The 56,355-nt window shown below is 66.4% G+C and carries 51 protein-coding genes and 3 tRNA genes (2 of these 54 running past the window's edge); 16 read left to right on the forward strand and 38 right to left on the reverse strand.

The features are described 5' to 3' along the window. Positions 1–119, reverse strand: partial view of an oligopeptide:H+ symporter gene (locus FG323_RS03970; protein ID WP_141453139.1) — the start only. 1,504 nt of this gene lie to the left of the window's left edge; the window shows 119 of its 1,623 coding nt (coding positions 1–119); its start codon is at positions 117–119; its stop codon lies off the left edge, out of view. A gap of 131 nt (positions 120–250) precedes the next feature. Here FG323_RS03970 and FG323_RS03975 point away from each other — a divergent pair, with 131 nt between their 5' ends. Further along, positions 251–2,026, forward strand: a complete 1,776-nt coding sequence (locus FG323_RS03975) for a M14 family metallopeptidase (protein ID WP_141453140.1) — start codon at positions 251–253, stop codon at positions 2,024–2,026. Between the two features lie 174 nt (positions 2,027–2,200). Here FG323_RS03975 and FG323_RS03980 read toward each other — a convergent pair whose 3' ends face one another. From FG323_RS03980 to FG323_RS03990, 3 genes are all read right to left on the reverse strand, one after another. Continuing rightward, the gene (locus FG323_RS03980) at positions 2,201–2,953 is read right to left on the reverse strand and encodes a glutathione S-transferase family protein (RefSeq protein ID WP_141453141.1); all 753 of its coding nucleotides are present in this window, start codon (positions 2,951–2,953) and stop codon (positions 2,201–2,203) included. 58 nt (positions 2,954–3,011) lie between these two features. Next, complete coding sequence (locus FG323_RS03985; RefSeq protein WP_141453142.1) at positions 3,012–3,893, reverse strand: ZIP family metal transporter; 882 nt, start codon at positions 3,891–3,893, stop codon at positions 3,012–3,014. A 134-nt stretch (positions 3,894–4,027) separates the two neighbouring features. Then, on the reverse strand, positions 4,028–4,627 hold the full coding sequence (locus tag FG323_RS03990; RefSeq protein ID WP_141453143.1) for a YdeI/OmpD-associated family protein: 600 nt from the start codon (positions 4,625–4,627) through the stop codon (positions 4,028–4,030). Positions 4,628–4,750: 123 nt separating this feature from the next. Between FG323_RS03990 and FG323_RS03995 the strand changes: the two genes are divergently transcribed. From FG323_RS03995 to dbpA, 4 genes are read left to right on the forward strand one after another with little or no spacing between them, the layout of a single operon-like run. Next, positions 4,751–5,770 (forward strand): YbaY family lipoprotein, encoded by a 1,020-nt coding sequence (locus FG323_RS03995; protein WP_141453144.1) that lies wholly within the window; start codon positions 4,751–4,753, stop codon positions 5,768–5,770. A 5-nt stretch (positions 5,771–5,775) separates the two neighbouring features. Further along, positions 5,776–6,360 carry a ribonuclease domain-containing protein gene (locus tag FG323_RS04000; protein WP_255470012.1) on the forward strand — a complete coding sequence of 195 codons (585 nt, stop codon included), beginning with the start codon at positions 5,776–5,778 and terminating at the stop codon, positions 6,358–6,360. Next, complete coding sequence (locus FG323_RS04005) at positions 6,357–6,803, forward strand: barstar family protein (protein WP_141453145.1); 447 nt, start codon at positions 6,357–6,359, stop codon at positions 6,801–6,803. Before FG323_RS04000 ends, FG323_RS04005 begins: the two co-directional genes overlap by 4 nt. Before the next feature lie 29 nt (positions 6,804–6,832). Further along, positions 6,833–8,212, forward strand: coding sequence for an ATP-dependent RNA helicase DbpA (gene dbpA / locus FG323_RS04010; protein ID WP_141453146.1), 1,380 nt, complete (start codon positions 6,833–6,835; stop codon positions 8,210–8,212). A gap of 80 nt (positions 8,213–8,292) precedes the next feature. On the opposite strand, the gene FG323_RS04015 is transcribed toward dbpA, so the two are convergent. Further along, the gene (locus FG323_RS04015) at positions 8,293–8,502 is read right to left on the reverse strand and encodes a cold-shock protein (RefSeq protein WP_079722614.1); all 210 of its coding nucleotides are present in this window, start codon (positions 8,500–8,502) and stop codon (positions 8,293–8,295) included. Positions 8,503–8,816: 314 nt separating this feature from the next. On the opposite strand from FG323_RS04015, the gene FG323_RS04020 reads away from it, so the two are divergent. Continuing rightward, the gene (locus FG323_RS04020) at positions 8,817–9,374 is read left to right on the forward strand and encodes a YaeQ family protein (RefSeq protein WP_141453270.1); all 558 of its coding nucleotides are present in this window, start codon (positions 8,817–8,819) and stop codon (positions 9,372–9,374) included. Between the two features lies 1 nt (position 9,375). Next, a complete protein-coding gene (locus FG323_RS04025) occupies positions 9,376–10,557 on the forward strand; it encodes an NAD(P)/FAD-dependent oxidoreductase (protein ID WP_141453147.1) in 1,182 nt (393 codons plus the stop codon). Between the two features lie 136 nt (positions 10,558–10,693). Here the strand turns inward: FG323_RS04025 and FG323_RS04030 are convergent, their stop codons facing one another. From FG323_RS04030 to FG323_RS04045, 4 genes are all read right to left on the reverse strand, one after another. Then, positions 10,694–11,677: an LLM class flavin-dependent oxidoreductase gene (locus FG323_RS04030; protein WP_141453148.1), complete on the reverse strand. Its 984-nt coding sequence runs from the start codon at positions 11,675–11,677 to the stop codon at positions 10,694–10,696. Between the two features lie 195 nt (positions 11,678–11,872). Continuing rightward, entirely contained in the window at positions 11,873–12,544 is a 672-nt protein-coding gene (locus FG323_RS04035; RefSeq protein WP_141453149.1) for a glutathione S-transferase, read from the reverse strand. A 58-nt stretch (positions 12,545–12,602) separates the two neighbouring features. After that, on the reverse strand, positions 12,603–14,162 hold the full coding sequence (locus tag FG323_RS04040) for a YdiU family protein (RefSeq protein WP_141453150.1): 1,560 nt from the start codon (positions 14,160–14,162) through the stop codon (positions 12,603–12,605). A gap of 5 nt (positions 14,163–14,167) precedes the next feature. After that, positions 14,168–14,914, reverse strand: coding sequence for a sulfurtransferase (locus FG323_RS04045; protein ID WP_141453151.1), 747 nt, complete (start codon positions 14,912–14,914; stop codon positions 14,168–14,170). A gap of 101 nt (positions 14,915–15,015) precedes the next feature. Here FG323_RS04045 and FG323_RS04050 point away from each other — a divergent pair, with 101 nt between their 5' ends. From FG323_RS04050 to FG323_RS04060, 3 genes are all read left to right on the forward strand, one after another. Beyond that, a complete protein-coding gene (locus FG323_RS04050; RefSeq protein ID WP_141453152.1) occupies positions 15,016–15,399 on the forward strand; it encodes a metalloregulator ArsR/SmtB family transcription factor in 384 nt (127 codons plus the stop codon). Continuing rightward, complete coding sequence (locus tag FG323_RS04055; RefSeq protein WP_141453153.1) at positions 15,396–15,833, forward strand: SRPBCC family protein; 438 nt, start codon at positions 15,396–15,398, stop codon at positions 15,831–15,833. The genes FG323_RS04050 and FG323_RS04055 overlap by 4 nt, the downstream gene beginning before the upstream one ends. Positions 15,834–15,898: 65 nt before the next feature. Further along, on the forward strand, positions 15,899–16,450 hold the full coding sequence (locus FG323_RS04060) for an SRPBCC family protein (RefSeq protein ID WP_141453154.1): 552 nt from the start codon (positions 15,899–15,901) through the stop codon (positions 16,448–16,450). A gap of 19 nt (positions 16,451–16,469) precedes the next feature. Here the strand turns inward: FG323_RS04060 and FG323_RS04065 are convergent, their stop codons facing one another. Then, complete coding sequence (locus tag FG323_RS04065; protein ID WP_141453155.1) at positions 16,470–16,835, reverse strand: DUF6164 family protein; 366 nt, start codon at positions 16,833–16,835, stop codon at positions 16,470–16,472. A 162-nt stretch (positions 16,836–16,997) separates the two neighbouring features. On the opposite strand from FG323_RS04065, the gene FG323_RS04070 reads away from it, so the two are divergent. Continuing rightward, complete coding sequence (locus FG323_RS04070) at positions 16,998–17,429, forward strand: FKBP-type peptidyl-prolyl cis-trans isomerase (RefSeq protein WP_141453156.1); 432 nt, start codon at positions 16,998–17,000, stop codon at positions 17,427–17,429. Positions 17,430–17,572: 143 nt separating this feature from the next. Here FG323_RS04070 and FG323_RS04075 read toward each other — a convergent pair whose 3' ends face one another. Beyond that, a complete protein-coding gene (locus FG323_RS04075; RefSeq protein ID WP_255470014.1) occupies positions 17,573–19,177 on the reverse strand; it encodes a serine hydrolase in 1,605 nt (534 codons plus the stop codon). A 120-nt stretch (positions 19,178–19,297) separates the two neighbouring features. On the opposite strand from FG323_RS04075, the gene FG323_RS04080 reads away from it, so the two are divergent. After that, positions 19,298–20,572: a TIGR03862 family flavoprotein gene (locus tag FG323_RS04080; RefSeq protein WP_141453158.1), complete on the forward strand. Its 1,275-nt coding sequence runs from the start codon at positions 19,298–19,300 to the stop codon at positions 20,570–20,572. 473 nt (positions 20,573–21,045) lie between these two features. On the opposite strand, the gene FG323_RS04085 is transcribed toward FG323_RS04080, so the two are convergent. Continuing rightward, the gene (locus FG323_RS04085) at positions 21,046–22,665 is read right to left on the reverse strand and encodes an FMN-binding glutamate synthase family protein (RefSeq protein WP_141453159.1); all 1,620 of its coding nucleotides are present in this window, start codon (positions 22,663–22,665) and stop codon (positions 21,046–21,048) included. Between the two features lie 272 nt (positions 22,666–22,937). Here FG323_RS04085 and FG323_RS04090 point away from each other — a divergent pair, with 272 nt between their 5' ends. Beyond that, positions 22,938–25,556 (forward strand): TonB-dependent receptor, encoded by a 2,619-nt coding sequence (locus FG323_RS04090; RefSeq protein ID WP_141453160.1) that lies wholly within the window; start codon positions 22,938–22,940, stop codon positions 25,554–25,556. Between the two features lie 126 nt (positions 25,557–25,682). Here the strand turns inward: FG323_RS04090 and FG323_RS04095 are convergent, their stop codons facing one another. The 17 genes from FG323_RS04095 to FG323_RS04180 form a co-directional block, all read right to left on the reverse strand. Further along, positions 25,683–26,003, reverse strand: a complete 321-nt coding sequence (locus FG323_RS04095) for a hypothetical protein (RefSeq protein ID WP_141453161.1) — start codon at positions 26,001–26,003, stop codon at positions 25,683–25,685. 500 nt (positions 26,004–26,503) lie between these two features. Next, the gene (locus tag FG323_RS04100; protein ID WP_141453162.1) at positions 26,504–26,929 is read right to left on the reverse strand and encodes a hypothetical protein; all 426 of its coding nucleotides are present in this window, start codon (positions 26,927–26,929) and stop codon (positions 26,504–26,506) included. Further along, positions 26,926–30,108 (reverse strand): RHS repeat-associated core domain-containing protein, encoded by a 3,183-nt coding sequence (locus tag FG323_RS04105; RefSeq protein WP_181444079.1) that lies wholly within the window; start codon positions 30,106–30,108, stop codon positions 26,926–26,928. Before FG323_RS04105 ends, FG323_RS04100 begins: the two co-directional genes overlap by 4 nt. 113 nt (positions 30,109–30,221) lie before the next feature. Next, entirely contained in the window at positions 30,222–32,042 is a 1,821-nt protein-coding gene (locus tag FG323_RS04110) for an RHS repeat domain-containing protein (RefSeq protein WP_141453164.1), read from the reverse strand. 1,828 nt (positions 32,043–33,870) lie between these two features. Continuing rightward, a tRNA-Leu gene (locus FG323_RS04120) sits at positions 33,871–33,954 on the reverse strand. A 98-nt stretch (positions 33,955–34,052) separates the two neighbouring features. Then, positions 34,053–34,126 (reverse strand) — tRNA-Cys (locus tag FG323_RS04125). 90 nt (positions 34,127–34,216) lie between these two features. Then, positions 34,217–34,292: transfer RNA gene (locus tag FG323_RS04130), tRNA-Gly, on the reverse strand. Next, positions 34,283–34,930 (reverse strand): CDP-diacylglycerol--glycerol-3-phosphate 3-phosphatidyltransferase, encoded by a 648-nt coding sequence (gene pgsA / locus FG323_RS04135; protein WP_141453166.1) that lies wholly within the window; start codon positions 34,928–34,930, stop codon positions 34,283–34,285. Before pgsA ends, FG323_RS04130 begins: the two co-directional genes overlap by 10 nt. Before the next feature lie 7 nt (positions 34,931–34,937). After that, on the reverse strand, positions 34,938–36,785 hold the full coding sequence (gene uvrC, locus FG323_RS04140; RefSeq protein ID WP_141453167.1) for an excinuclease ABC subunit UvrC: 1,848 nt from the start codon (positions 36,783–36,785) through the stop codon (positions 34,938–34,940). Continuing rightward, on the reverse strand, positions 36,782–38,203 hold the full coding sequence (locus FG323_RS04145; RefSeq protein WP_141453168.1) for a redoxin domain-containing protein: 1,422 nt from the start codon (positions 38,201–38,203) through the stop codon (positions 36,782–36,784). The genes uvrC and FG323_RS04145 overlap by 4 nt, the downstream gene beginning before the upstream one ends. A gap of 25 nt (positions 38,204–38,228) precedes the next feature. Next, the gene (locus FG323_RS04150; RefSeq protein WP_141453169.1) at positions 38,229–38,693 is read right to left on the reverse strand and encodes a low molecular weight protein-tyrosine-phosphatase; all 465 of its coding nucleotides are present in this window, start codon (positions 38,691–38,693) and stop codon (positions 38,229–38,231) included. Then, entirely contained in the window at positions 38,690–39,457 is a 768-nt protein-coding gene (kdsB, locus tag FG323_RS04155) for a 3-deoxy-manno-octulosonate cytidylyltransferase (RefSeq protein WP_141453170.1), read from the reverse strand. The genes FG323_RS04150 and kdsB overlap by 4 nt, the downstream gene beginning before the upstream one ends. Next, on the reverse strand, positions 39,454–40,452 hold the full coding sequence (lpxK, locus tag FG323_RS04160; RefSeq protein WP_141453271.1) for a tetraacyldisaccharide 4'-kinase: 999 nt from the start codon (positions 40,450–40,452) through the stop codon (positions 39,454–39,456). The genes kdsB and lpxK overlap by 4 nt, the downstream gene beginning before the upstream one ends. Positions 40,453–40,457: 5 nt before the next feature. Further along, entirely contained in the window at positions 40,458–42,209 is a 1,752-nt protein-coding gene (gene msbA, locus FG323_RS04165; protein WP_255470015.1) for a lipid A export permease/ATP-binding protein MsbA, read from the reverse strand. Then, positions 42,206–42,628: a biopolymer transporter ExbD gene (locus tag FG323_RS04170; protein ID WP_141453171.1), complete on the reverse strand. Its 423-nt coding sequence runs from the start codon at positions 42,626–42,628 to the stop codon at positions 42,206–42,208. The genes msbA and FG323_RS04170 overlap by 4 nt, the downstream gene beginning before the upstream one ends. Positions 42,629–42,635: 7 nt before the next feature. Beyond that, complete coding sequence (locus tag FG323_RS04175) at positions 42,636–43,295, reverse strand: MotA/TolQ/ExbB proton channel family protein (RefSeq protein WP_141453172.1); 660 nt, start codon at positions 43,293–43,295, stop codon at positions 42,636–42,638. A 64-nt stretch (positions 43,296–43,359) separates the two neighbouring features. After that, entirely contained in the window at positions 43,360–45,717 is a 2,358-nt protein-coding gene (locus FG323_RS04180; protein ID WP_343192857.1) for a DNA internalization-related competence protein ComEC/Rec2, read from the reverse strand. Positions 45,718–46,176: 459 nt separating this feature from the next. On the opposite strand from FG323_RS04180, the gene FG323_RS04185 reads away from it, so the two are divergent. Next, on the forward strand, positions 46,177–48,297 hold the full coding sequence (locus FG323_RS04185; protein WP_141453174.1) for a phospholipase C, phosphocholine-specific: 2,121 nt from the start codon (positions 46,177–46,179) through the stop codon (positions 48,295–48,297). A 41-nt stretch (positions 48,298–48,338) separates the two neighbouring features. Beyond that, a complete protein-coding gene (locus FG323_RS04190) occupies positions 48,339–48,917 on the forward strand; it encodes an HD domain-containing protein (RefSeq protein ID WP_141453175.1) in 579 nt (192 codons plus the stop codon). A gap of 40 nt (positions 48,918–48,957) precedes the next feature. Here FG323_RS04190 and lolD read toward each other — a convergent pair whose 3' ends face one another. The 9 genes from lolD to sdhC are packed head-to-tail and all read right to left on the reverse strand — an operon-like array spanning position 48,958 to position 55,371. Then, positions 48,958–49,674 carry a lipoprotein-releasing ABC transporter ATP-binding protein LolD gene (lolD, locus tag FG323_RS04195; protein WP_141453176.1) on the reverse strand — a complete coding sequence of 239 codons (717 nt, stop codon included), beginning with the start codon at positions 49,672–49,674 and terminating at the stop codon, positions 48,958–48,960. Continuing rightward, on the reverse strand, positions 49,667–50,914 hold the full coding sequence (locus FG323_RS04200; protein ID WP_141453177.1) for a lipoprotein-releasing ABC transporter permease subunit: 1,248 nt from the start codon (positions 50,912–50,914) through the stop codon (positions 49,667–49,669). Before FG323_RS04200 ends, lolD begins: the two co-directional genes overlap by 8 nt. A gap of 4 nt (positions 50,915–50,918) precedes the next feature. Further along, positions 50,919–51,368: a hypothetical protein gene (locus FG323_RS04205; protein WP_141453178.1), complete on the reverse strand. Its 450-nt coding sequence runs from the start codon at positions 51,366–51,368 to the stop codon at positions 50,919–50,921. Continuing rightward, the gene (locus FG323_RS04210; protein ID WP_141453179.1) at positions 51,319–51,570 is read right to left on the reverse strand and encodes a succinate dehydrogenase assembly factor 2; all 252 of its coding nucleotides are present in this window, start codon (positions 51,568–51,570) and stop codon (positions 51,319–51,321) included. Before FG323_RS04210 ends, FG323_RS04205 begins: the two co-directional genes overlap by 50 nt. Then, positions 51,567–51,998: an MAPEG family protein gene (locus FG323_RS04215; protein ID WP_141453180.1), complete on the reverse strand. Its 432-nt coding sequence runs from the start codon at positions 51,996–51,998 to the stop codon at positions 51,567–51,569. Before FG323_RS04215 ends, FG323_RS04210 begins: the two co-directional genes overlap by 4 nt. A 4-nt stretch (positions 51,999–52,002) precedes the next feature. Beyond that, positions 52,003–52,785, reverse strand: coding sequence for a succinate dehydrogenase iron-sulfur subunit (locus tag FG323_RS04220; RefSeq protein WP_141453181.1), 783 nt, complete (start codon positions 52,783–52,785; stop codon positions 52,003–52,005). An 18-nt stretch (positions 52,786–52,803) separates the two neighbouring features. Then, a complete protein-coding gene (sdhA, locus tag FG323_RS04225; RefSeq protein ID WP_141453182.1) occupies positions 52,804–54,594 on the reverse strand; it encodes a succinate dehydrogenase flavoprotein subunit in 1,791 nt (596 codons plus the stop codon). A 4-nt stretch (positions 54,595–54,598) separates the two neighbouring features. Continuing rightward, on the reverse strand, positions 54,599–54,982 hold the full coding sequence (gene sdhD, locus FG323_RS04230) for a succinate dehydrogenase, hydrophobic membrane anchor protein (protein WP_141453183.1): 384 nt from the start codon (positions 54,980–54,982) through the stop codon (positions 54,599–54,601). Then, positions 54,979–55,371: a succinate dehydrogenase, cytochrome b556 subunit gene (sdhC, locus tag FG323_RS04235; RefSeq protein WP_141453184.1), complete on the reverse strand. Its 393-nt coding sequence runs from the start codon at positions 55,369–55,371 to the stop codon at positions 54,979–54,981. Before sdhC ends, sdhD begins: the two co-directional genes overlap by 4 nt. Positions 55,372–55,402: 31 nt before the next feature. Between sdhC and FG323_RS04245 the strand changes: the two genes are divergently transcribed. Then, on the forward strand, positions 55,403–56,355 hold the 5' portion of the coding sequence (locus FG323_RS04245) for a folate-binding protein (RefSeq protein ID WP_343192858.1). The gene runs 151 nt beyond the window's last position; the window shows 953 of its 1,104 coding nt (coding positions 1–953); the start codon lies at positions 55,403–55,405; its stop codon lies beyond the right edge, outside the window.

Below are 56,355 nucleotides of genomic sequence, written 5' to 3' on the forward strand. Positions count from 1 at the left end.
AACTGCACCAGGATGTTGCGCATCCCGTAGAAGCTGAACCGCTCGCAGGCCTCGTTGCCGATGATGTAGGGAATCTGCCGAGGCAGTCGGCCGGCGGTGGCTTCGCTGGGAGTGGTCATCCGGTGTTCCGTTGGCAAATTGCGGGAAGGTTACCGTATCCGGTCCGGGGGGTCGAACCTCCTTGGTCATGCTGGGCGCGGCCGTTTCAGCCCGGCATCATGCGGGGCTTTCGCCCCTCCGGATACCGCCCATGATCCGTCCGCTCCACGCCGCCGTCCTGCTCGCCCTCGCCCTGCCCGCCCTGCCGATGGCTTCCGCATCCGCCGCCACGGCGGATCTGGCCACCGTGTCCGAGCAGTCCGGCTTCGTCCGCACCGGCCGCTACGAGGAAGTCATCGCGCTGTGCGATCGCTTCGCCAAGGCGTATCCGAAAGCGGTGCGCTGCATCGAATTCGGCACCACCCCCGAAGGCCGGCCGATGAAGGCGCTGGTCGCCTCCACCCGCGGCGCGTTCACCCCGGATCAGGCGCGCCGCCAGAACCTGCCGGTGGTGTTGATCCAGGGCGGCATCCACGCCGGCGAAATCGACGGCAAGGACGCCGGTTTCCTGGCCCTGCGCGAGGTGCTGGAAGGCAAGGCCGCCGCCGGATCGCTGGACAAGCTGGTGTGGGTGTTCGTACCGGTGTTCAACGTCGACGGCCATGAGCGCTTCGGCGCCTGGAACCGCCCCAACCAGCGCGGCCCGGTGGAAATGGGCTGGCGCGTGACCGCGCAGAACTACAACCTCAACCGCGATTACGTGAAGGCCGACGCGCCGGAGATGCAGGCGATGCTGCGGCTGGTGCAGCAGTGGGATCCGCTGGCCTACGTGGATCTGCATGCCACCGACGGCGCCCAGTTCGAGCACGACATCTCGGTGCAGGTGGAACCGGTGCACGCCGGCGACGAGGGACTGCGCGTGGCCGGTCGCGCGCTGCGCGACGGCGTGCTGGCGGATCTGGCCAAGCAGGGCTCGCTGCCGCTGCCCTACTACCCGTCCTTCGTGGTCGGCGACGATCCGAGCTCCGGCTTCGAGGACAGCGTCGCCCCGCCGCGCTTCTCGCACGGCTATTTCCAGTTGCGCAACCGCATCGGCATGCTGGTGGAAACGCATTCCTGGAAGGAGTACCCGGTGCGGGTGAAGATCACCCGCAACACCATCGTCGCGACCCTGGACCAGATCGCCGCGCACGGCGCCGACTGGCTGCAGGCCGCGCAGCAGGCCGACGCGGCGGCGGCGAAGCTGGCCGGCCAGCCAGTGCCGCTGGAATGGGCGGCCAGCAAGCAAAGCCACACCGTCGAGTTCCGCGGCTACGAATACACCCGCACGCCGTCGGACGTGTCCGGCGCGCTGATGACCCGCTACGACGAAACCAGGCCGCAGATCTGGAAAGTGCCGATGCGCGACGATCTGCATCCATCGCTCAGCATCCCCGCGCCGGGTGCCGGTTATCTGGTGCCGGCCGCCTACGCCGGCTGGGTCGGCGAAAAGCTGAAGCAGCACGGTATCGAGTTCCGTCGCGTACCGGCGCTGGCGAAGGAAAATGTGGAAGCGTTCCGCGCCACCCGCACCCGTTTCGGCGCGCAGCCGGTGGAAACCCACCAGCGCCTGACCGTGGAAGGCGCGTGGGCGCCGGAAGCGCGCGACGTGCCGGCCGGTTCGCTGTTCGTGCCGATTGCCCAGCCCAAGGCGCGCCTGCTGATGGCGCTGCTGGAACCGCAGGGGCCCGACTCGCTGGCCGCCTGGGGCGAATTCAACAGCGCGTTCGAACGCAAGGAATACATGGAGGACTACGTCGCCGAGGACGTGGCCCGCAAGATGCTGCAGGATCCGGCGGTGAAGGCGGCGTTCGAGCAGAAGCTGAAGGACGATCCGGAGTTCGCCAAGAATCCGGGCGCGCGGCTGGAGTTCTTCTACCGTCGCCATCCGGCCTGGGACGAGCGCTTCAACCTGTATCCGGTCTACCGGACCAGCCGGGTGCCGTAATGATCGGGCCGGCCTTGGCTCTCATGGTCTCTGCAGGAAATCCCACATCGTCATCCCAGCGAAAGCTGGGATCCATTTCCCTGGGAACAACCAAGCAGCGGAGCAAGCTCCGCTCTAACCGATGCGTAGAGCCGAGTTTGCTCGACTACCCTTGCCAGGAACCCGCGGCCCGCCCTACTCGACTTTCATGATCCCGCGGCGCGGGGCGACGTTGCCCAACGTGTTCGCGGTGACCGGCGCGCCCAGTTCGATCAGGACTTCGCGCTGGTGCGCGACCGGCGTGCGCAGTGTCTTTTCCTCGAACCCGGCCAGCGCGCGGAAGGCCGGCAATGCCAGCGTGCGTTCGACGAAGGCGGCCGTGCGCGGCCAGCGCGCGGCGTCGATCTGGTAGCGCACGAACGCGGCATTGCGGAAGAATGCGGCGATGGCGATGTCGGCCATGCCGACCTCGCCGAACAGGAAGCCCTGCGCCGGCAACTGCGCTTCCAGGTAATCCAGTGCCTCCGGCAGTTCCTCCTCGCGCGCCTTGCGCACGACCTCCTCGTCCGGGGTCTCGTTGAACAGGTAACGCTTGACGCCCAACTGGTAGAACATCCGCCAGATGATCACCTCGCCCAGCCGCGAGTCGGCGAATTCCTCCAGCCAGCGCGCGCGGGCGCGGTCGCGCGGCGCAGCCGGATACAGCGACGGGGTCGGTTGCAGATCTTCCAGGTATTCGCAAATGACCGTCGAATCGTTGAGGACGAAATTCCCATCGATCAACACCGGAATGCGCCGCAGCGGACTCAATCGCGAGAAGGTCTCGTCGCCGATGAAGGGCGCGAATGGATCGATCCGGTAGTCGATGCCCTTCAGTTGCAGGCAGACCAGCACCTTGCGCACGTAGGGCGACAGGTAGTTGCCCAGGATCGTCACGGGTTCGCGCATGCGCCGGCTCCATTGGAAGTGCCGCGAGCCTGCGGGCTGCGGCGGGCCGGGGCAAGCCTCAGCCCAGCGCGGTATCCAGCGCCATCATCAGGCAGAAGCCGATGGCCAGACCCAGGGTGGCGAAGCCGCCGTGTCCGTGGCGGTTGGATTCGGGAATGACGCTGTGCGCGACCGCGGTCAGCATCGCGCCGGCGGCGAAGGCCAGGCCCCACGGCAGCAGCGCGGCGGAAATGCCCACCGCCCACGCGCTCAGCACCGCCGCCGCCGGTTCGACCACGCCCGAGAACGCGCCGATGAACACCGCCTTGGCCCGCGCCATGCCGGCACCGGCCAGGATCAGCGCCACCACCAGTCCTTCCGGAACGTCCTGCAGGGCGATGCCCATCGCCAGCCCCGCCGCGCCCGGCAGGTGGCCACCCGCCGCGACGCCCACCGCCATGCCCTCGGGCACGTTGTGCAGCAGGATCGCGAACACGAACACCAGCACGCGCGCCGGCACCAGCGGCGTGTCGGGATGCGCTTCGACCGGTTCGTCCACCAGCACCCGGTCCAGTCCCAGCAACGCCAGCGCGCCCAGCAGCAGGCCGCCGCTGATGAGTGCCGCCGCGCCCCAGCGTCCGTAGCCGATGCGTTCGGCCGCTTCCAGTCCGGGCAGCACCAGCGAAAAGGCCGTTGCCGCCAGCATCACCCCGGCACCGAAACCGAGCAGGCCGTCGGCCAGCCGCTGCGGCAGGCCGCGCACCACCAGCACCGGCACCGCGCCCAGCGCGGTGGCCAGTGCGCACAAGGCGCCGCCTCGCCAGCCGGCCGCCGCGCCCGTCGCATCGGCGGGCGCCGCCGCCAACGTCCACAGGCTCGCCGCCACGATCGCCGCAGTGGCGACCAGGTACGGCCAGGCGTTGGCCTGGCGGAAAGCCAGCGGTTGCAGCACGCGATTCATGGTCGGCGGGCTCCGGAACGGGCGCGCACGCGCGCCCCGCATGCGTCCGATACTAGCGCCGCTGCGGTCACGCGGCCATTCGGAAGCGCCGATGGCGGTGTTCGAGGCGCCCTATCGCCCCGGCGATGGCGTGTTCACATGTACTTCCAGTTGCGCGGCTTGCCTTCGGCCAGCCATTCCACCGACTGGGCGATGCGGCGCTGGCGGGTGTCCTCGCGCTTGGCCTCGGTCACCCATTCCACGTATTCGCGCTGCTGGCTGGGGCTGAAGCCTTCGAACGCGGACAGCGCCTTGCGTTGCTTCTTCAGCGCGGCGAGGAAATCCGCCGGCGGTTGCGGCGCCGGACGCGGCGTCGCCTGCTTGCGCGGCCCCGCCGCCTTGACGCCTTGCTCGTTCAACTTCATCGCCGTGCGGATCTGCGGCAGCAGTTGCTTCTTCGGCGGGATGTCGGCCAGCCGGGTCATCTTGCCGAAGCTGCCCATGCCGTCACGCGGCACGCCTTCTCCGACCACCAGCGCATGTTTCCAGAAACCGAACGAGGCGTGCTGCTTGAACGCCGCCATCCCGCACAGGATGCCGCCGGCATACACGAAAGTGGGCATGCCCCACTTGATCGTCTCCTCCACCTGCGGGCACGCCTCGTGGACGATTCCGCGCAGCTTCTCCAGGATCGGCTGCGCGAATTCGGCCGATCTGGCGATGTAGGCGTCGATGCGGGGATCGTGCCGGGCCATGGGATCGCTCCGTGGGACGTGCCGCCACTCTAGCGCGCCGGGTGCCGCCTCGCGCGCGTCCGTCACGGAGGGTGAAGCTTCGCGCGACTATCCTGTCGGTTTCATCAAAGGAAGGAACAGGACATGGTCTCCCGTCTCGCGCTCCCCGCGGCCCTGCTGCTCGCCCTGGTCGCCTGCCAGCCGAAGCCCGCCGGCGATGCTCCCGCCATGCCCGCCACGACGGCCCCTGCGGCGGCCGCCACCATCACCGGCGCGGCCAGCTATCGCGAACGGATCGCGCCGCCGCCGGGCGCGGTGCTGATCGTGCAGTTGATCGACAACCAGTTGGCCGATACGCCGACGGCGATCATCGCCAGCGCCGAGATCAAGGATGCCAAGGGCCCGCCGTTCGCCTTCGAACTGCCCTACGACACTGGCAAGCTGCGGCCCAACGGCAGCTACGGCCTGCATGCCAGCCTGCGCGATGCCGGCGGCAAGCTCTGGTTCGTCACCGACACCCGCACGAGCGTGGTGCCCGGCAGCGGCCAGCCGGCCAACCTGTCGATGATTCGGGTGGGTGCGGAATCGGCGTCCGCCGCGCGGCTGAAGACCCAGTGGCAGTGCGGCGACCAGCGCATCGCCGCGACCTTTGACAACGGCGCGGCCGACAACGTCACCCTGGATGTTGACGGCAAGCCGCTGGTGCTGCCGCATGCGGTGTCCGCCTCCGGCGCGCGCTATGCCGACAACGCCGGCAACGAGTTCTGGACCAAGGGCCGCGAAGGCATGCTGACCCTGGCCGGCAAGGACAAGCTGGATTGCAGCCAGACCGAGACGGCATCGCCGTGGGATGCGGCGCGCGGGCGCGGCGTCGCCTTCCGCGCGGTCGGCAACGAGCCGGGCTGGCTGGTGGAAGTGGGCGCCGGCAAAACGCCGTCGCTGCATGCGGAACTGGACTACGGCGAACGCAAGCTGGATGTCGCCTCCACCGATGCCATCGCGAACGGATTCCGTGGCCGCACCGCCGATGGCGTCGACGTCGCCCTGGTCGCCACGCGCAAGGCCTGCCAGGACGACATGAGTGGACAGGACTTCCCCGCCACCGCCGAACTGACGGTGGGCGACAAGACCTATCGCGGCTGCGGCCGCTTCCTGGCGGAGTGATCGTCATGCCGCGCCGTTCCCGCCATCGTTCCGGGTTCCGCAAGCCCGCCATCATCATCACCGTCCTGCTGCTCCTGGTCGCCGGCTGGTTCTGGCAGCAGCAGCGCGCGCGCCACGATGCGGTCGGCGAGGCACCGCCATCGATCGCCACCGATACCGGCGGACCGGGCGCGCGCGCCGAACTGCCGCTGCCACCGATCGAATCGACCCGGGTGGGCGCGGCCGCCACCGCGCCGGCGGCACCACCACCACCGGCGCCTTCGGCGTCCCCGGCGCCGGCCTCCGGCGACGCCCAGGCCGGACTGCCGGCGTTTCTGCCGCCGGAGGCGCACCGGACCCTGGCGCTGATCGCGCGGGGCGGGCCGTTCCCGAACCGCCAGGACGGCAGCGTGTTCGGCAATCGCGAGGGGAGGCTGCCCTCGCGCCAGCGCGGCTACTATCGCGAATACACCGTGGACACCCCGGGGCTGGATCACCGTGGCGCGCGGCGCATCGTCACCGGCGGCCAGCCGCCGGTGGAGTACTACTACACGGATGACCACTATGAGACTTTCCGCCGTTTCGACGTGCCCGCACAGGTGAAGCGATGACCGACTCCGGTTTCGACCTCGGCCTGGGCGACGCGCGCCAGGCCGGCGTGTTCTTCGTTACCAGCGAGGATCTGGATTCCCTGGGCGCCGCCGGCCGCGACGCCGGGCTGGGCGTGCGCCGGGTGGACCTGTCCGGCTGCGAGAACAAGGCCTCGCTGATGCTGCGGCTGGCGACCCAGCTGGATTTCCCGGACAGCACCGGCCGCAACTGGGACGCGCTGTCCGACAACCTGCGCGATCTGTCCTGGCTGCCGGCGCCGGGCTACGTGCTGCTGCTGGACCAGGGCGCGGAGCTGCGCGAGCGCGACGAGGGCGTGTTCGACACGTTGCTGGACGTGCTGGACGAGGCCGCGCAGTTCTGGGCCGCGCAGGAGGTGCCGTTCTGGGCCTTCCTGGCGCTGGACGAGGAAGATTTCGAGGACATGGACGCGCAGTTGTCCTGATCCGGCCGCGCGCCGTGCGATCATGGCGCATGAGCGAATTCAGCACCCTGCCCCTGCTCGACGGCCTGCGCCCCGGCGTCGAGGCCCTCGGCTATACCCACCTGACCCCCGTGCAGGCCGAGAGCCTGCCCGCCATCCTGGCTGGCCGCGACGTGATCGCGCAGGCCCCGACCGGCAGCGGCAAGACCGCCGCGTTCGGCCTGGGCCTGCTGCAGCGCCTCGATCCCGCCCTGGTCCGCGCGCAGGCGCTGGTGCTGTGCCCGACCCGCGAACTGGCCGACCAGGTCGCCCAGCAGATCCGCAAGCTGGCGATCGGCATTCCGAACCTCAAGGTCACCCTGCTGTGCGGCGGCCTGCCGCTCGGCCCGCAGATCGCCTCACTGGAGGCGCACGACCCGCACGTGGTGGTCGGCACCCCCGGGCGGGTGCAGGAACTGATGCGCAAGAAGATCCTGCACCTGGGCGGCATCCGCACGCTGGTGCTGGACGAGGCGGATCGGATGCTGGACATGGGCTTCGAGGAGCCGATCCGCGAAATCATCGGCCGGACCCCGCCCGATCGGCAGAGCCTGCTGTTCTCGGCGACCTTCCCCGAGGCCATCCGGACGATGGCGCGCACCAGCCTGCGCGACCCGCTGGAAGTCACCGTGGCCGCGCCGGAGGACGCCCGTACCGGCATCGAGCAGCGTTTCATCGAGGTCGAGCCGGCGCGGAAGCAGATCGCCCTGGCCGGCCTGCTGGCGGCCGAGCGGCCGGAATCGGCGGTGGTGTTCTGCAATACCCGCAAGGACACCGACGAGGTTGCGGTCTCGCTGCAGCATTTCGGTTTCTCCGCGCTGGCCCTGCACGGCGAGATGGAGCAGCGTGACCGCGAGGAAGTGCTGGTGCGCTTCGCCAACCGCAGCTGCAACGTGCTGGTCGCCAGCGACGTCGCCGCCCGCGGGCTGGACATCGACGACCTGGCGGCGGTGATCAACTACGACCTGCCCAGCGACGTGGATACCTACATCCACCGCATCGGCCGGACCGGCCGCGCCGGCCGCGACGGCCTGGCCATCAGCCTGACCACCCCGCGCGAGCGGCCGCGCACGGCGGCCATCGAGGAGCGGCTGGGCCAACCGCTGCGCTGGGACCGCGCGCTGCCGCCCGCGCCGCGTGCCGGCAGCGCCCCGGCCGCCGCGATGGGCACGCTGCGCATCGATGCCGGCAAGACCGACAAGCTGCGCCCGGGCGACATCCTCGGCGCGCTGACCGGCGACGCCGGCCTGCCGGCCGCGTCCATCGGCAAAATCGCCATCTTCGCCACCCGTTCCTACGTGGCGGTCGAACGGGGCAAGGCCGCGCAGGCGCTGGCCCGGCTCAACGCCGGCCGGATCAAGGGCCGCAGCTTCCGGGTGCGCCGGATCTGAACCCGGGCCCAGGCCCGGAAAAGAAAAACGCCGGGGCAAGCCCCGGCGTTTTCATTTGCGACGCGAAGGTCAGCGCTGGATTACAGCGGCTGCACCTGGTCGGCCTGCATGCCCTTCTGGCCCTGCACCGCCACGAAGGTGACCGCCTGGCCTTCCTTCAGCGACTTGAAGCCGGTGCCCTGGATCGCGCGGAAGTGCACGAACAGGTCCGGGCCGCTCTGCGGGGTGATGAAGCCGAAGCCCTTGGCATCGTTGAACCACTTGACGGTTCCGGTCTGACGCTCAGACATCTTTACTAACTCCTGAAACATGGTTTGGGTTGAAAAATCGCGGCGCCGGAACGTTCCGGACCGAGACTGAGTTTGCAGGCGTTGGTAAAGCGGGAAGATGTAGCAGATGTATCTACCGCATCAGGCTCACGATTCACGGTGACCCTGGCAAGCACAGTTCGCGCACTCTACCGGGCCTGCGGACCAAAAGCGACAGGTTTCCGACGCCTGGAGGTCCTTTTTCTTCAGTTTCGGCGGTTTCAACGGCTTCCGGGGCCGGATCCGGCCGCCGGACCCGTATCATGGCGCCCCTTTCCGCCCCCTCCCGACCCGCCATGGCGCTCAAGGCCACCGTCGTCAAAGCCGACCTCCAGATCAGTGATATGGACCGGCACCACTACGCCTCCTACCCCCTGACCCTGGCCCAGCACCCCTCCGAGACCGATACCCGGCTGATGGTGCGGGTGCTGGCGTTCGCCCTGTTCGCCGACGAGCGGCTGGAATTCGGCCGCGGCCTGAGCACCGAGGAGGACCCGGACCTGTGGCGCCGCGACTATACCGGCGACGTCGAGCTGTGGATCGACCTGGGCCAGCCGGACGAATCGCGCATCCGCCGGGCCTGCGGACGCGCGCGTGACGTGGTGGTGGTCAATTACGGCGGCCGCGCAGCGGATCTGTGGTGGGAAAGGAACGCCTCCGGGCTGGCACGCCTGCGCAACCTGACCGTGCTGGACCTGTCCGCCGCCGACGTGGACGCGCTGACTTCGCTGTTCGCCCGCGGCATGCGCCTGAGCGTGATGATCCAGGACGGCGAAGTGCAGCTGATCGACGATGCCCGCACGGTCACGGTAATCCCCACCCATCGCCAGCGTGCGGAAACCGCCCCGGCCTGACATGGCGCCGACCCATGACGTGATCATCGTCGGCGCCGGCGCCGCCGGCCTGATGTGCGCGCTGACCGCCGGCCAGCGCGGCCTGCGGGCACTGGTGATCGAACACGCCAACAAGGTCGGCAAGAAAATCCTGATGTCCGGCGGCGGCCGCTGCAATTTCACCAACACCGGCGCCGGCCCGGCCAATTACCTGTCCACCAATCCGCATTTCTGCAAATCGGCGCTGGCCCGCTACACGCCGGCCGACTTCATCGAGCTGGTCGAGCGCCACCGCATTGCCTACCACGAGAAGGAACTGGGCCAGCTGTTCTGCGACGTCTCTTCCAAGCTCGTCGTGAAGATGCTGCTGGACGAATGCCAGGCCGCGCACGTGCGCATCGAGACCCAGTGCAGCGTCGAGCGGGTGCAGGCGGTGGACGGCGGTTTCCGCATCGCCACCTCGCACGGCGTGTTCGCCGCGCCGTCGCTGGTGGTCGCCACCGGCGGGCTGTCGATCCCGAGCATGGGCGCCACCGGTTTCGGCTATGAACTGGCGCGCCAGTTCGGCCACGCGGTGCTGCCGACCCGCGCCGGGCTGGTGCCGCTGACCCTCAGCGGCAAGCACCAGGAACGCCTGCACGACCTCAGCGGCGTCGCGGTGCCGGTGGAAGCGCGCTGCGGCAAGCAGGCGTTCCGCAACTTCATGCTGGTCACCCACCGCGGCGTGAGCGGCCCGGCGATCCTGCAGATCTCCTCGTACTGGCAGCCCGGCGACGACCTGCGGCTGGATCTGCTGCCGGGACAGGACGCGCTGGCGTGGCTGAAGGAACAGCAGGCGCAGCGCCCGGCGGCGGAGCTGAAGACGGTATTGTCCGACGCCCTGCCGCGCCGGTTCGCCCAGCGCCTGTGCGAGGTGTGGCTGCCGAACCGGCCGATGCGCCAGTTCAACGAACCGCAATTGCGCGAGCTGGCCGGCGTGCTGGCGTCCTGGCCGTTGGTCGCCAGCGGCACCGAGGGCTATCGCACCGCCGAGGTCACCCTGGGCGGCGTGGATACCGACGGGCTGTCGTCCAGCACGATGATGTCGCGGCTTGTGCCGGGCCTGTTCTTCATCGGCGAGGTGGTCGATGTCACCGGCTGGCTGGGTGGCTACAACTTCCAGTGGGCCTGGGCGTCGGGGCACGCGGCGGGGATGGCGGTTTAGGGCCCTCCGGCAAGCCAGAAGCAAATCCCCCTCGGTCCCCCTTCTTCGAAGGGGGAGGTGTAGAGCCGAGCTTGCTCGGCTGCGGGATGTCTGGACGGCGCGCGAAGGCTCCAACGGCAGCGGAGCAGGCTCCGCGCTACGGGCGCATGGCCTGGGCGGCGAGTTCGAACGAGCGCAGGCGTTTGCCGTGGTCGAAGATGTTGGCGGTGAGCATGATTTCGTCCGGGCGATGGCGATCGATGAAGGCGCGGATGCCTTCGCGAACGGTATCCACGCTGCCGATCACCGAACAGGCCAGCGCCTGCGCCACGCCGAGCTTTTCGTGCGGCTGCCAGAACGCCTCGATGTCCTCGATCGGCGGCGGTACCAGCCCCGGCTTGCCGCGGCGCAGGTTGACGAAGGCCTGCTGCTGGGTGGTGAACAGGTACTTCGCCTCTTCATCGGTTTCCGCCACCACCACGTTCAACGCCAGCATCGCGTGGGGCTGGGCCAGGCGCGCGGATGGCCGGAAGTTGCGGTGGTAGACCATCAGCGCCTGATCCATCGCATCCGGCGCGAAGTGCGAGGCGAACGCGAACGGCAGGCCCAGCGCCGCCGCCAGTTGCGCACTGAACAGGCTGGAACCGAGCAGCCACACCGGTACTTCGATGCCGGCGCCCGGCACCGCGCGCACCGCTTGCTCCGGCTGCGCGGGTTCGAAGTAATGCAGCAGTTCGTTGACGTCCTGCGGGAACTGCTCGGCGTTGTCGAAGTAACGTCGCAGTGCGCGCGCGGTCGGCTGGTCGGTGCCCGGCGCGCGGCCCAGGCCGAGGTCGATGCGATCCGGATACAGCGACGCCAGGGTGCCGAATTGTTCGGCCACCTGCAGCGGCGAATGGTTGGGCAGCATCACCCCGCCCGCCCCGACCCGGATGCGCGAAGTCGCGCCCGCGACATTCCCGATCAGCACCGCGGTGGCGGCGCTGGCGATGCCGGGCATGTTGTGGTGCTCGGCCAGCCAGTAGCGCTGGTAGCCCCAGGCCTCGGCGTGTTGCGCCAGATCGCGCATGTTGGCGAAGGCGCGGGAAATGTCGCTGCCTTCGCAGACGGGCGCGAGATCGAGCAACGAATAGGGAATCATGGCAACTCCTGGCAGGCGATGCCTGCGTCGTGGGGACAGCGCGCCCGGCTTTCCAGCCCGGCATTCGGGATAGTGAATCCCGTGGACACCTTTCCCGTTCTTGTGGGAGCGACGTAAGTCGCGATGAAGCTTGACCGGTATTCCTTCGCGACTGACGTCGCTCCCACAAAGGCTGTTCCACAAGGCGGTGGAAGATCAGCTCAACAAATCGAACGGACCGCCCTGCTCCAGCGCCCGCTGGTACGCCGGCCGCGCATGGATGCGCGCCAGGAAATCGGCCAGTTTCGGATGGTTCTCCAATCCCGCGCGCGCGGCGGCGGCTTCCACCGGGAAGCTCATCTGGATGTCGGCGGCGCTGAAGTCCTCGCCGGCGAACCAGCGCGCCTTGCCCAGTTCGGCTTCCATGTAGTCCAGGTGCAGCCGGACCTGCGGGGATACGAAACCCTGCAATGCCTTGTCCGCGATCGAGCGCGCGATCGGCCGCGCGAAGAACGGCATCGGCGCCTTCTTCAGCCGCGAGAACACCAGGCTCAGCAGCATCGGCGGCATCGCCGAGCCTTCCGCGTAATGCAGCCAGTAGCGGTAGCGCAGGTGTTCGGCCGTGCCCGGCGACGGCGCGAACGCACGCGCGGCGTCATAGCGCTCGACCAGGTATTCCAGCACCGCGCCCGATTCGGCCAGGGTGTGGCCGCCGTCCACCAGCACCGGCGACTTGCCCAGCGGATGCACCGCGCGCAGCGAGGACGGCGCCAGCAGGGTCTGCGGATCGCGCTGGTAGCGGACCACGGTGTAGTCCAGGCCCAGTTCCTCCAGCAGCCACAACACGCGCTGGGAACGGGAATTATTGAGATGGTGGACGGTGATCATCGGCGGCCTCCGCGGGGAAGCCGCATCCTAGTACGGCCCGCCGCATTCCGGGTGACCGTCAGGAACTGCAGGACAGCATCGAACAACCCGCGCGTTCTCGCGCCCAGTCCGGGCGGCGCAGGGCGAAGCTCTCGCGGCCGGGCTGGTCGTCGTAGGGCCGCCGCATCACGTCCAGCAATTCGGCGATGCCGGCTTCATCGCCGGCCTCGGCGCGGTCGATGGCCTGCTGGGCCAGGTAGTTGCGCAGCACATAGCGCGGATTGGCCAGGCGCATCCGCTCCCGCCGCAGCGCCGGATCCAGGCCATCGGCCGCCACCCGTTCGCCCAGTCCGCGCAACCAGTCCAGCAGATCCGCGCCGATGGCCTCGCGCTTGGCGGCGTCGTAGAACGCGGCGTCGAAATGGGCGAGATCGGGCGCGGCGAGATCGGCATCATTCAGCGCACGGAAGAACAGGGTCATGTCGACCTCGCCCGTCCACAACAGTTCGTGCAGTCGGCGCATGCGCTCGGTGTCGCCGTCGCGATGCGCGTCCAGCCCCAGTTTGCGCGCGGTGTTGCCGCGATCGGCGGCGGCATAGGCATCCGCGTAGCGTTGCAGGCCGTCCTGCAAGGGCTCGACCGAGCCGAACAACGGCGACAGCGCGTGCGCCAGCCGGGTCAGGTTCCAGTAGGCCACCTTCGGCTGCCAGCCGAAGCGGTAGCGGCCGCCGGCCGCATCGGTGGTATTCGGGGTCCAGTCCGGATCGTAGTTGTCGATCCAGCCGTACGGACCGTAGTCGATGGTCAGGCCCAGCACCGACAGGTTGTCGGTGTTCATCACCCCGTGCACGAAGCCGACCCGCATCCATTCGCCCATCAACCGCGCGGTGCGTTCGCAGATGGCGGCGAACCAGTCTCCGTACAGCGCCTCGCCCTCGCCCGTCAGTTCCGGAAAATCGCGGCGGATGCAGAAATCGGCCAGTTGCCGCAGCAGCGGCACGTCATCGCGCGAGGCCGGCAGCTCGAAATGGCCGAAGCGCAGGAACGAAGGCGCCACCCGGCAAACGATCGCGCCGGGCTCGGCTTTCGGATGGCCGTCGTAGAACATGTCGCGTACCACCGCCTCGCCGGTCGCCACCAGGCTGAGCGCGCGGGTGGTGGGAACGCCCAGGTGATGCATCGCCTCGCTGCACAGGAACTCGCGGATCGACGAACGCAGCACCGCGCGGCCGTCGGCGGTGCGCGAATACGGGGTCGGGCCGGCGCCCTTCAGCTGCAGTTCCCAGCGCCGCCCCTGCGCATCCACGGTCTCGCCCAGGGTGATGGCGCGGCCATCACCCAGCTGGCCGGCCCATGCGCCGAACTGGTGGCCACCGTAGTTGGCCGCGAACGGCTGCATGCCCGGCAGGATCGCGTTGCCGCCGAACACCTGCGCGAACATCGGAACGGCCAGATCCGCATCAGTGAAACCCAGCACCTGCGCCATTTCGCGCGACCAGGCGATCAGCCGCGGCGCGACCACCGGCGTCGGCATGACCGACGACCACGCCGCACCCAGCACTTCGCGCCGGCGCGATCCCTGCTCCGGATCGCCGGGAAGGTCGCGCACGAAAGCGTTGTCGTAGCGAATCGACCGCATGGCGTTCACGCCATTCCGGCGGCCAGCGGCTTCAGTTCCGGATCCAGCGCCACCCGCTCGTCGAACACGAAACAGCCGCCGTCGTAACCGTGTCCGCCGACTTCCTCGAAGTAGCCGAGGATGCCGCCATCCAGTTGCAGCACGTTGTCCATGCCATCGGCGCGCATCCACAGCGCGGCCTTCTCGCAGCGGATGCCGCCGGTGCAGAAACTGACCACGGTCGCGTCCTTCAGCACTTCGCGGTGCGGCGCCAGCGCTTCAGGCAATTCGGTGAACCGGGTGATCGGCAGGGTCAGCGCGCCGGCGAAGGTGCCGTGGGCGAACTCCTGCGCGTTGCGGGTATCCAGCAGGACCACCCGCCGCCCTTGGTCGTCCCTGCCGCCTTGTTGCAGCCAACGCAGCAGTGTTGCCGGCGCCACGGCTGGCGCGCGGCCGCCCTCCAGCGGCGAGGCGTCATCGCGACGGAAGCTGATGATTTCCGGCTTCACCTTCACCTTCAGGCGGGCGAACGGCGACGCCGCGCTGTGGCTGTACTTGACCCGCAGGCCGGTGAAACGCGGATCGGCGCGCAGCGGTGCCAGGAACCCCTCGATGGCCTCGCCGCCGCCGGCCAGGAACAGGTTGATGCCCTCCGCGGCCACCAGCACGGTGCCGCGCAGTGCCAGCGCCTCGCCGCGCGTGCGCAGCGTATCGGCCAGGGCATCGGGGACGTCGATGGGGGCGAAGTGGTAGGCGGCGATATTGACGATCATCCGCGCATTTTACCCAGGCGGCGTCAGCGGCCCCGACTGTCGTCGCCAATATTCAACCAAATGGTTGACAATGATGCCGGGCAAGGATAATCATCAACCTCATGGTTGAATATTCTCCCGCACAGCTCGACAGCCTGTTCCACGCCCTGTCCGACCACACCCGGCGGCGCATGCTGCGCAGCCTGGGCGGCCAGGCTCGCAGCGTGGGTGAACTCGCCGCGCCGTTCCAGATCTCGCTGGCCGCCGCCTCCAAGCACATCAAGGTGCTGGAACGCGCCGGCCTGGTCACCCGCACCGTGCAGGGACGCACCCACCTGTGCCGGCTCCAGCCCGAAGCGCTCGCCGCCGGTCAGGCATGGATCCGCTACTACGAACAGTTCTGGAGCCAGCGCCTGGATGCACTGGCGGAAGCGCTGGGCGAACCGCCCGCCACACCCTCGCCGCCCGCTGCCTCGCGGGCACCACGCCGCAGGAAGACGCCATGAACGACACCATCGAGGTACAGGTGACGCGCCCGTTCCGCGCCCGCGCCGAACAGGTCTTCGATGCCTGGCTGGATCCCGCCTGGCTCGGCCGCTGGATGTTCGGTCCCGACGTGCGCGCGGAAAAGGTGCTGCACCTGCGGACCGAACCACGCGTCGGCGGCGGTTTTTCGTTCCTGGTCGAGCGCCAGGGCCAGACCATCGATCATGTCGGCACTTATCAGCGCATCGAGCGCCCGCGCCGGCTGGTGTTCACCTGGGCGATCCGCGGCGAGTCCGACGAAGACGCCAGTACGGTCGCCATCGACATCGCCGACACGCCCGAAGGCTGCATGCTGACCCTGACCCACACCCTGCCCGCGCGCTGGGCCGACTACGCGCCGCGTACCCGGCAAGGCTGGAGCACCATGCTCGACGCCCTGCAACGCCTGTTCTGATTTCCCGAACCCGATCCGGAACGCCATCCGCGGCGACCCTCCGGATTTCCCAAGGAGATGCCACGATGAACCAAGACTACGGCCAACCCGTCGCGACGGACGCCCTGCGGATCCAGCGCTCCCTGCCCGGCCCGATCGAACGGGTCTGGGCCTACCTGACCGAATCGGACAAGCGTGGCGAATGGATGGCGCGCGGCGACATGGAGCTGCGGGTGGGCGGCAAGGTCCATCTGTTCTTCCACCACGCCAGCCTGTCACGGGAACCCGGATCCCCGCCGGCCAAGTACCAGGACATGGCCGACGGCGTCGGCATGGACGGCCGCGTCACCGTGTGCGAGCCGCCGCGCCGGCTTGGCTATACCTGGGGCGAAGGCGACGGCAGCACCTCGGAGGTGCTGTTCGAACTGTTGCCGCAGGACGGACGCGTGCTGCTCACCGTCACCCACAGCAGGCTGCGCGATCGCGACGAGATGGTCAGCGTCGCCGGTGGCTGGCACGCCCACCTGGGGATCCTGCTCGATCGCCTGGAAGGCCGCGAACCGCCCAATTTCTGGCGTGTACACGACGGCCTGGAAGCCGAATACGACCGTCGCCTGCCGGCCGCCGCGCGCGGCTGAGCAACGGACGCGACGCGCGTCAGCGCAGCAGCAGCCAGGGCAAGGCCAGGGTCAGCACGACGATGAAGAGGATCGCGCCCAGCGTGATCAGCACGAAGGCCGGGCGTTCGCGCAGCAGTTGCGCGAACGTCTGCGCATTGCCCTCGCGCTTCGCCCGCGCATGTTCGCTGCGCGCCTGCTCGCCGCGTTGCCGCTGGTAGTCGTCCAGCAACGCCTTGGCGCGCCCGTAGTCGGCCGCATCGGACAGCCATAGCGCGCCGTGCGAGATGCCCCACGGACTGGGCGGCGTTTCGTACCAGGCCAGGCCCTCGCGATCCAGCAGTTCGCGGATCTCGCCGGCTTCGTCGTCCGGCACGCCGCGCAGATAGAACAGACGTTTCGACATCGGGCGATGCCCGGATTCCTGCAGAAAGAGACGGACATGCTACTGCAAGAACGGCTGGACGCCGCGCCATGCGCCGCATCGCCAGTTTGGCGGGCGCGGACGCACTGGACCGCGGTCGCTGATCGGGTAACCTCGGCGCACCTCTTTCCATCGGATCCTTCCATGCGCCGTTTCCTGCTGCCGTTCGCCCTCCTGCTGCTTTCCGGCTGCACCGATCCGGGTCCGCCGCCGGGCGGCAGCGTGGCCGAACTGCAGCGCATCGACGAGCGCGTCGGTACCGGTGCCGTTGCGGTCAAGGGCTCGGACGTCACCGTGCATTACACCGGCTGGCTCTATGACAAGCGGGTGCCCAACCAGCGTGGCGAGAAGTTCGACAGTTCGGTGGATCGCGCCGAGCCGTTCACCTTCCTGCTCGGCGCGGGCCGCGTCATCCGCGGCTGGGACGACGGCGTGGCCGGCATGAAGGTCGGCGGCAAGCGCGTGCTGCTGATTCCTTCCGATCTGGCCTACGGCCGCGATGGCGCCGGCGGCGTGATTCCGCCCAACGCCTCGCTGGTGTTCGAAGTCGAGCTGCTGGACGTCAAGCCGCACTGATCCGGCACCCACACCCCTGTAGGAGCGACGTCAGTCGCGACCGGACTCTCGCACCCGGCAATCTCACTCAAGGGGCTCTGCCGGGTTGACTACATGGTCGCGACTGACGTCGCTCCTACAGGGTGCATATAGAGAAACCCGCCCTACTTCTGCTTCACCGGCGCCAGGCGCAGGTCGTGGAAATCGAAGCTGAAGTCGGTCAGTGGCGAAATGGCCTCCATCCGCGCCTCGCGGATTTCACCGTCGGGGGTGAGCGCGAAGTTGAGGAAGGCGTCGGCATTGAGCCAGCGCTCGCGCCAGCGCACGATGAAGGTGTCGTGCTGCCAATGGCTCAGATCGCCCACCAGCTCGGCGGTCTTGCTGAAGCGCAACACCAGCTTGCCGCCTTCCTGCGAAACCACGACGTCGCCGTACCAGGGATCGCGCAGGGTGCCGGCGTACTTCGCCAGCGGCAGCGACGGGCCAGACTTGGCATCGCGCGCGGCCACATGCTTCTGCCAGCTCTCGTCGGCGTTCTCCTGCGACTTGGCCACCGCCTCGGCATAGCCTGCCAACCAGTCGGTCTTCGGCGCGTCCAGCATCGCGTCGAGCGCGCGCATGGTCACCGCATTGAAGGCGGCGCCGACTTCCTGGCTGGTCAGCACGACCACGCCGATCTTGCGATCCGGCACCAGGGTCACCCGCGAGACCATGCCCGGCCAGCCGCCGGTGTGCCAGACCAGCTTCTGGCCGCGGTAGTCCGACAGCATCCAGCCCTCGCCATAGCCGAGGTAGTTGGGCTTGGCCAGCTTGAGGATCTCGATCTTCGGTTCGGACACCGGAATCGGGGTGATCATCGACCACATGTCGCGCTGCCGCCTGGGCGTGAACAACTGCTGCTGGCGACCGTCCTTGTCGGTATAGGTACCGCCGGCCAACTGCATGCCCATCCATCGGGTCATGTCGTGCACGCTGGAATAGATGCCGCCGGCACCGGCCACGTTCGACCAGGTCATCCGCGGCGCGGGCTTCAGGTCCTTGAAGTCGGCCTTGGCGTGGCCGGTGGCGACGTTGTCGCCGGGCTTGAGCGCATCGCTGTTGAAACGGGTCTGCTCCATGCCCAGGGGCTGGAACACGCGGGTGCGCAGGAACTGCTCGTAGCTCATGCCGCTGACCTGTTCGATCACCAGCTGGGCCACGCCGAACAGGATGTTGTCGTAGGCGTACTGGGCGCGGAAACCGCCGGTCAGCGGGACATCCTTGAGGCGCTCGGCCACTTCGCGGTTGGTGTAGCGGGTGGTCGGCCAGAACAGCAGATCGCCGGCGCCCAGGCCCAGGCCGCTGCGATGGGCCAGCAGATCGCGGATGCGCATCTCGCGGGTGACGTAGGCGTCGGACATGCGGAACCACGGCAGGTGATCGATCACCCGGTCGTCCATGTCCAGCTTGCCCTCCTCGGCCAGCATCTCCAGCGAGGCGGCGGTGAAGGCCTTGGTGTTGGAGGCGATGGCGAACAGGGTGTGTTCGTCCACCTTCTCCGGCTTGCCGATTTCGCGCACGCCGTAGCCGCGCTCCAGCACCACCTTGCCGTCCTGGATGATCGCCACGGCGATGCCGGGCACGTCGAACTGCTTGCGCACCGATTCGACATAGGCGTCGAAATCCTGCAACTGCGCCGGCGCGGCGGTCTCCTGCGCATGCGCGCCGCTCCACAGTCCGAACGACAGCACCAGCGCGCCGGCCTGCCCGGCGATCAGCGGAATCCGCATCATTGAGCCCCTTGGAGAACGAAGACGACCGCCAACGATACGTCAGGCGGGCACCGGCGTCCCCCTGCCGATGGTCATCGTGGGCGCCGGCCGGCACGGCGGGCTTGGCATAATGGCGCGATGTCCGCGGCTTCCAGCTCCCCTGCCCCCATTCCCGCCGCCCGTGTCGCCATCATCGGCGGCGGTCCGGCCGGCCTGTTCGCCGCCGAGCGCCTGCGCGCGGCCGGCCTGGAGGTCGATCTTTATGACGCCAAGGGCTCGGTCGGCCGCAAGTTCCTGATCGCCGGCAAGGGCGGACTGAACCTGACCCACTCCGATCCCTTTCCCGTGTTCGTCTCCCGCTATGGCGCCCGCCAGGAAGCGGTAGCCGACTGGCTGCGCGGTTTCGACGCCGATGCCCTGCGCGCCTGGGCCGCCGGACTGGGCGTGGACACCTTCGTCGGCAGTTCCGGGCGGGTGTTTCCGCGCGATCTCAAGGCTGCGCCATTGCTGCGCGGCTGGGTGCGGCGGCTGCGCGACCAGGGCGTGCGCTTCCACGTGCAGCACCGCTGGACCGGCTGGAACGACGACGGCGCCCTGCGCTTTCTCCATCCGGCCGGCGAGGCCATCGCCCACTTCGACGCCGTCCTGCTCGCGCTCGGCGGCGGCAGTTGGCCGGAACTGGGTTCCGACGGTGGCTGGGTGCCGCTGCTGGCCACGCGCGGCGTCGACGTCGCGCCGCTGCAGCCGGCCAACTGCGGCTTCGACATCGGTTGGAGCGAACATCTGTCCGGCCGCTTCGCCGGCTCCCCCCTCAAACCGGTCATCGCGCACTGGCAGGACGCCGACGGTCAGTGGCACGCGCAGCAGGGCGAGTGCGTGGTGACCGCCACCGGCATCGAAGGCAGCCTGATCTATGCGTTGTCGGGCACGCTGCGCGACGCCATCGCCCGCGACGGCGAAACGACCCTGTACCTGGACCTGGTTCCCGGCCGCGACGAACCCGCCTTGCGCCGCGCGCTGGCCAAGCCACGCGGCACCCGCAGCCTGAGCGAACACCTGCGGCGCGAGGCCGGCGTGTCCGGGGTCCGCGCGGCGCTGCTGTACGAGGTGATGGACCGGCGGGCCATGCAGGATCCGGAGCGCCTGGCGCGTATGCTCAAGCGGCTGCCGCTGCGCCTGCTGCGTGCGCGCCCCATCGACGAGGCGATCAGCAGCGCCGGCGGCATCCGCCTGGAAGCGCTGGATCGCGACCTGATGATCACCGCCCTGCCCGGCGTGTTCGCCGCGGGCGAAATGCTGGACTGGGAGGCACCCACCGGCGGCTATCTGCTCACCGCCTGTTTCGCCAGCGGCCTGCGTGCCGCCGAGGGTGTCCTGTCCTGGTTGAAGGAACGCGAGTCCGGATCGCGTTGAAGCACGCCGCCGGCTCCGGCGACGCGTGGCTAAAAAACGAAAGAGGAATCGGGCCGGATTTTTCGACCGCGGCGCGGCGATGATGGCTTCGTCGCGATGCGGTCCGGGTTGTTCTGCCCGGAGCGGGTCAACCTGATGATTCAATCTGGATCAGATCACCGCCATCCATGCCTGCCACAAGGACAGGACATGGATGGCGGGTCTTCCACACCACACGCTTTCAGGTTACGAACTTCGTTTCCGTGGACTGGATTTTCAGCCTGCACAAAACGCATCGTCGCCTTGTCTGGTCGCCCGCGATGGCTGCGACAGGCTGGAGAGAACCTGTGCGCAGCGATAGCGGGGCGTGCGCGTAAGATACAAACCGAAGCGTTGAATTTCGGTTAGCGTTTCGCGTCATTGCGATGACAGCGCAGCTTCCGTTCACAGTTCGTGTGATCGCTTCGGCATGAACTCATGCCCTTTGCTCATCATCAGGATTTGCTGTCCTGCAGCGCGCGCACTCGCGCCGGTGGATTGAACGCGTCGCTGCGCGCCTCGGCCCAGAATTGCTGGAACACCGCATGCGCGGGAATCCGATCCAGCAATTCGCCCGGCTCCAGGAAACGGTACAGGGTCGCCAGCGACCGCACTTCGACCGGTGATACCCGGCGCAGGATGTGTTCGGGCCCGAGTTGCTGCGGATGTTCCAGACCGGCCGCGCACAGCATGTCGCGCAATGCCTTCAGGGTGTTGTCGTGGAATTGCTGCACCCGCACGGACTTGTCGCCCACGTCCAGGTGCTTCCAACGGCCAGGATTCTGGGTCGCCACGCCGGTCGGGCAGCGATCGTTGTGGCAGCTCTGTGACTGGATGCAGCCCAGCGAGAACATGAAGCCGCGCGCGGAATTGCACCAGTCCGCGCCCATCGCCATGGTCCGGGCGATGTCGAAGGCGCTGATGATCTTGCCGGCCGCGCCGATGCGGATGCGTTCGCGCAGTTTCAGCCCGACCAGCGTGTTGTGCACCAGCAGCAGCGCCTCGTGCATCGGCACGCCGACATGGTCGATGAATTCGGCCGGCGCCGCGCCGGTCCCCCCTTCGGCGCCATCCACCACGATGAAGTCCGGCAGCAGGCCGGTTTCCTGCATCGCCTTGGCGATGCCGAACCATTCCCAGGGATGGCCGATGGCCAGCTTGAAGCCGGTCGGCTTGCCGCCGGACAGTTCGCGCAGGCGGGCGACGAACTGCAGCAGTTCCACCGGCGTGGAGAACGCCGAATGGCGGGCCGGCGATACGCAGTCGTGCCCCATCGGCACGCCCCGGGTGGCGGCGATCTCCGGGCTCACCTTGGCGGCGGGCAACACGCCGCCATGGCCAGGCTTGGCCCCCTGCGACAGCTTGATCTCGATCATTTTCACCGAAGGCAGGCGCGCGTTCCGCACGAAACGCTCCTCGCTGAAGCGACCCTGCTCGTCACGGCAGCCGAAATAGCCGGAACCGATTTCCCACACCAGATCGCCGCCATGCTCGACATGGTAGGGGGAAATGGAACCCTCGCCGGTGTCGTGATAGAAACCTCCACGCCGCGCGCCTTCGTTGAGCGCGCGTATGGCGTTGGCCGACAACGCGCCGAAACTCATCGCCGAGATATTGAACACGCTGGCCGAGTACGGATGCGCCGTACTGGCGCCGATGGTGATGCGGAAATCGTGCGAATCCACCTGCGTCGGCGCCAGCGAATGGTTGATCCATTCGTAGTCCACGCTGTAGACATCCTGCTGGCTGCCGAACGGCACCACGTCCATCACGCCCTTGGCACGCTGGTACACCAGCGAGCGCTGCTGGCGCGAGAACGGTACCTCGGCGGTATCCCCTTCGATGAAGTACTGCCGGATCTCCGGTCCCACCGACTCCAGTCCGTAGCGGAAATGCGCCAGCACCGGATAGTTGCGGCGCAGGGTGCTGCGGGTCTGCAGCAGATCCCAGGTGCCCAGCAATGCCAGCGCGCCGAACAGGCCGGCCGGCCAGCCCCACGCGGGCCAGTGGAAGGACAGCGCCAGCGACAGCAGCGCCAGCAGGATGCAGAGCCCGTAGGCCAGGTAACGATTCATCACGCTCCTTGCCGGACCGGGCGGCCGCCCACCCTGTCCGCATGACCGGAACGACCGGCACCCACGGTGCCGCGCGGCAGGAGCATCTTAATGCGCGCCGGTGATCGCCGCGCGACCGCCGCCTGTACGACCGGGCGCGGGGCTTTCGGCGCGGGCGGACCACGCGTCAATCCGGATCACATGGCAATTCGTCATGTGGCGATGAGCCACGGCCATTCGGCAGTGCAGCATCGACGTGCGGTAATCATGCGCCCACTGTTTGACGCCTTTCGATGTCGCGAACCACCCCGCTTGCCCTGGCCATCACCCTGGCCATCACCTCTCCCCTCCTCCACGCCCAGAACACCGGCGCAACCGCTCCGGACAAGACGCTCGACGCGGTTGTCGTCACCGGTTCCAACATCAAGCGCAGCGACACCGCCGGGCCGAATCCGGTGCAGGTGGTCAGCCGGGAAGAAATCGAACGCACCGGCAAGTCGACCCTGACCGACGTACTGCGCTCGCTCTCGGCCAACGCCGGCAACAGTTACGACGAGCAGTACACCGGCAGCTTCTCCGCCGGCTCGGCCTCGATCGGCCTGCGCGGCCTGAGCCCGAAGAACACCCTCGTGCTGGTCAATGGCTATCGCGTGGCCAACTTCGGTTTCGCCCTGAACACCCAGGACACCTTCGTCGATCTCAACGCGCTTCCGATCAGTGCGGTCGAGCGCATCGAAGTACTGAAGGACGGCGCGTCGGCGGTCTACGGTTCCGATGCCATCGCCGGCGTGGTCAACATCATCCTGCGCCGCAACTTCCAGGGCATCGAAGTGGGCGGCGCGGTCGGCGGCGCCACCCGTGGCGGACTGGACGAACAGAAGGCCAACCTGCTGCTCGGCTTCGGCGATCTCGAACAGCAGGGCTGGAACGTGCTGTTCGGCCTGGATCTGCTCAAGCGCGAACGCCTGGACGCGGACGAACGCGCCTTCACCCGCAGCGGCGACTTCCGCGACAAACCCGGCGGCCGCCTGGCCGGCTGGTCGACCGCGGGCGGCAACTGGCTGCTTGATCCGCGCCAGCCCACCCCGTTCTCGCCCTGCCCGGACGGCAGCGTGCTGCGTCCCTACAGCGATTTCGGCAGCACCCTGCCCGGTAACGCCTGCGCCTTCAACGCGCAGCCGTACAAGACCCTGCAACCGGGCGCCGAACGCATCCAGGCCTCGCTGAGCGCGACCTTCCGCCTGGGCGAGCGCACCGAACTGTTCGCCGATCTGCTCTACAGCCACAACCAGGCGGACCAGATCTTCAGCGCGCCGCTCACCGTCGGCCCGGGCCTGCGCGCCTACAACCCGGCCACCGGTACCCTGGTGGACATCCCGGTGGCGCTGCCGGTCGGCCATCCCGACAATCCCAACGGCGTGCCGCTGCCGTTCGAATACACCTTCTTCGATCTCGGTCCGCGCCTGAAGGACAACACCCAGGTGTTCTACCGCGCCCTGGCCGGCCTGCGCGGCCAGACCGAGCGCTGGGACTGGGAAGTCGCCGCGGAAACCTCGCAGAGCCTGCAACGCGAATACGTCGACAACTTCATCAACCGCTACGCCTTCGAGCGAATCCTCGCCGACGGCAGCTACGACTTCCTGGATCCAACCAGTACCCCGGCGCCATTGAATGACCTGCGCCTGCAGACCAAGCGCCCGGGTTACTACCGGCTGGACGGGATCAGCGCCAAGGCTTCGACCTCCTTCCTGGAGCTTCCGGCGGGTTCGATCGGCTTCGCCTGGGGCGCGGAGTTCCGCCGCGAATCACTGGATGCGCGCACCAGTCGCCAGGTGCTGTCGGGCACCGAACTTCGCCCGGCCATCAACATCGTCAAGGGCGAGCGCAAGGTGAGCGCCGCGTACGCCGAGTTCAGCGTGCCGCTGCACCGGACCCTGGAACTGCAACTGGCCGGCCGTGCCGATCACTACGACGACTTCGGCAACGCCTTCTCGCCGAAAGTAGCGCTGCGCTGGCAACCGCTGGAGTCGCTGCTGCTGCGTGGCTCGTTCTCGCGCGGCTTCCGCGCACCGTCGCTGCCGGAAATCGCTCCCGGCCAGACCATCAGCTACGGCACCGTGGTGGATCCGTTCGACCCGCTCTCCCCCGGCGGCAGCCGGGGCGTCACCAATGTTCGTACCGGCAACCCGGATCTGGATGCGGAGCGCTCGAAGAACTTCAATCTGGGCGCGGTGTGGTCGCCGGACGCGGACACGAGCATCGGCATCGACTACTACCGTATCGAACAGGACAACCTGATCAAACCGGACAACGCGCAGTTCATCGTCAACAACCCCGCACTGTTCCCGGGCCGGGTGATCCGCGATGCGCAGGGCCGCATCCAGATCATCACCAACCAGTATTCCAACCAGGGGGAACTGAAGACCTCCGGCATCGATCTGGATTTCAGCCGCACCTTCCGTACCGCCGCCGCCGGCAACTTCACCCTGGCCGGAAGCTGGACCCACCTGCTGGAGTTCAAGCAACCGCTGGTGGCCGGACAGACGCCCTACGACGGTGCAGGCAACAACCGCCTGGGCGCGCTGCCGAAGAACCGTGGCACCACCTCGCTGGGCTGGGAAGCCGGTGACTGGGAAAGCACCCTCAGCCTGCAATACATCGCCGGCTACGATCAGCGGGTCTCCACCCAGGTCAGCAATCCCGGCCTGCGCGACAAGGTCAAGCCCTATCACCAGTTGGACCTGTACGTGGCCTACCAGGGCATTCCCAAGACCACGCTGTCGTTGTCCGTGCAGAACCTCACCGACAAGGATCCGCCCTTCGATCCGGCCGGAGGATCCAACGGCTTCGACATCACCCAGTACAACCTGCGCGGCCAGTTCGTCTCGCTGGGGGTGAAGTACCGGTTCTGATGCGGATGGCGACGCGGCGGCCGCTCAACGGCCGCCGCCGTTTTCATCCGGCTTTCGCAGCGTCGATTCCTGCGCTCGCAAGCCACACCGCCGGCATTCCCTTAGACAAGACTCTCCGGTGAACGCTCAGATCTTCTCCTGCCAGGGTTCATCCCGCGCGTTGCGATGCCATTGCCGCCAGCCATGGCAATACGCGGACTGGACGTACGGACCACGCAGGATTCGCGGCGCATCCGAGGCGATCGATTCCTCGCCCAGCAGATAGACCGCATGCGCCCATGGCTGGACACGCTCGTGCGGCAGCTCCGCCAGTCGCCGATCCACGATGCTGGCCGCGTCCTCAATGGAAAGCGCGCGCACGAGAAAGCAGGTGTCCGGACCATTGGGACCACCGCTCAGGGGATCCTCGGCATCATTGCCCCAACGCACTACCTCATAGATGTGCATACGCGTTCCATCGGGCATAGAAGAAGTCGATCACGTCCACCCCCACGATCTTCCAGATACCACATCGACGGCTTCTTCCGGTACGCGTTCGACCGTAAGAAACCTATCGGCTTGCATGCCTGTGCCGGAGCCTCAACCGCAAGTAGACATCAAACCATTGACTTAACAAATAAATACATGATTTTACAGTGGCATTGACTCACAATCTGACACGCTTTTGCGAAGTCGTCCCCAGTCGTGGAGGCGCTGCAATGGGGATTGGGTGCTGGGGAGAGCTTGCCTCGGTGGCGGGCGTCCTCTCACTCAGGACTGCTGGCCCCAGCCGGCCTTGTGGCACCACGGCTTTCTGGGGCGCCACCGCTGGAGAGGACGAGTGCGGGGCATACTGATTCGCCTGGCGGTTACCTGCCGTCCCGGACCAGTTCGGCCAAGCAGTATTCGCGTACACATTCAGGCGAGCGGTTTTGCAATGACGGACTTCTGCTGCATGACTTCATTTGCTAAGGAATCACCAATTTGATTGCTGATGGTCCCGATATTTCGATAGCCACATCACGGCAAGCGCCAAGCCGGATTATGGTTCCACCTTCCGACGCATCGCTAACAATGGTTCCCGTCACTTCGACCATACGACCATCCAAGTCACGCTTACGGCCATCTAACGAGTCGTAATTGATCAGCGAGACGCAACGCAACGTCTCCCAGTTCTCGCCATCACTCATTGTCGCCCATAGGTTCTTATCCTCATGACGCAAAGTTATCCATGCTCGGAATGTCACTTCCTTTCCTTCAAACTGCTTCGGGTTTGCGGCGACATCAAGAAATCTTTGATCAGCTGAAAGTTCCGTTTTCAATTTATGCGATGAGCAGGCAGCAAGTCCAAATGAACAGATAAAAGTAACAATTAGAACCCACTTGCTAGTCATTGGGTGGTCTCCGGATTCATGAATTCTGGCTGAAGCTGCTGCCTATCCAAGCTCTTCTGAAGCTCTTTCGCCTCGCGCTGAGTCATCCTTCCATCAAGCATTCGGAACTGAAGGCGACCACCAACGATCTCCGTGACCCCGACACGTCCCTCACTGACAACGCCATTGGGGAGGCCATGCTTAAGGGGCGCAGCATCCGCAGGACTAATGACGCCATCGGTCCGTCCATTAATATGTCCGTGAATGATTGCTTCGGCTCCCTTGGGAATAGGGGCCGTCGCAGAATCCGTTCGCGTCGTCCTGGCCGTCGTCGCATCCGAAGCCAACGTTACTTTATGACCGCCGCCTTCGGCCGGCGTCACGAAACCAATTTTTTCCTTTTGGCTGCCACTTGGTACGGCTACCACACTCTTCTGATTAACCATCGCCTTAGCAACAGAATCTGAGGCTTGTGTCGTTTGACCTGTCGATCTACTTTCAACATAGGTGTCGGACTGGATACACGCAGTTTTGGTCGAACCAGGACACGCACTGCGCCCATCCGGATCTGTAAACTTGTAAGGATTGTTATTGGCATACCAATACCGATTGAAATTGGCGCCAGGCATTGAGTACGCCGTCACCGGGTCCACCGACAGGAACCGCCCGATGAGCGGGTCGTAATACCGCTGCTGCATGTAGGTCAGCCCAGTGGCCGCATCCTGCACATGCCCGGTGTAGCCCGGTCCGTCCGTCAACGCCCGGTTGGTCAGTCGCCCATAAGGCTCGTACTCGCTGGTCTCAACGATGGCCTTGGCCGCATCCGTCACCGCGATGGGTGTCCCCAGCGCGTCGGTGTGCTGGAACCGGCTCACCACGGCACCGGTGGCGGTGTTCTTCTCGCGGGTGGCCAACAGGCTTCCGTTCAGCGAAATGTAGTAGGTCTGCCTGCTCTGCCGTACGTCGCTGGCATACATCAACTGTCCGGCCTGGTTGTACAAGCTGTACTTGCTGCCGGCCGCCGTGACGTCCCGTACGCGCCGACCGTGGCCGTCATAGACATAACTGACCAGGTTGTCAGCCGTGCGCAGGCGGTTGCCGAGGTCGAAGGTATAGCCCTGCCCGTTCTTGTTGCTCAGGTTGCCCTGCGGGTCGTACTGCAGGCCCACCACCGTGGCGCCGCCCACCGTGTTGGTCACACTGGTCAGCAGATTTCTGCCGTCGTAATGGTAGGTGTGGTCGCGGGCGTGGCTGCCGGCCGTGACCTTCAACGAAGTCAGGTTGTCCAGCACGTTGTAACTGTAGTTGGCCGTACCGAAACTGACGCCGGTGGTCTGGACCAGTTGGTCCAGACCGTTGTAAATCATGGAACGGCTCTGGCGCGCCCCGGTCGTGTAGTCGGTGATGCCGGTGACATTGGCATGCTTGTCGTAGGCATAGCCCAGGTCCAGCACGCCGTTGCTGTCGGTGCTGCGCGCCGGCAGCTGCCGGGCGTTCTGGGTCATCGTGTGGACGATGCCGTTGCCGTAGCTGAACTGCTTCATGCCCCCGTTGGGATGGTATTGAATGCCGCTGGCGTAGACGTTGCCGGCATGGTCAATGACCGAAGTCGGTTGGCCTAACGCATTGGGTGCGTAGTTCACCAACGACACCGCATCGGGATAGCTTTGCCAGCTCAGGTGCCCCAGCGTGTTGTAGCCGTAGCCCAGCGGCCAGTTCACGCTCCCCCAGGTCATCCGTTCCAGCGTCAACAGGCGCCGACGGTTGTAGGTGTAGCTGGTGGTCACCACGTTGGTGCCGTCGTTGTCCACCGCCGTGCTGGCCAGTTGGCCGTCGGGGGTATAGGTGTTGGTCGTGTTGCCGCGTCCGTCCGGGAACACCAGCGTCTTGACCCGGTTGCGGGCGTCGTAGGTCCGTGACGCCTTGCGCAGCACCACGGGACCACTGGTGCCGTTGGCCTCGCAGGCTGTGGTCGCCGGCAGGCCCGCCGCGCTCCAGGCCAGGTTCCCGGCCCCGTCATAGCCCATCAAGGTGGCGCCGGTCTCCGGTTCCACCGAACGGCACAGCTCCTGGTTGGCGTTGTAGGCATAGCTACGGGTCACCGCCAGCGTCCCGGCCGCGTTGCGCTTGCGGATGGACAGCGGCTTGCCGAACACGTCCCGGGTGATGTCGATGCCCACCCGCTCGGCCAGGTTCTGGCCCTGGTCGATGAGCACCGGGGTGTCGTAACTGGGCTGGTCAAAGGCCTGGTGCCGGGTCACCGTCACCACGCCGCGGGGACTGACCGTGCGCACATACGCGCTGGTCGCATCGCCGAGGTACTGGGTGGTGGTGATCAGCAGCCCCTGCTCGCTGTCCTGGCTCACCGCCGTCACCCGGCCCAGGGCGTCGTAGTCGGTCCAGGTGCCGGTGGTGCCTCCGGTCAGGGCGTTGACCGGGTAGGCGGCAAACGTCACCCGCCCTTCGGCGTCATAGGCCCAGGCGCGCGTCTGGATGGTGGCGTTCGTGTTGGCGCCGTCGTAGTAGTGTTCCAGTACCGGCCGCCACAGGGCGTCATAGAACGTGTTGCGGCGATGGTTGCCGGTATGGTTGCGGCGCAGCCAATGGCCGGTCGGCAGGCCGTGTTCGGCGACGTTGCGGTATTCCCACGTGTACGTCGTCGCCGTCCACGTGCTGCCATCACAAGTGTTGGCCGCCGTCTCGGACGGGTACGTTGTACTGGCCAACCGCCCCATCGTGTCGTACGTGTAGCAGGTCTTGTAGCCGTTCTCGTCGGTGACCGAGTCAATCCAGCCGTTATTGTTGACCACCGCCGACTGGGTGCTGTTGTCGGCATAGGTGATGGACTGCGGGATGCCCCGCTTCCAGTTGGCAAACGTGGTCGTGTTGTTGTTGCCATCCTTGAGCCACCTCAACGTCCCCAACTGGCCGCTGGCCACCGTGGAAGTACTGTTGTAGGTCAGGGTCTGCTGCAGCTTGCCATAGGCCTTCACCGTCACCGGCATGGCGAATGCATCGTAGGTCGTCTCCGACACGACAATACCGGTCGGCGCCCAACTCGGTGTGCACTCGGCCGGCGCCACGCAGGTCACCTTGGCCGTCTGCCCCAATACCCACAACGTCGGGTTGTCGTGGTACGTGATGGTCTCCGTCCGGCTCCAGCTCTGAGCTTGCACCGCCAGCGGCAACGCCAGCAACATTCCCAATATCGTCCGCTTCATCCCCTGCTTCCCTGTTCGCTTCATGCGTATATCCCCAAATGGCGTCTGGCCATCGCTAGGCCGGCTTAACACCCCACGGGCTCCCAATCGCCCTACGGCGCAGGTGCGCTGCTTTTAGTAATGCTGATAGGCCTTACAAAACCATCAAATGCATTTACAGCGCTCAAGAACACGACGCCATCCTGCGTAATCGCTGTTCGCGTGACAGGCGCATTCCTCTTGGGTAACTGATTCTCGAGTGTCTCGTTCAAGCCCTCGGGAATGACGAAGTACTCAGGGAATGGCTGCCCGCTCAAGTTATCAAGATACTGATAATCGACCCGAGACAGCAGTGCTGACTGAGAAGATATTGTTTTCGTAATGAGCCTCCCATCGTTCACTTTGAAATCGTTGCCGAACACGTACCTCTCCACCCTCCCCGCACTATCCGAAACGGTTGTCGTGGACGTCCCAGGGCAGCCAGATGCGCATTGGTTCTCGTAACTCCAGCTCGGAGAATAGGAAATAGACCAAGTTCGCGACGGAATGCCCGGACCCGAAACGGCCTTAGAGACCAGACTACTCAATGGATACGCCTTGGGGCGTCCACTAAGAACCCAACCGGCGCTATCCCCCCAGCCGCACACCCCAGAGGTAACGTTGTTCTTTCCGTGAACAAGCGCCCTAAATTTGAATACGCCAGATGCACCAGATGGGTGCTTGATTTTTAACTCGCCTTCCTTTGCGGGATCACTAGGTGAGGCCGAGGTCATGGTGCCAGGGTTAAAGGTGCAGTCATTTCCATCAATGGCAAATTTGACTGCATCCGACGAGTACCCAATCATGTCATTCTTGTATTCGTACGCCCAACTAGAGCCGTCTGGAAGTTGTACGCCCGACAATATTCGGGCACCCGGACTGGTGTCGTAAGGATGCGGAACGTAAGAATAGGTCCACGTCCTCCCCGCCGCGCTGACAGTTGACAATTTTCCATATCCGTCATACTGAAAGCCAATGGAAGCACCATCAGAACTGGTAATGGAGGTAATCCTCGTTGGATTTTGTGCGTCGTAGTTGTACTCAACCCAGTTGCCGAACTTATCGACGGCTTTAGTGGCAAATATCATTACCTTTGTTCGGTACACAGTCTCAGACCGCTGAGGTTCAGTCATGTTGAATAGAAATAGCCTCTTTTGCTCTTGAGTTGCCATCCAATCAAAGAAGTACTTCGTTCCATCCGGCAAAGTGGCTGAAAATCCTTCTCCCACCGCATTTTTTAATGCTCCGAGACAAGAAATCATCCAATTCGATTTGGTGGTGTATTTATAGGCAGCACCGTCCGCAGGCACAACCGTGGCCGCCGCCAAACGATCAACGGCTTCCTCACCCTTGCGTGGAATGTTGATTGAAACACCATTCCAGAAATTGAAAGTCCAGATGTAGTATGGTCCGTTGTGTGGCCACATCGATATAGGAAGAGGCGAGAGCTTTCCGCTTGAGCAGCGAGGAGAGCTACCAGTCACAAAGTAGCTGCCTGTCTGATAGATTCCGGAAATTACCGGCAGATCTGGAACCCAGTACTTTCCTAACAAATCCTTGGTTTGGTCAACGCTACCACGTAGCGAGTTGCCCTCGGGAGACCTTGCTGGCCTTATTTTTCTGCCGAAGCCGACAGGAATTATTGAGTTTGTTTTCAACTCAACGTCGGAAACGCTGAATTCAACACCGCCATCGATATAGCTAACCGTGTCTCCAAACAAATCGCTAGACAAAGCAGAAATATTCGTAGCTTCGTCAACAGTCTCTTGATACTCGTACTGATACGTCCTGAGTTGGGCGAGAGCGGGATGTGCCCACAATGCAAGAGTAGTCAATAAGGCGGACGTTCTGGCGACACCCCGCCAGGATGCAGGTAGCGATTCAACCTTCCCCATTTGGCGCCTGTTTACGGCCCTGTAAACTCCATCGAGCCCACGCCTCTCCATCACACTGATCCACTCTCTTATTTTCACGCGCGCCTCCGTTAGGTCCTGTAATAACGACACCCGGCTCACTTCCTAGTGCCACGCGCATGGCTTTGAGATCTCGTGAACCTCCGAGCTTCTTCTCGTTGGTGAGGCGCGAAGTAGCGGGCGGCCTTCAAACGAAGGCCAGCCCACTCCAGAATGCACGACGATCCACCGCACCCCCATGCGAAATGCCGATTATCAATACCGCTTACCGGATAGGTCCGTCAATACCTATTGGGTCACATTTCAAATCCAAGAGATAGAAGCAGGTGATTGGCGGTCGTTACCTCGAAGCCCTTATTGGCCTGCCCCAATATCTACGCAAGCTCTATCATCCTTGGCCAAACGCACCGGCAATAGGAGGAATGTCGGGTACTGCCCTGTCGTTGCCGGGCTCCATGCACCAGTAAACGCCATATGCCACGGCAATGCGAGCGCCTAGAGCAATCCTTCGTTGGGTCCTGAGCTTCATACCCGGACCGTAGCACCCTCCCGTTACCACAGCGTCCGGAGAGGGTTGGCACTACGTATCGACGTGAACTGCGTGCCTATTCAGCGCGACTTTTAGCCATCAACGGTCCAAGTTTTGAGTCCTGGCTTCTTCGATGATTTGAGCGAACGTCTTCTCTGACCGCCGCTCTATAGCGGGCATAGGACTCACCGGCTCAGCCCGGAGCGTCGCTATCGGCTGTTTACCCGTCTTTCGGTACTCGATGTAATCGCGCGCCGTAAGGAAGCACCATTGGGCGCATTGCCAGGCTAAAGTCAGTAAGACGACAAGCACCTTGAAGGCCACTACCGCCAGCACAGCGGCAACAGTGAGAAACGCAGCCACCGCAATAAACACTAGCGCGCCTTGCCCCCCTCCCCCATCCCTGCCTGTAGCTAAGTCCTGGGATGCCAGTGCGAATACTGAAGCCGCTAGACCCTATAGACCTGTGCTTGCCCCCCCTGACGCTTGTGCCGATGCGTGACTTGCTCAGGTTCAGTCCAAGCGCATTGCCAAGGTTGATTCGTCGATAGAACCGGAAGCCCATTTGTGTCCCCTCCCCTCTCCTAGGGCGGATATTTTCACTCCCTGGACGGGGAAGTCGAATTCAAGAGGAGATTGATGTCTGGCGCCTAGGCTGACCCAGCCAATCCTTCAAAAGAAAAACCCCGGCTAGGCCGGGGCTTCATTTGCTCAAAGTTCTAAACATCAACCGATAAACATTCACCAAAATTGCCATATCGGCTTTCCTTCATCTTGCGCTTTCGCTCGCAGAGCGCCGTATATCTCCATCTGCGTCACTAGCTCATCGCGGAATGCTGGCGTTGCAGACCCTCCAATCCTGTTCGCCGTCCCCCAGCGGACCTGCATCTTTCCGCCCGCGTCGGGACTAAGGCGGTCCGCATTCAGCGTCTGGGCCTCATAGGAGCTATGCGCCGTAAACCTCCCCGCCGGAATTTCTTTGATGGGCGGTACGTTTCCTCTGGCTTCCCTGGACATCGGCGGATAGTGTTTTGCTGCTCGGAGCCGGAATCGAACTCCGACTATCGTGCAAATCAATCAAGCACATACGCAATGCTTACTGGCACACACGGCACAGCAGATACAGGTATGTGCCAGCTTGTGACTGATAGCTGTGCCGGCTTTGGCACACCGGATGCGCATTTGAATTTTCATCCGATGTTCCATGCATCAGCGGAGGCACATCCGACGCCGTTTGGCACAGTTTCAGCAGTAAATCTTATTGAGTACAAGGACATAGCGTGCCCGGAGCCGGAATCGAACCGGCATGGCCTCGCGGCCGGCGGATTTTAAGTCCGATGCGTCTACCAATTTCGCCATCCGGGCATGCGGATAGCCTGCCTGAGCGGGCGCGCGATGGAAAGTCGTTCGCATGCCGCCCGTCAGGCACAAAAAAAACCGACCGCGTGGTCGGTTTTCTTGAATGGAGGCCTGGGTCGGAATTGAACCGGCGTACGCGGATTTGCAGTCCGCTGCATAACCACTCTGCCACCAGGCCGATGGCGATTGCGCGAGACTGGCGCAATCACGGCGCCATTTCAAGCGCCTTACAAAATAAAACCCCGCGAACGGGGTTTTGTCCTGAATATGGAGCGGGAAACGAGACTCGAACTCGCGACCCCGACCTTGGCAAGGTCGTGCTCTACCAACTGAGCTATTCCCGCGTGGTGAAGTTGGAAATTTTACCGGTATCCCGAGAACTGTCAACTGCTTTTTTCTCGTCTGCCCGCAGAATCGGCCATGCCGCGTGCAGGTACTGGAAACCGGACCAGAGCGTAAGTATAGCGGCAATCGCGAGCAGCCAGTCGCCGATCCTGAAAATCCATTCACCCAGCCAGATGTCCGCCCGGTCCACCGGTCCCGGGGTGGCCGCATAGAGCAGGCAGCCCAGCGCCACCATCTGCACGATGGTCTTGATCTTGCCGATGGTGGCCACCTTGACCCGTGCGCGCTGGCCCAGTTCGGCCATCCATTCACGCAGCGCGGACACCGCGATTTCGCGGCCGACGATCACCGCCGCCCAGATCGCCATCCACATGGTCGGGTTGTCCTGCACGATCAGGAACAGCGACACCGCCACCATCAGCTTGTCCGCCACCGGATCCAGGAACGCGCCGAAGGCCGAATACAGGTGGTAGCGGCGGGCGATCCAGCCATCCAGCCAGTCGGTGACGGCGGCCAGGATGAAGATGAAGGCCGCCGCGAAATTGGTCCATTTGTGCGGCAGGTAGAACACCAGCACCAGCACCGGGATCAGCACGATCCGCAACAGGGTGAGCCAGGTGGGGATGGTCAACTTCATTGCATTCCTACTCGTTTCCCGCAATCGGCGCCGGCAACCCGTGCAGGTTAGCGTAGATCCGCTCGGCGAGTGCGGCGTTGATGCCCTCGACCCGGGCGATCTCGTCCGCGCCCGCGGCCTTGAGTCCGGCCAGGCCGCCGAAATGCTTCAGCAGGCTGGCGCGACGGCGCGGACCGATGCCGGGAATGTCCTCGAGCTTGCTGGTCATGCGCGCCTTCTGGCGCTTGCCGCGGTGGCCGGTGATGGCGAACCGGTGCGCTTCGTCGCGGACCTGCTGGATCAATTGCAGGGCCGGCGAGGCGGCGCCCGGACGCACCTCGCGGCCATCGGCAAGGACCAGGGTCTCATGACCGGCCCGGCGCTCCTCGCCCTTGGCCACGCCCACCAGCACCACGCTGTCCACGCCCAGATCGGCCAATACCCCGCGGGCCTGGGCCAACTGGCCGGCGCCGCCGTCGATCAGCAGCACGTCCGGCAGCACCCCGCCCTCCTCGACCGCGCGGCGGAACCGGCGTTCGATCGCCTGGTGCATGGCCGCGTAATCGTCGCCGGGTTCGATGCCGGTGATATTGAAGCGCCGATACTGCGCGCGGACCGGGCCGTTGGCGTCGAACACCACGCAGGAGGCGACGGTGGCCTCGCCCATGGTATGGCTGATGTCGAAACATTCGATGCGCTGGGCGGGTTCGGCCAGCCCCAGCAGTTCCTGCAACGCCTCGCTGCGCGCGGTCTGCGCGCCACGGCTGGTCAATTCGGTCACCAGCGCGATCTCGGCGTTACGCCGCGCCAGGTCGAGGTAACCGGCACGCTCGCTGCGCACGTTCCACTTCAACTGCACCCGTCGGGCGGCCGAAGTGCAGAGCGCGGTCTCGATCAGTTCGGCGTCCGGTATCTCGCGATCGAGAATGATTTCCTGCGGCGGGGTCTGTTCGCCGTAGTACTGGGAAACGAAGGCGGCCAGCACTTCGTCCGCGCTCTCCTCGCCATTGGTGCGCGGGAAGAACGTGCGGGTGCCGAGGTTGCGGCCGTCGCGGAACGCCAGCAGCAGCACGCAGGCGGAACTGCCGCGCATCGCGCAGGCCAGCACGTCCAGATCGGCGGCGTGCCCGTCCACGTACTGGCGCGCCTGCAGGCTGCGGATGGATCCGATGAGATCGCGCAGGCGCGCGGCCTCCTCGAATTCCAGCCGCTCGCTGGCCGCTTCCATCGCCGCGCTCAGTTCACCGCTCAGTTCGTCGCTGCGGCCATCCAGGAACAGCCCGGCCTGGCGCACGGATTCGGCATAGCCGGCGGATTCCACCAGCCCGACGCAGGGCGCGCTGCACCGGCCGATCTGGTACTGCAGGCAGGGCCGCGAGCGATTGCGGAACACGCTGTCCTCGCAGTTGCGGATCTTGAACAGCTTCTGCATCAGGTTCAGTGTTTCGCGCACCGCACCGGCGCTGGGATAGGGGCCGAAGTAGCGGCCCGGCACCGCGCGCGGCCCGCGATGGAATGCGATCCGCGGCCAGGTCTCCTGGGTTAGCAGGACATAGGGATAGCTCTTGTCGTCGCGCAGCAGCACGTTGTAACGCGGCGCCAGCGACTTGATCAGCTGGTTTTCCAGCAGCAGCGCCTCGGCCTCGGTGCGGGTGACGGTGACATCCATCCGCGCCACCTGCGACAGCATTGACAGGATGCGCGGGGTCTTGGGCGTGTTGCTGAAATAACTCGACACCCGCCTGCGCAGCGCCCCGGCCTTGCCGACGTAGAGCAGACTGTCGTCGGCCGCGTACATGCGGTAGACGCCCGGCGCCAGGCTCAGGCCGGCGGCGAACGCCTTGCCATCGAAATCGGAGGACTTGCGACCGCTCATTCGTCGATCGGCACGTGGCTCAGTTCGCCGCTGGCGATGTCGTAGCGCAGCACCGCGTGGGCGTCCGTCTCGGCGATCCAGACGGTGCCCGGGGACAAGGCCAGGCCGGTGGGGCCGTGCAGCGTCCGCGGCAGCGGCACACTGCTCAGTTCGCCGCCTCCCAGCCGCAGGCTGCGCAGGCTGCCGTTGCCGGTGTCGGCGATCCACATCTGCGGCGCGTCGATGCTGACGGCAATGCCCTGCGGGTGTTGCAGGCGGGCGGTTTCGCGCGGCCCGTCCTCGCCGCCGAACGTCCACGGCCCCTGCCCCACCAGGGTCTGCACGACGCCGGTGCGCAGTTGCACGGAACGGATGGCCGATCCCAGCGCGTCGCAGACATACAGGGTCTGGTGGATGGCGGCGAGCGCGGCGGGTTGCGCGAATGCCGCCATCGGCCCGCTGCCGTCGCGCACTTCCAGTTGCCCGGAACCGGCGGGCGCGCCCAGGTCGCGGGTGGCCAGGTCGTAGCTCCAGATGCGGTTGTCGCCGCCCATGGCGATATGGATCTGGTTGTTGCTGGCCGCCAGCGCGAGCGGCTGGTTGAGCGGGACCGCGCGTGCCTGGGCGACGACGCCTTCCACCGGCTCCCCCGCGCGGCCGTTGCCGCACAGGGTATCGACCGCGCCGGTCGCCAGATGGATGCGCCTCAGGGCATGGTTGCCGGTATCGGCCACGTACAGGCATTCGCGCAACGCCAGCAGGCCGTGCGGATTGCGGAACGCGGCGTGGGTATGGTCGCCGTCGATCAGGTCCGCCGCCGCCAGTCCGAACTGGCGCAGCACGCGTCCGCCGTGGGTGCATTCGAGAATGCGGTGATGCCCGCTGTCGGCCACGAACAGGCGATCCGGGGTGGCGGCCAGGCCGGTCGGGAACCGCAGCGGCAGGCGCGGCTCGGGATGGCTCTCGCGCGGTGCCCGCAGATCGTCGTCCACCGGCCGTCCCAGCACTTCGCACAGCGCGGACACGGAACGGTCCAGCTCGGCACCGTTGTCGGTGCCGACCAGGCGGTGGCGGATCATGCCCTCGCCATCAATCAGCAGCACGGTCGGCCAGGCCTCGATGCCGAACGCCTGCCATGCCGCCCAGTTGGCGTCATGCGCGATGGGAAACCCGATGCCATGGCGGCGCAGCCGCTTGAGCGCCGTCTGCGGGTCCCGTTCGCTGTCGAAGCGCGGCACGTTGACCACCAGGGTCTGCAGGCGCCCGGCATGGCGCGCCTGCAGCGCGGCCAGTTCGTTCAGGCGCTGTCCGCACCAGGCCGAGGCGGCGTTGACGAAGGCCAGCGCCACGATCCGGCCGCGCTGTTCGAGCAGCGAGCCGGAGGGCGCGTTGAGCCAAGGCAAGCCCTGGGGAAGTTCGGGAGCGGGCGCGGCATTCATGATCCGCATCGATTATGCCGCAGTCCTATCCGCAGGACAGGCGCCGGACCGCCGCCCGTGCCGCAGAATCGACCAGTCGCCAGACATGATCGAAATCGGCCGGACCGCCCGTATACGGGTCCGGGATGCTGCCGCCGGCCTCGATGCCGGTCCATTCCAGCAGCAGCGACGCCTTGCCGGCCAGCCCCGGCGGCGCCAGCCCGCGCACGTCGCGCAGATTCTGCCCGTCGGCGCACAGCAGCCAGTCGAAGCGTTCGAAGTCCTCCCGCCGCAACTGGCGCGCACGCAGGCCGGCGATGTCCACGCCATGCTGGCGGGCACAGGCGATGGCGCGGCGATCCGGCGGTTCGCCCGCGTGCCAGTCGCTGGTGCCGGCCGAATCCACTTCCACGCTTCCAGCCAGCGGCGAAGCGGCCAGATGATGGCGAAGTGCGCCTTCGGCCATCGGCGAACGGCAGATGTTGCCCAGGCAGACCACCAGCAGCCTCATGCGCCGCGCGCCCACTGCTGCTCGGCGCGGGCCAGATCCTCGGGCGTGTCCACGCCGGGCGGAAACGGTTCCGGGGTCAGCGCGACCGCGATGCGATGGCCGGCTTCCAGCACCCGCAACTGTTCCAGCGACTCAATCTGTTCCAGCCGTCCCGGCGGCAGCCGCGTGTAGCGGCGCAGGAAGCCGGCGCGGTAGGCGTAGATGCCGATATGGCGCAGCCAGTGATCGCCCGCCGGCAGGGTTTCGCGATCGCGGGCGAAGGCGTCGCGGGGCCAGGGAATCGGCGCACGGCTGAAATACAGCGCATCGCCGCCGGTGGCGCGCACCAGCTTGACAGTATTGGGATCGAACAGCGTTTCGGCCGTCTCGACGGGCGTTGCCAGCGTGGCCATCTCCGCGCCGCTGTCGACCAGCGCCTGCGCCACCGCGCGGATACCGGCGGCGGGGGCGAATGGCTCGTCGCCCTGCAGGTTGACCACCACCGCATCGTCGGGCCAGCCGGCGATGTCGGCGCATTCGGCCAGGCGATCGCTGCCCGAGGCATGCGTGTCGCGGGTCATCGCCACCCGCACGCCGGTGTCCTGCAGGGCGGCGCGGATACGCTCGTCGTCGGTGGCCACCCAGACCTCGCCGGCACCGGCGGCCAGCGCGCGACGGGCAACGTGGAGCACCAGCGGGTCGCCGCCGATCAGGCGCAGCGGCTTGCCCGGCAGGCGGGAGGCGGTGTAGCGGGCCGGAATGGCCACGATGAATCCGGTCGTCATGATGTCGGGGTTTCCGTCCTGGCCAGGCGATCCAGCAGCGCCACCCAGAAGGCTTCCGGCAGGCGCGCCGACACCGGCACACTGAAATACCAGTCCTTGGCGAAAGAGGCGCATTTCACCGCATCCTTCTCGGTCATCAGCACCGGCAGTTCGCTGCCGAAGGCGAAATCCTCGGCGCGATAGGCGTGATGATCGTCGAAGGCATGCGGAACCACGCCGATGCCCAGGCCGCGCAGGTTGTCGAAGAAGCGCTGCGGATACCCGATGCCGGCCACGGCATGGACGCGCTGGCCGGCGAATGAGGCCAACGGCCGGGGGCGGCCGCCACGCAGCGGCTGCGCCGCCTCGGTATGCAGCCGCATCGGCCATTCGCCGAACGCCGGCTCGCCGCCGTTGAGGACATGGAAGTCGCATCGCGCCGCGCGTTCGGCCGGTTCGCGCAATGGACCGGCCGGCAGCAGGCGGCCATTGCCATACCGGCGCTGCCCGTCGATGACCTCGATTTCGACGTCGCGCCGCAGGCGATAGTGCTGCAGGCCGTCGTCGCACACCACGATGTCGCAACCGGCGGCGATCAGCGCGCGCCCCGCGGCGACGCGATCCCGATCCACCCGCACCGGCACGCCGGTGCGGCGCGCGATCAGGACCGGCTCGTCGCCACCCTGCTCCGGCGCCGTCGCCGCCTCCACCCAGAGCGGCTGGCGATCGTCGGCACGGCCATAGCCCCGGCTGGCCACGCCGGGCTTGAATCCGGCCTCGCGCAAGCGCTGCACGAGGGCGATGGTGAGCGGAGTCTTGCCGGTGCCGCCGACGGTGACGTTGCCGACCACGATCACCGGCACGGACAACCGGTGCCGGCGCAACACGCCCCAGCGGAAGAGCCGCGCGCGCAGCCCGATCAGCGCGGCATAGATCGACGCCAGCCAGCCTGCGTGGAGCGGGACGGACTTGTCGTTGTACCAGTACGCGGGCGGAACGTGCCGGGACTTGTTCACTTCACTCACTCGCCGTCGCCTTCCCGGAATTGCATGCGATGCAGGTGCGCGTAGAGCCCGTCGCGGGCCAGGAGTTCAACATGCGTGCCCTGTTCGACCAGCCGGCCCTGATCCAGCACCAGCACCTGGTCGGCGTGTTCGATGGTGGACAGGCGGTGCGCGATCACCAGCGTGGTGCGATCCGGCATCAGCTTCTGCAGGGCGTTCTGCACCAGCCGCTCGGATTCGTTGTCCAGCGCGGCGGTCGCTTCGTCCAGAATGAGGATCGGCGCGTCCTTCAGCATCGCCCGCGCGATCGCCAGGCGCTGGCGCTGGCCGCCGGACAGGCGTCCACCCTTGGCGCCGACCTGGGCCTGCAGGCCTTCCGGCAACTCGCGGACGAACTCCATCGCGTTGGCGCCTTCGACGGCCTGCACCAGCGCCGGCTCCGGCACTTCCTGCATTTCGCCGAAGGCGACATTGGCGGCGACCGTGCCGTCGAACAACATCACCTGCTGGCCCACCAGCGCGATCTGGCGGCGCAGATCGGCCAGCGGGTAGTCCTGCACCGGATGCCCGTCGACGAGGATCTGGCCTGCCTCGGGTTCGTAGAAACGCGGGATCAGTTTGATCAGGCTGGACTTGCCGCTACCGGATCGGCCGACGATGGCGGTGACGGTACCGGGGCGGGCAATGAAACTGATATCGCTCAGCGCGGGCCTGACCTGGCCAGGATAGCGTGCGGTCACGCCGCGGAATTCGATGAGGCCTTGCGCGCGATCCAGTGGGCGGGTACCGGTATCGACCTCGTCGGGCGCATCCAGCACCGAGAACAGGCGCTCGGCCGAGGCCACGCCACGCTGGGTCATGTTCTGAACGTTGGTGAGCTGCTTGAGCGCGGGGATGATGGCGATCATCGACGTCATCAGGCCAACGAAGTCGCCCGCCGTCAGCCGGCCGGCGACGGCTTCGCGGCCGGCAATGAACAACAGGGCGGCCAGTCCGACCGCGCCCATCAGCTGGACCGTCGCCGAGGACACGGCGCGCGTCGACTCGACCTTCATCGCCAGACGCAAATTGTTGTTGGCCAGCGCGCTGTAACGCGAAAGCTCCGCGTGCTGCGCGCCATACACCTTCACTTCCTGGTGGCTGGACAGGGTTTGGTCGGCAGCCTGCAACAGCTGACCACTGCTCTCCTGGATCCGGTGGCTGATACGGCGATAACGCTTTGCGACCTTGTCCATCACCCAGGCGAGAGGAGGCGCCAGAACGAGAATGGTAAGGGTGACCTGCCAGCTGTACACCAGCATGACGATGAGCGCGCCTATCACCTGCAATGACTGTTGGACCACGACCTTCATGGCATCCACCGCGGCCTGCGCCACTTGATCGCAGTCCGAGCCCAGTCGAACCAGCATCGAGGGAACCGGTTCACTGTCGAAACGCTGCCCCGGCATCCGCAGGTACTTGTCCAATACCTTGATCCTCAGATCCCTGGCGATGCTGCGAGCCGAGCGTCCCATGGATATGTCCGTCACATAGCCTGCAACGCCGCGGATGACGAACAGGCCGATGATGGCCAGCGGCATCCAGGGTTTGAGGTTCTCTGGCGTGACCAGCCCGTTGGTGATGGGCTTCATCAGTGCCAGGAAGCCGCTGCCCGCAGCCGCTTCCAGCAATGCTCCCAGCAACGCCAACAACAGCAGGCCCACGTAGGGGCGTGCAAACCGCAGCAGGCGCCGATAGGTCTGCCACGGAGAGGACTGCTGCGCACTCACCGCTTCACCTCCGGCGCGGTGGCGATCTGGATCGTGCGGAAGCCGGATTGCGCCAGGGCGTCGTAGGCCGTCACCACCGCCTGGTGCGGGGTGCGCGCATCGGCGCGCAACAGCACCGGCCGCCGGCGATCCTCGCCGGCGACCTGGGCGATGGTCTGCTTGAGCGCATCCACGTCGGTGCGCAGGACCTCGTGCTCGTCCACGAAGTAATGACCGTCGGCGTTGACCAGCACGCTCAGGGTCTTGGCCTGGGCCGCCACCGGCTCGCCCTTCGCGCTGGGCAATTGCAATTGCAGCATCGAGCGAGAATCGAAGGTCGTGGTGATGACGAAGAAGATGATCAGCACCAGGATGACGTCGATCAACGGCACCAGGTTGATCTCCGGCTCCTCGTGGGCGCGGTCGTCACGAATCCTCATGCGCGGCTCAGGCGCCGACCGCCGCGGTGGCGGACGCGGGGATCGGACGGGTGGCCGGCCTGGACTGCCGTGCATCGAGCGCGTCGAGCAGCTTCATCGCTTCCTTCTCCATTTCCACCACGTAGCCGTTGATGCGGCCACGGAAATAGCGGTGCGCCATCAGCGCCGGAATCGCCACGATCATGCCGGTGGCCGCGCACACCAGCGCCTTGCCGATGCCGCCGGCCAACTGGTTGACGTCGCCGACGCCGCTGTCCTGGATGCCCAGGAACATCTGGATCATGCCGACCACCGTGCCCAGCAGGCCCAGCAGCGGGCCAGCCGAGGCAATGCTGCCCAGCGCGTTGAGGAATTTCTCCATCCGGTGCACCACATGGCGACCGGTGTCCTCGATGCGTTCGCGGATCTGATCGCGCGGACGATTGCGGACCTCCAGCGCGGCGGCCAGCAGTTCGCCCAGCGGCGAAGTCCGGCGCAGGGATTCGATGTGGGCGGGCTCCAGTTGGCCGCGCACCGCCCAGTTGCGGACTTCCTCGCCCAGGCCGGGCGGCATGATTTCCTTGCGCCGCAGGGTCCAGAAACGCTCCACCACGATCGCCAGCGCCAGCACCGCCAGCAGCAGCAGGGGGATCATCGGCCAACCGCCGGCCTTGACCAGTTCAAGCACGTTAAGTCCTCGGGGCTCCGGGGAGCCGTTGCATCGATGGGCGATAGGATAGCCCAGCCGCCCCTCAGCGCCGCGCCGCATCCCATAGCCTGGGCCGGGCGTGACGACGTTCACGCACCGCGAGCCCTTCCGGCGCCAGCCAGACCTGTATCGCCCCGCCCTCGGCGGTCCCCACCACTTCCGCCCCGCTTTCCTGCCACCGTGCCACCACCTGCGGTTTGGGATGGCCGAACCGGTTGCGGTGACCGCTGGAGACCAGCAGCAATCGCGCGCCGGCCGCGGCGACGAAAGCGGGGTCCGACGAGCCGGCGCTGCCATGGTGTGGCGCGAACACCACCTCGGCACGTACCTGCACCGGGAATCGTCGGACCAGTTCGCGTTCGATCACCTCACCGATGTCGCCGGTCAGCAACGCCGCGCCGTGCGCGGTCTCGACCCGCAGCACGCAACTGGACTCGTTGCCGAGATTGGGAAAATGACGGTGCGGATGCAGGAAGTGGAAGCGCACGCCATCCCACTCCCAAGCCTCGCCTGCCACGCAGGTGCGGACGGCCGGTCCCGGGGCAGCGTCCAACCGCGCGGGCAGCGCCGCTTCCACCGCGGCGGTCTGGCCCGGCGGCGCCTGGGCGACACCGGCTGGCAAGGCGCGCAGCACGCTGGCTAGGCCGCCGATGTGGTCGTTGTCGTCGTGGCTGACCACAACCCGGTCCAGTCGTGGAACGCCCCAGGCGCGCAGCGCCGGCACCACCGCGCGATCGCCGGCGTCGAATCCATCTCGCATCGCCGGTCCCATGTCGTACAGCAATGCATGCTCCGAGGTCCGGACCAGCACCGACAGTCCCTGGCCGACATCCATCATCGCCAGTTGGACCTCGCCGGGCCGCGGCAGTCCGCGATCCGGCCACAGCAGCGGCAGCCACAGCAGGGCTGCCAGCGGCTTGCCCGGCACGCCGCGCGGCAGCAGCATCCAGAACGCACCGACCAGCGCCACGCCCACCGCCCAGGGCGCCGCCTCCGGCAGCCACCAGAGGGAAAAACGACTGCCAGACAGCCATCGAAACCCCGGCCAGGTCAAGTCGAAACAGGCCGCTGCCCATTGCCACGGCCATGCCCCTGCACCGGGAAACAGTGCCTCGGCCGCGGTGCCCAGCAGCGACAACGGCACCACCACCAGGCTCCACCAGGGGATGGCGATCAGGTTCGCGAAGGGGCCGGCCAGCGAAGCCTGATCGAACAGCACCACCGTCAATGGCAGCAATCCCACCGTGGCCACCGCCTGCGCGGAGAGGAATCCGCGCAGCCAGTGCCCGGTGCCGCTCGCCGGCAGGCACCAGGCCAGCCAGGCGACACCGCCGAAACTCAACCAGAACCCGGCGGCCAGTGGCGACAGCGGGTCGAACAGCAGCACCGCAATCAGTGCGAGCGCCAGCGCATCAGCCACGCCAGCGGGCCGGCGCCCGAGCCGGGCAGCCGCCCATACCGCCATCATCAACACGGTACGCAGGGTCGGCAACGCGAAACCCGCCAGGACGGCATAGCCCAGCGCGGCCAATACCGCCGCCAGGCCCATGGCCTGCGGGCGTGGCAGTGACCGCGCCCACGCGGGAAACAGCCGCCACAGTCCGCCGACCAGCAGCGCTATCGCGCTGGCCACCATGCCCACATGGAAGCCCGAGATTGCGATCAGGTGGGTCAGCCCGGTCGCGCGCAGAATGTGCCAGTCATCCCGGGTCAGCCCGCGGGTATCGCCAAGCGCCAGCGCACGTACGAAACGCGAAGAAGGCGAAGCGACTGACTGGCCGATGCGCGCGGCCATCACCTCGCGCCAGGCATCGACGCCGGCGGCACCGGCAAGCCGTTGCGCGCGCTCGGGGCGATGCAGGTGGCCGGTCGCGCCAACGCGTTGCAGCAGCGCGTGTTTTTCGCTGTCGAATCCGCCCGGGTTGCGCAGGCCGCGCGGCGCCCGCAGCTTGACGTTCAGCCGCCAGCGTTCACCGGCGCGCAGTTTCAAGCGGGGGCCGGCCAGCCGGGTCCCGTGGTCGTCATGCCAGGACAGCATGACTCGCCGCCCCTGCAGTGCCGCCGCCGGTCCCTCGCCGTCTTCCACGGTGAACAGGAACCGGGTCCGCCTTGCCTCGTGCTGGGGCAGATCGGCGACGGTCCCGGTCACGACCAGCGGGCGCCGCTCCAGATCCGGTGGAATCCGCAACGCCAGGGACCAGCCCGCCTGCAAGCCGGCCCACGCGAATCCGACCAGCAATGCGCCCAGCCAGCGGCCACGCCAGCGCCACGGCCAGGCCACGGCACCGGCGATACCCATACTCCACAACAGCATCGCTGCCGGAAGTCCGGACATCGACAGGCAAAGACCGGCACCGGCCAGCAGCGCGACGGCGGTTCCCACGCCGAACAAGGCAGGCACCCCGGAATTGAGGCGGCCGCCCTCGCGTCGCGGGCATTCGCGATCCGGTACGCGGTCTCCGCCGGACCCGCCCAATGGGCAACCGGGTTCCGGCGGACTTCCATTTCCTTCGGCATGCACGACCGCTGGCTTCCTTTCCAGGCACCACGCGACGCTACGCGCCGCTCGTGCACGACGGAATCGGTGGAAGCCGCGCATGCATGTCAGGCAAGCCCGACATGCATCGACGCATCCACCGCGTCATTGCATGCCACGACGCCACTCGCAAGGGCGGAACGGCGAATTCTTTCGATTGTTTCATCGTGGGGGCCGTAGCATGCGCCGTGCTATTGACGCCGTTTCCGCCACGCCGCGAGACTGCGTGCTTTCGACGTGCGCGATGCGTCGAAGCATCATCGCCGACGTGAACACAATCCCTGTTCGTGTTGCCACGCCAGAATTTCATACCAGGCCCACGCCATGACCTCACACACTCGACGCGATTTCCTCCGCCGCGCGGGCGCGGGCGTCGCCGCGTCGGTGGCGCTGGCCGCCTTTCCACCCGCCATCCGCCGCGCGCTGGCGATCCCGGCACATCACGCCACCGGCACGATCCGCGATGTGAAGCACGTGATAATCCTCATGCAGGAGAATCGCTCTTTCGATCACTATTTCGGCACCTTCCGCGGCGCGCGTGGATTCGGTGATCGTTTCCCGATACCGCTGGCCGGCGACCACACGGTCTGGCATCAGCGCTACACGCATGAAGGCGCTTCGCGCATCGTGCTGCCCTATCACCTGGACAGCCGCAGCGGCAACGCGCAACGCGTTCCGGGCACCCCGCACAGCTATCCTGATGCCCAGGCGGCATGGGACCTGGGACGCATGCAGGACTGGCCGACGCACAAGCAGCCGCAGTCGATGGGCTACTACACCGAGGCCGAACTCGCGTTCCAGTTCGCCCTCGCCAACGCATTCACCCTGTGCGACGCCTATCACTGCGCGTTCCATGGCGGCACCAATACCAATCGCCTGTTCCATTGGAGCGGCACCAACGACCCGGCCGGCGCGGCAGGTGGACCGGTGATCGACAACAGCGGCGATTCGTTCGATGCCGAAGGCGGCGACTATCGCTGGACCACCTATCCCGAACGCTTGCAGGCCGCGGGCGTCAGCTGGAAGGTATACCAGAACCTGCCGGACAACTTCACCGACAATCCGCTCGCCGGCTTCCGTGCCTATCGCGAGGCGAACCGCGCGCGCGGCAATCCGCCCAAGGCGACGGCCTTCCCGCCCTACCGGAGCGACGACGAAGCGATCAGCCCGTTGCTGAAAGGCGTCGGCAATACCCTGCCCGATGGCGGTTTCCTGCAGGCGCTGAAGGATGACATCGCCGCAGGCACGTTGCCGCAAGTGTCCTGGATCGTCGCACCCGCGGTCTATTCCGAGCATCCGGATCCCTCCAGTCCCGTGCAGGGCGGCTGGTACACGCAGCAGGTGCTGGAAGCGTTGACGGCGGATCCGGACACCTGGAGCCGGACGGTACTGCTGGTGAACTTCGACGAGAACGACGGCTTCTTCGATCACGTGCCGCCACCTGCCGCGCCGGCGTTCGCGGCCGATGGCACGCTCGCCGGCGCTTCCACGGTGTCCACGGCGGGTGAGTACCACACCGATGGCCGCCCCTACGGGCCGGGACCACGCGTGCCGATGTACGTGGTGTCGCCTTGGAGTCGCGGCGGCTGGATCAATTCGCAGGTGTTCGATCACACCTCCGTGCTGCGCTTCCTGGAAGCGCGTTTCGGCGTGGCCGAACCGAACATCAGCGCCTATCGTCGCGCGATGGGCGGCGATCTCACCAGCGCCTTCAACTTCGCCAACCCGAACGATGAAGTGCCGCCGCGCCTGCCACGGCAGCGCAGGTCGGCGGCGGACGCGCTGCGCACCGCCCAGGAAGCTTTGCCGGCGCTGTTGCCACCCGCGGAAGGCCAACAGCGGCCCCCCCGGCAGGCTACCGGCAGCCGCCCGTCCCGCGCCCTGCCCTACGAACTGCATGTGCACGGCGACGTGCAGAACGATGGCACGGTGACCCTGGAATTCATCAACAGCGGACGCGCCGGCGCGGTCTTCCACGTCTACGATCGCCTGCACCTGGAGCGCGTTCCACGGCGCTACGCGGTCGAGGCCGGCCGGCAGCTCGCCGGCACCTGGGACACACGGACCACGGATGACGGCCATTACGACCTGTGGGTGCTCGGACCAAACGGATTCCATCGCCATTTCCGCGGCGACACCCACGCACGCGCGGCCCTCGAGGCGAAAGCGGCATACGAGGTGGCCACCGCGTCCTTGCTGCTGGCGGTCGCCAACAATGGCGCACATCCCGGTGCCATATCGCTCGTCGCCAACGCCTATCGCAACGAAGGTCCCCGCACCGCCGAACTCGCGCCCGGGCAGCGCAGGCAATGGCGCCGGCCCCTCTCAGCGCACGGTGGCTGGTACGATTTCAGCGTGACGGGCGTGGATGGTTTCCTGCGCCGCTTCGCCGGGCGCCTGGAAACCGGGATCGACGGGATCTCGGATCCGGCGATGGGAGCCTGAGCGCTCCACTGCTTCGATTTCCACACGCCACAACGAGCGCCATGCAAGCCATCGTCGATTTCATCCTGGAAGTGGACAGACTCAAGGCGGTCACCCGCAAGATTCGCCTGCGCGACAGCGACCGCTACGAGAATTCCGCCGAACACAGCTGGCAGCTGGCGCTGCTGGCCAGTTCGCTGGCGCCGCATGCGCCGGCGGGCATCGACATGGACCGGGTGATCCGCATGCTGCTGGTGCATGACATCGGCGAAATCGACACCGGCGACACGATGGCCTTCGTGGAGGGTGGCTGGGAGGAACGCAAGGCCGCCGAGCTGGCGGCGGTACGGCGTATCTTCGGCTTGCTGCCGGCGTCCGAGGGCGGACCACTGCTCGCCTTGTGGCAGGAATTCGACGATGCGCAAACGCCGGAGGCGATCTTCGCCAATGCCGTCGACCGCGCCATGCCGGTTTTGCTGAACCTGGCCAACCAGGGCCAGAGCTGGCGCGAGAACGGCATCAGCCACGAGCGCGTGGTGCGGCGGGTTGGACCACCGATCGAGGCCGGATGCCCGGCGCTGTGGCGCTATCTCGAAGTCCGGCTGGCGGAAGCGCGGGAGCGGGAGTTTTTCGGCGCCTGAGGCGGGAGCTGCGAACAGCGGAGCAAGCTCTGCTCTACGGTCAGACGTCGGCGTGGGCGAGCTGGCGCAGCTTGCCTTCGTGCAGTTCCAGCACGCGGTCCAGGCGACGGGCCAGACGGCGATCGTGGGTGACCAGGACCAGGCTGGTCTTCTGCGCGCGGTTGAGGCCGAGCATCAGATCGAACACAGTCGCGGCGGTCTTTTCGTCCAGGTTGCCGGTGGGTTCGTCACCCAGCACGCAGGCCGGCTGGTTGACCAGCGCACGCGCCACCGCGGCGCGCTGACGCTCGCCGCCGGACAGTTCACCGGGCTTGTGCTCGATGCGGTGGCCCAGGCCGACCGCTTCCAGCAGGTCGCGCGCACGCTGGCGCGCGGCATTCGCATCAGCGCCGCCCAGCATCACCGGCATCATCACGTTCTCCAGCGCGGTGAATTCCGGCAGCAGGTGATGGAACTGGTAGACGAAACCGAGCGCGCGGTTGCGCAGCTGGCCGCGCGCCGCGTCCGACAGCGCCGACATCTTCTGCCCGGCGACGTACACCTCGCCCGCGGTCGGCGTGTCCAGCCCCCCCAACAGGTGCAGCAACGTGCTCTTGCCGGCGCCGGACGCGCCGACGATCGCGACCGTCTCGCCGGGATGCACGGCCAGTTCCAGGCCATCGAACACCGGCGTGCGCATCTTACCCTCGGCGTAGGTCTTGCCAAGGTGGTCGGCGCGGATGACGGTGCCGTCGGCCGTCGCTGTCTTCTCACTCATAGCGCAGGGCCTCCGCCGGCTGGGTCCGGGCCGCGCGCCAGGCCGGGTACAGCGTGGCCAGGAAACTCATTGCCAGCGCCACGCAGGCGATGGTCGTCACATCGTCGGGTCTCAGGTCGTACGGCAGACCGGTGATGTAGTAGACATCCGGCGGCAGCAGGGTCACGTTGAACACCTTCTCGATGACGTCGAGGATGCTTTCCAGGTTCATAGTCAGGGCGATGCCGCCGATGACGCCGGCCACGGTGCCGATGATGCCGATCAGCGACCCCTGCACCATGAAGACCTGCATCACCCCGCGCGGGGTCAGGCCCAGCGTGCGCAGGATGGCGATGTCGGCCTGCTTGTCGGTCACCAGCATCACCTGCGAGTTCACCAGCGAGAACGCGCCCATCAGGATGATCAGTGACAGCAGAATGCCCATCACCGTCTTTTCCATCTTCAACGAGTGGTACAGGTTGGCGTTCTGGCTCATCCAGTCGCTGACCCGGTAGACGTGCCCCAGCCGGTAGACCAGATCGCGCGCCACGGTCATCGCCTGGTCCATGTCGTGCAGCTTCAGGCGTACGCCGGTCACGCCGTCGCCCATCCGCAGCACGCGTTGCAAATCCGCGATGTGCGCCACTGCCAGGTTGCGATCGATGTCGTTGTGGCCCACCGCGAAGATGCCCGACACGGTGAAACGCTTGATCTTGGGCATCGCCCCCATCGGCGTGCCCTGGAAGTTGCCGGCGGTCACGACCACGCTGTCGCCCACGCCCACCCGCAACCAGGCGGCCAGTTCCTGCCCCAGCAGGATGTTGAATTCGCCGGGCTGCAGCGAGTCGAGCCGTCCCGCCTTCATCTTGTCGCCCAGCACCGACACTTTGCGCTCTTCCGAGGGCACGATGCCCTGGACCAGCGCACCCTGCGGATCCGCGTTGCCGGACAGCATCGCCTGTACGTCCACATACGGCGCCGCGCCGGCCACGCGTGGATCCTGCATCGCCACACGCACCGCGTGCGGCCAGTCCTGCATGTCCTCGCCGGCGCCGGCCACGGTCGCATGGGCGGTCATCTGCAACAGGCGGTCGCGGATTTCCCGCTGGAAGCCATTCATCACCGACAGCGTGGTGATGAGCACCGCCACGCCCAGCGCGATGCCGATGATGGAAGCCAGCGAGATGAAGGAGATGAAGCCGTTGCGGCGCTTGGCGCGGAGATAGCGCAGGCCGATGGCGACGGGGACGGGTTTGAACATCGGCCTATGGTGCCATCGGCCGGGGGGCGCGCGAAGCACCACCGATGCCAGCGGCCAGCCGCAGTTCACGCCGGGCCCGGGCCGGCAGGGTGTCGGGCCACCAGCCCAGGCGGTGGCGGCGTCCCCGCCGGTCCCGCCAGCGCAGGATGGCCAGCGGGCCGCGCCAGACCAGTTCGGCCTCCCGCACTGGTATCCCCTCCATGGTCACCGGGCCGCTGGCCGGGAAGACCCAGGACAGGACCGGCCTGCGCGCTTCGCGACGGGCCAGGCGGACACCCTGCAAGGCGGCGGTCACCGCCAGCGGCCAGGCCGCGGGACGCGGCATTTCGCTGGCCAGCACCGCCAGGCCGGCGCCGATGCCCAGCAGGATCAGGATCGCGCACAACAGGCGCGAGGGGCGCCATTCAAGCCGGCAATGCGCGGATGCGCTGGATGAGTGCGGCGAGTTCGCCATCGGGACATTGCTCATAGCCCATGAACCAGCGCCAGAGCTTATCGTCCTCGCAATCGAGCAGCCGTAGGAAAACACCGCGCTCGGCCTCGGAAGATCCCGCCCAGGCGCGATCGAGATGGCGTTCGAACAATTGATCCAGTTCGCGCATGCCGCGCCGGCAGCGCCAGCGGATGCGCTTGAGTTCCACGTCTTGGGGATTCATGCCAACCAGAGCAGCCAGGCCATGCGCGCCCAGAAAGCCATCAGGACCAGCGTCGCCAGGGCGTATGCGACGAAGCGGGTCATCACGTGATTGGTGGTGCATTGCACGCCGCTGTGCACGGCACGCAGGGCGACGAACGCCCACGCCATCGCCAGCAGGGCGACGTCGCCGATGCCGGCCTGGGCGGCGAGCAGCACGCCCGCGTAGAACAGGACCGGCACCTCAAACAGGTTGCGGAAGTTGTCCGACGCGCGGGTGTCGGACAACAGGCGCGCCGCGTCCGCCGACCCGGCCAGCGCCTGGGCGTCGATGCGCTTGCGCCTCATTTCGCCCAGCCGCAGGTGGTACAGCCGGATCCAGACCAGGAAGGTCAGCCCCGCCATCGCCACCGCGGGCCAGAGGATCGCAGTGGCGGACGGCGTATCCATGGCGTCAGGCGCGCCGCTCCATCATCAGCTTCTTGATTTCCGCGATCGCCAGCGCCGGATTCAGTCCCTTCGGGCAGGTCCGCGCGCAGTTCATGATGGTGTGGCAGCGGTAGAGCTTGAACGGATCTTCCAGATCGTCCAGGCGAGCACCGGTGTCCTCGTCGCGCGAATCGATGATCCAGCGGTAGGCCTGCAGCAGGATCGCCGGGCCGAGGTAGCGTTCGCCGTTCCACCAGTAGCTCGGGCAGCTGGTCGAGCAGCAGGCGCACAGGATGCATTCGTACAGGCCGTCCAGCTTCTTGCGATCCTCCGGCGACTGCAGGCGTTCGCGATCCGGCGGGGCCGGAGTCTGGGTGCGGATCCACGGCTTGATCGAGGCGTACTGCGCGTAGAAATGGGTCAGGTCCGGAACCAGATCCTTGACCACGTTCATGTGCGGCAGCGGGTAGATCGGCACCTCGGCCTTCTTGCAGTCGCCAATGGCGCGCGTGCAGGCCAGCGTGTTGGTGCCGTCGATGTTCATCGCGCACGAACCGCAGATACCCTCGCGGCAGGAGCGGCGGAAGGTCAGCGTCGGATCGATCTCGTTCTTGATCTTGATCAGCGCGTCCAGGACCATCGGACCGCAGGCCGCCAGATCCACCTCATAGGTATCCAGGCGCGGGTTCTGCCCGTCTTCCGGATTCCAGCGGTAGATCTTGAAGGTGCGCGGGTTCTTCGCGCCCGGGGCGGGGAAATGCCTGCCCTTCTGGACGCGGGAGTTCTTCGGGAGTGCGAATTCGGCCATTGCTCTAGTTTCTCCCGATCAGTAAACGCGCGGCTTCGGCGGCACCACGTCGACGTCGTCGGTCAACGTATACATGTGCACCGGGCGGAAATCGAAGTTGCACTGGCCCTGCTCGTCGACGCTGACCAGGGTGTGCTTCTGCCAGTTGACGTCGTCGCGCTCGGGGAAATCCTCGTGCGCGTGCGCGCCGCGGCTCTCGTGGCGCTGCTCGGCGGAGTTGATGGTGGCCACCGCGTTGAGCAGCAGGTTGTGCAGCTCGTAGGTCTCGATCAGGTCCGAGTTCCAGACCAGCGAGCGGTCGCTGACCTTCACGTCCTCGAAGGACTTGAAGATGTCGGTCATCTTCTCGCAGCCTTCCTTCAGCGTTTTGCTGGTGCGGAACACCGCCGCGTCGGCCTGCATGGTGCGCTGCATGCGATCGCGGATGACCGCGGTCGGGGTGTCGCCGCTGGCGTTGCGCAGCTTGTCCAGGTGCGAGAGCGCCTTGTCGCAGGCGTCGCCGGCCAGTGGCTTGTGTGCCCCGCCCGGCTTGATCGTCTCGGCGCAGCGATTGGCCACCGCGCGGCCGAACACCACCAGATCCAGCAGCGAGTTCGAGCCCAGGCGGTTGGCGCCGTGCACCGACACGCAGGCGGCTTCGCCGATCGCGTACAGGCCCGGGACCACCGTGTCGGGGTTGTCGCCGACCTTGCGCACCACTTCGCCGTGGTAGTTGGTCGGGATGCCGCCCATGTTGTAGTGCACGGTCGGGATGACCGGGATCGGCTGCTTGGTCACGTCCACGCCGGCAAAGATGTGGGCGCTTTCGGCGATGCCGGGCAGCTTCTCGTTGATCACTTCCGGCCCCAGGTGGGTCAGGTCGAGCAGGATGTGATCCTTGTGCTCGCCGACGCCGCGGCCCTCGCGGATCTCGATGGTCATCGAACGCGACACCACGTCGCGCGAGGCGAGATCCTTGTAGTGCGGCGCATAGCGCTCCATGAACCGCTCGCCGTTGCTGTTGCGCAGGATGCCGCCCTCGCCACGCACGCCTTCGGTGATCAGGCAGCCGGCGCCGTAGATGCCGGTCGGGTGGAACTGCACGAATTCCATGTCCTGCATCGGCAGGCCGGCGCGCATCACCAGGCCGCCGCCGTCACCGGTGCAGGTGTGGGCGGAGGTGGCGCTGAAGTAGGCACGGCCGTAGCCGCCGGTGGCCAGCACCACGCCGTGGGCGCGGAACAGGTGCAGCGAACCTTCGGCCATGTCCAGGGCGAGCACGCCGCGGCAGACGCCCTCCTCGTCGAAAATCAGGTCGAGCGCGAAGTACTCGATCATGAAGCGCGCGTCGTGCTTCAGCGACTGCTGGTACAGCGTGTGCAGCATCGCGTGGCCGGTGCGGTCGGCGGCGGCGCAGGTGCGCTGCGCCGGCGGGCCTTCGCCGTAGCGGGTGGTCATGCCACCGAACGGGCGCTGGTAGATCTTGCCCTCCTCGGTGCGGCTGAACGGCACGCCGTAGTGTTCCAGCTCGATGATGGCCGGAATCGCCTCGCGGCACATGTATTCGATGGCGTCCTGGTCGCCCAGCCAGTCCGACCCCTTGATGGTGTCGTAGAAGTGGTAGCGCCAGTCGTCCTCGCCCATGTTGCCGAGCGCGGCGGAAATGCCGCCCTGCGCGGCCACGGTATGCGAACGGGTCGGGAAGACCTTGGTCAGGCAGACCGTCTGCAGGCCCTTGGCGGCCAGGCCGAAGGTCGCGCGCAGGCCGGCGCCGCCGGCGCCCACCACGACCATGTCGTACTTGTGTTCGGTGATCTTGTAAGCGGACATTTCGTCAATTCCCCAGCGCGATGCGGGCCACCGCGAAAACACTGATGATGGCGCCGAGCACGGCGATGAAGCGCACCGCGGTCTGGACCACCAGGGCCAGCAGCGAGTGGTGGACGTAGTCTTCCAGCACGACCTGCAGGCCGAGCTGCGCGTGCCAGAACATGGTGATCAGGAAGCCCACCAGCAGCACCGCGTTCCACGGACGCGACACCGCCTCGGTGGCGGCCACGTAGTCCGCGCCGATCAGGTTGAGCACGAATACCAGGAACCAGATGCCCAGCAGGACCAGCGCGGTGGCGGTCAGGCGCTGGTTGACGAAATGCGCGGTGCCGGTCTTGGCCGAACCCAGGCCGCGCACGCCCTTCAGCGGGGTACGGAAGCGGCTCATGCGGCACCTCCCGACAGGACGAAGCCCCAGACCCCGGCGGTGATGACCAGGCTGCCGATCACTGACAGCCAACTGCTGCGGATGAAGGCAGGAATGCTGAAGCCAATCGCGAAATCCTGGACCACATGGCGGACGCCGTTGCACAGGTGGTAGGCGAATGCCCAGGTCCAGGCGAACAGGAACACCTGGCCATACCAGGCGCCGGCGATGTCGGTGAAGCAGTTCCAGGACTCCGGTCCCAGCATCAACGCCATCAACCCGCCGGCAATCACCAGCGCGCCCAGGGCCAGGAAGATGCCGGTACCTCGATGCAGGATGGAGGTCGCCATCTGGATCTGCCATCGGTAGACCTGCAGATGGGGGGAAAGCGGACGTTGGTGTGTCGCCATTCGCTGACTCTTTCTCGGCTGGGCGGTCGCCTTGACCGCGTTGGCTCAATGCTGCGGATCAGAAATCGATGCAGCGCCCGTTTTTTTCCCAATCCCCGTAACGCGTCGGCTCGGGACCGTCGCGCCCCCCTATTTCCTTCTGCGCTGGCGCCGGTTCCGCGTGGGTGCCGGACGGAGCGGCAGGCGCGTTTTCGGACGGCAGTGTTCCGGCGTCGGCGTCAGGGATGGGAGCTGTTTCGCCTATCATAGGGGTCTCGCAGTGCACAAAATTTTAATCCCCACCCCCTTGGCTGACAACCTGCCCCCTCCGGAAACACCCGCGACAGCGCTGTCCGACCATGCGGTCCTGAGCCTGGAAGGCCCGGATGCCGTGGCTTTCGCCCATGCGCAGTTCAGCAGCGAAGTGGCCTCGCTGGCGGTGGGACAATGGCAGTGGAGCGCCTGGCTGACGCCCAAGGGGCGCGTCATTGCGCTGTTTGCCCTCGCCCGCCCCGGCGAGCAGGAACTGTTGCTGGTGCTGCCGGATTATCCGGCCGAAGTGCTGGCCGCCGCCTTGCAGCGCTATGTCTTCAGACGAAAGTTGAAGATCGCCGTGCGGCCGGATCTTGCGATCCAGGGCGTGATGGCGTCTCCCGCGCAAGCCAGCGGTGCCTTGCTCGGTAAGTCCGGCGGGGCGCTGGAACTGGATCGGACCGATGCCGGTGGCGCTCGCCACTGGCGGATCGGCGACGGACCGGTTGCCGGGACCGCCAACATCGCCGATTGGCGAAGGCACGATCTGCGCCACGGCCTGCCCCGCCTGCCCGAAAGCCAGCGCGAACAATGGACGCCGCAACAACTTTCGCTCGATCGACTGAACGCCTACAGCGTCAAGAAAGGTTGCTATCCGGGTCAGGAAATCGTTGCCCGCACCCATTTCCTCGGCAAGGCCAAGCGTGCGCTGGTCCTGTTTGAAAGCGATGTGCCGCCGGATCCGGGCAACGC

It is taken from the genome of Pseudoxanthomonas sp. z9, from assembly GCF_006542425.1.
GTDB lineage: Bacteria > Pseudomonadota > Gammaproteobacteria > Xanthomonadales > Xanthomonadaceae > Pseudoxanthomonas_A.

What these genes read in the sequence shown, in the direction of transcription:
- FG323_RS04050 (WP_141453152.1), top strand. Translation starts at nt 15,016, where the DNA reads ATGGTTGAATATTCTCCCGCACAGCTCGACAGCCTGTTCCACGCCCTG.
- FG323_RS04080 (WP_141453158.1), top strand. Translation starts at nt 19,298, where the DNA reads ATGTCCGCGGCTTCCAGCTCCCCTGCCCCCATTCCCGCCGCCCGTGTC.
- FG323_RS04190 (WP_141453175.1), top strand. Translation starts at nt 48,339, where the DNA reads ATGCAAGCCATCGTCGATTTCATCCTGGAAGTGGACAGACTCAAGGCG.
- FG323_RS04060 (WP_141453154.1), top strand. Translation starts at nt 15,899, where the DNA reads ATGAACCAAGACTACGGCCAACCCGTCGCGACGGACGCCCTGCGGATC.
- FG323_RS04000 (WP_255470012.1), top strand. Translation starts at nt 5,776, where the DNA reads ATGCCGCGCCGTTCCCGCCATCGTTCCGGGTTCCGCAAGCCCGCCATC.
- pgsA (WP_141453166.1), bottom strand. Translation starts at nt 34,930, where the DNA reads ATGAAGTTGACCATCCCCACCTGGCTCACCCTGTTGCGGATCGTGCTG.
- FG323_RS04170 (WP_141453171.1), bottom strand. Translation starts at nt 42,628, where the DNA reads ATGAGGATTCGTGACGACCGCGCCCACGAGGAGCCGGAGATCAACCTG.
- FG323_RS04065 (WP_141453155.1), bottom strand. Translation starts at nt 16,835, where the DNA reads ATGTCGAAACGTCTGTTCTATCTGCGCGGCGTGCCGGACGACGAAGCC.
- lolD (WP_141453176.1), bottom strand. Translation starts at nt 49,674, where the DNA reads ATGAGTGAGAAGACAGCGACGGCCGACGGCACCGTCATCCGCGCCGAC.
- FG323_RS03985 (WP_141453142.1), bottom strand. Translation starts at nt 3,893, where the DNA reads ATGAATCGCGTGCTGCAACCGCTGGCTTTCCGCCAGGCCAACGCCTGG.
- FG323_RS04090 (WP_141453160.1), top strand. Translation starts at nt 22,938, where the DNA reads ATGTCGCGAACCACCCCGCTTGCCCTGGCCATCACCCTGGCCATCACC.
- FG323_RS04220 (WP_141453181.1), bottom strand. Translation starts at nt 52,785, where the DNA reads ATGGCCGAATTCGCACTCCCGAAGAACTCCCGCGTCCAGAAGGGCAGG.
- FG323_RS04210 (WP_141453179.1), bottom strand. Translation starts at nt 51,570, where the DNA reads ATGAATCCCCAAGACGTGGAACTCAAGCGCATCCGCTGGCGCTGCCGG.
- FG323_RS04085 (WP_141453159.1), bottom strand. Translation starts at nt 22,665, where the DNA reads ATGAATCGTTACCTGGCCTACGGGCTCTGCATCCTGCTGGCGCTGCTG.
- FG323_RS04095 (WP_141453161.1), bottom strand. Translation starts at nt 26,003, where the DNA reads ATGCACATCTATGAGGTAGTGCGTTGGGGCAATGATGCCGAGGATCCC.
- FG323_RS04200 (WP_141453177.1), bottom strand. Translation starts at nt 50,914, where the DNA reads ATGTTCAAACCCGTCCCCGTCGCCATCGGCCTGCGCTATCTCCGCGCC.
- FG323_RS04055 (WP_141453153.1), top strand. Translation starts at nt 15,396, where the DNA reads ATGAACGACACCATCGAGGTACAGGTGACGCGCCCGTTCCGCGCCCGC.
- FG323_RS03975 (WP_141453140.1), top strand. Translation starts at nt 251, where the DNA reads ATGATCCGTCCGCTCCACGCCGCCGTCCTGCTCGCCCTCGCCCTGCCC.
- sdhA (WP_141453182.1), bottom strand. Translation starts at nt 54,594, where the DNA reads ATGTCCGCTTACAAGATCACCGAACACAAGTACGACATGGTCGTGGTG.
- FG323_RS04040 (WP_141453150.1), bottom strand. Translation starts at nt 14,162, where the DNA reads ATGCGGTCGATTCGCTACGACAACGCTTTCGTGCGCGACCTTCCCGGC.
- FG323_RS04185 (WP_141453174.1), top strand. Translation starts at nt 46,177, where the DNA reads ATGACCTCACACACTCGACGCGATTTCCTCCGCCGCGCGGGCGCGGGC.
- sdhD (WP_141453183.1), bottom strand. Translation starts at nt 54,982, where the DNA reads ATGAGCCGCTTCCGTACCCCGCTGAAGGGCGTGCGCGGCCTGGGTTCG.
- FG323_RS04150 (WP_141453169.1), bottom strand. Translation starts at nt 38,693, where the DNA reads ATGAGGCTGCTGGTGGTCTGCCTGGGCAACATCTGCCGTTCGCCGATG.
- FG323_RS04105 (WP_181444079.1), bottom strand. Translation starts at nt 30,108, where the DNA reads ATGTTGCTGGCGTTGCCGCTGGCGGTGCAAGCTCAGAGCTGGAGCCGG.
- FG323_RS04025 (WP_141453147.1), top strand. Translation starts at nt 9,376, where the DNA reads ATGGCGCCGACCCATGACGTGATCATCGTCGGCGCCGGCGCCGCCGGC.
- sdhC (WP_141453184.1), bottom strand. Translation starts at nt 55,371, where the DNA reads ATGGCGACACACCAACGTCCGCTTTCCCCCCATCTGCAGGTCTACCGA.
- FG323_RS04075 (WP_255470014.1), bottom strand. Translation starts at nt 19,177, where the DNA reads ATGCGGATTCCGCTGATCGCCGGGCAGGCCGGCGCGCTGGTGCTGTCG.
- FG323_RS04215 (WP_141453180.1), bottom strand. Translation starts at nt 51,998, where the DNA reads ATGGATACGCCGTCCGCCACTGCGATCCTCTGGCCCGCGGTGGCGATG.
- uvrC (WP_141453167.1), bottom strand. Translation starts at nt 36,785, where the DNA reads ATGAGCGGTCGCAAGTCCTCCGATTTCGATGGCAAGGCGTTCGCCGCC.
- FG323_RS03990 (WP_141453143.1), bottom strand. Translation starts at nt 4,627, where the DNA reads ATGGCCCGGCACGATCCCCGCATCGACGCCTACATCGCCAGATCGGCC.
- FG323_RS03995 (WP_141453144.1), top strand. Translation starts at nt 4,751, where the DNA reads ATGGTCTCCCGTCTCGCGCTCCCCGCGGCCCTGCTGCTCGCCCTGGTC.
- FG323_RS04045 (WP_141453151.1), bottom strand. Translation starts at nt 14,914, where the DNA reads ATGATCGTCAATATCGCCGCCTACCACTTCGCCCCCATCGACGTCCCC.
- FG323_RS04100 (WP_141453162.1), bottom strand. Translation starts at nt 26,929, where the DNA reads ATGACTAGCAAGTGGGTTCTAATTGTTACTTTTATCTGTTCATTTGGA.
- kdsB (WP_141453170.1), bottom strand. Translation starts at nt 39,457, where the DNA reads ATGACGACCGGATTCATCGTGGCCATTCCGGCCCGCTACACCGCCTCC.
- FG323_RS04005 (WP_141453145.1), top strand. Translation starts at nt 6,357, where the DNA reads ATGACCGACTCCGGTTTCGACCTCGGCCTGGGCGACGCGCGCCAGGCC.
- FG323_RS03980 (WP_141453141.1), bottom strand. Translation starts at nt 2,953, where the DNA reads ATGCGCGAACCCGTGACGATCCTGGGCAACTACCTGTCGCCCTACGTG.
- FG323_RS04020 (WP_141453270.1), top strand. Translation starts at nt 8,817, where the DNA reads ATGGCGCTCAAGGCCACCGTCGTCAAAGCCGACCTCCAGATCAGTGAT.
- FG323_RS04110 (WP_141453164.1), bottom strand. Translation starts at nt 32,042, where the DNA reads ATGGGGAAGGTTGAATCGCTACCTGCATCCTGGCGGGGTGTCGCCAGA.
- FG323_RS04015 (WP_079722614.1), bottom strand. Translation starts at nt 8,502, where the DNA reads ATGTCTGAGCGTCAGACCGGAACCGTCAAGTGGTTCAACGATGCCAAG.
- FG323_RS04205 (WP_141453178.1), bottom strand. Translation starts at nt 51,368, where the DNA reads ATGGCGAACTCGCCGCACTCATCCAGCGCATCCGCGCATTGCCGGCTT.
- FG323_RS04145 (WP_141453168.1), bottom strand. Translation starts at nt 38,203, where the DNA reads ATGAATGCCGCGCCCGCTCCCGAACTTCCCCAGGGCTTGCCTTGGCTC.
- dbpA (WP_141453146.1), top strand. Translation starts at nt 6,833, where the DNA reads ATGAGCGAATTCAGCACCCTGCCCCTGCTCGACGGCCTGCGCCCCGGC.
- FG323_RS04070 (WP_141453156.1), top strand. Translation starts at nt 16,998, where the DNA reads ATGCGCCGTTTCCTGCTGCCGTTCGCCCTCCTGCTGCTTTCCGGCTGC.
- FG323_RS04030 (WP_141453148.1), bottom strand. Translation starts at nt 11,677, where the DNA reads ATGATTCCCTATTCGTTGCTCGATCTCGCGCCCGTCTGCGAAGGCAGC.
- FG323_RS04035 (WP_141453149.1), bottom strand. Translation starts at nt 12,544, where the DNA reads ATGATCACCGTCCACCATCTCAATAATTCCCGTTCCCAGCGCGTGTTG.